This window comes from Deltaproteobacteria bacterium (assembly GCA_011773515.1).
Lineage (GTDB): Bacteria > Desulfobacterota > Deferrimicrobia > J040 > J040 > WVXK01.
In genome coordinates this window covers 109,033-153,806 of record WVXK01000023.1, presented here as the reverse complement: position 1 = coordinate 153,806, position 44,774 = coordinate 109,033, and the positions used below count along the sequence as shown (strand labels likewise).

Here is a 44,774-nt window from a genome sequence, read left to right as displayed (position 1 = left end):
GAAAAGGAGGCGGCAAACGAGGTCTCCATAGAGATGGCCCTGGTTGAAGTTGCATCGGGGGCCACCCTGTGGACGGGTAACGTCACCTCTTCGGGGAGCCTGACTGTTGGCAAGATTTTTGGCGTGACACCGGGAGAGAGCGATATCGTCGTTGCTCGCAAAGCGGTAACAAGCCTGGTAGAAGAGATGGCAGACAGCATAGAGGATGCCCGTGAGAGAGAGCAGGAAGGGATCGTTGAAGAATTGAGGGAAAAGGAGTTGGCTGAGGAGAAGAGACTCAAGGAGCTTCAGCAAAAATCAAAGGAGATCGAGGGAACACTGGAGCAGGCAGACGCGGAAGCACAAAAGATCAAACAGGACGCGATGACCGAAGCCGATAGCATCAAGGCGAACGCAGAGATGGAAAAGGCAGCTATCGATGCTGAAAAATCTCAGCTCGAGAGCGAAAAAGAGGTGCTAGAAGAGCAGAAACTCAAGCTCGAGAGCGAACGTGCGAAACTGGATGAGGAGCAGGCAAAACTCGAGGAATTGAGGAAAGAGAGAGGTGAGCTCGAGGAGCAGATACAGAAATTGCAGCAGGAGATAAAGGAGGAAACGGTCGGTGATGCGGAAAAGAAAGTCGAGGAGATAGAAAAGCTCGAAAAAGATCAGGAAAGTTTGCAGGGAGAGATCGAGGATAAGCAGGAGGAGTTGCAAAGCCTGGAAGAGCAGCTTGACCAGGTGGAGAAGAAAGCGGAGTAGGATACAGGAAAGACCGTATAATGTTTTCAGCGGAAGGAAAGAACAATACGCCCTTGCCCAGAAGATAGAAAATAGATGCAATGAGCGAGAAGCCTTCCCCCCATCGGTTGAAGGCTTAAAATTTATCTTTGAGGAGATCGAGATGGGTTTGCACACTACGAGGAAAGTTCTGATTTTTCGCACATCGATTCTGTTACTTCTTTTTCTTTCGGCCTGCAGTGCCGGAGAGAGGGATGTGCGGGGGAAAACCGTTGCCTCCGTGGGAGGAGAAAAAATTACGGTGCGTGATGTGAGGGAACTGTTCGGGGTGAGGTCGGCTGCACACAGGGTTTTCGGTGTCAAAAGGGAGAAGAAAAGGGAGGCAGTGGAAAGGCTGATTGCCGGCAAACTCCTTGCCGCCGAGAGCAGAAATCGCGGATACGACGAGAGTGGGGATTTTCAAAAGCTCTACGATGAGGGAGAAAAGGATATCTACATCGCGGCGCTTTTCAAAGAAAAGGTGGACAAGGCCGTTATGGTCAAGGATGGGCAGATACAGGCCGAAGCGCAAAAAATAATGAAGGAAAATGAAAAGTTGAGCCAGCAGCAGGCTGTTGAGAAGGCAACCGAGAAGCTTTACAACGACACCTTCAGGGAGGGGGACAACGGCCTCGTTCAGAGCGTGAAGGGATCGATAAAAACGGAGCTCCACAGTGATGAGATAGACAGGATCGTCGGGGGAGTTGACGTTGGCGATGACAGGGTTGTTGCAGAGGTTGAGGGCATCCCGGTGAGCTACGGAGATATTAAAAAAGAGCTCTCCACCCTTCCCCGTCACGGGGGGGAGAATCTTGAGAGAGACCCGAGAGCGATCAGCGCCATTGTCGAGAGGATTTCGGTCCGGATTGGGCTCTATGACTTTGCCAAGAAAGAAGAGGTGGACAAGGGAGATACTTTTAACAAAGTCAAGGGTAACTTCGAGTCCTCGATACTCATCGACCTTATGATTGACAATGAGATCAGGAAAAAAATAAATGTCGGCGATGAGGAAGTAAAAAAGACCTATGACGAGCACCCGGAAATGTTCGAGCAAAATCCCAAGATCAGGGCACGGCATATCCTCGTGGACGATGAAAAAACGGCAGGCGAGGTGTACGAGAAAATTCAAAAAGGGGCAGATTTTGAGGATCTGGCAAAACAGTTCTCCAAGGACCCTTCCGCTGCAAAAGGAGGAGACCTCGGGATCTTTGGCAGAGGTGTCATGGTAAAACCCTTCGAGGAAAAGGCATTTTCATTGAAGATAGGTGAGACCTCAAAGCCGGTAAAGACGCAATTCGGCTACCATATCATCCAGGTTACGGAAAAACAAAAAGGGAACATGATGCCCTTTGCCCAGGTGAAAGAGAACCTGAAAAGGTATCTGCTCGATATGAAAATGAATGCTGAAATTGAGTCACTGATAGGCGAATTGAAGGAAAAAGCCGACATATCCATCAATGAATCAAATCTTGACCTCGTATGACCGTGAAGATTTTCTCCCCCGGCTCCGTCTATCGTGGTAGTTGAGAAATGTATTGTGTATCAGTATCAATTCTGGTCAAATGAGAGTTGAAATGAATAGACCTTTTTTGAAACTATCCACACTTTTTGTTTCATTGGTGCTATTTTTCCTAGGAATTTCAGAATCTTACTCGCTGGAATTCGATCACGTCCTATCCTTTGGAAAGTTCGGCATAGGGAGGGAGCAGTACGATACACCCGTTGACATTGTGGAGGACAGCGATGAAAACCTCTATATTCTGGACAAGAAAAATTACCGGGTTCAGAAGGTAAATTTCAGGGGAGAATTCATAACGCAATGGGGCAGGAGGGGATTCCGGGATGGGGAGTTCAAAGATCCCCGGTCCATTGCCATAGACAGGAGTGGAGATATTTACGTTGTTGATACGGGAAACAATCGCATACAGAAATTTTCCCCTGATGGTGATTTCATCCTTTCGTTTGGAAAGGTGGGCAGTGCGACGGGCAACCTGAGGTATCCTACAGACATGACTTTCGATAAAGCTGAAAACATCTATATCGCCGATTCCGGTAACCACAGGATTCAAAAATTCGACAAAAGCTTTCAATTCATCCAGGAATGGGGGAGATTCGAGCGAACAGGGAAAGAATTGAAACAGCCCTATTCCGTTGCCTACTCCGATGACGGTTTTGGGCATGTGTATGTGGCTGATAGCAGCGACTGCAGGATTCAAAAGTTTGACACCAGGGGAAACCTCAAAAAGGAATGGGACCTTCACCTGCCGGGGAAAGGATTCCTCTGCGGTGGCGTGAAAATAAAGGTGGAGCCCAGGAGCTACGATCTCTATGTGGCGGACGTGGAAAATGACGTTGTACTTGTATTCGATAAAGAAGGTGAGCCCGTCGGGGAACTTGGCGAGGCAAGGAAGAGATTCAGCAAACCGGCAGGCCTTTTCGTGAACGACTCCGTTGAGCTCTATGTGGTAGATTCGGGGAACAACGAAATCCACAAGTTCAGGAGGTAATCGAGGTGATAGGGCGCAGGTGGATTGGTGTTTTTCTCACGGCAGTATTGCTGTTTTTCAGCTTCTCGGGTGTCTTGCGTGCCCAGGATAAAACGATGACCCCCCTATCGGGTAAGGAAATACCCATGATAGAGGGGATACAGATGCTCGAAGTCGGATCCAGCGCACCCCCATTTGCGCTGAAAGACCTGAAGGGTGAATCCTTCGACTTATCAAGGCACCTGGGGCAGAAACAGTTTCTTCTCGTTTTCTGGTCGATATTCTGTGAACCGTGCAGGTACGAGATGCCCCTTATCCAGAACATTCACAAAAAGTATGAGGATAAGGGCCTGGAAGTTCTGGCTGTCGCCATTGATGGTGACCCCCTGAAAAATGCTATTGCCGGCTTCGTGAAACAGGAAGGTTATTCTTTCCGGGTATTGATAGATGAGCTCGACGAGGAAGAGTTCTTCAAAGTTGCCGACCCGTATGGGGTTGCAGGCACACCGACCATTTACATAGTCGACCGATCGGGAAAGATCGCCTTTTCGAGGGTTGGAAGCATAACCGAGAAAGAGCTCGAAAAAGAGATCACGGCTGTTTTGAAAAGCGGTCCGTGAAAGTGATGGAAAAACTAGACCTATGAGCAGATTCATCTCTTTCATCTGGGGACTCGTTGTTGTCCTGGCAATAATGGTTTCATCCGATTCTCCGTCCTTCGCCATTATAGAGGCGGGAAGCAAATACATCCCCTTTGAAGGGGTCGACCTGAAGGGTGAGACGGTAAATATAGATGATTATATAGGGAAAAAGATAATTCTTTTGAAGTTCGGCTCGATTTATTGTTCGACCTGTGTTACCTCACTGAGAGATGTCGCGCATATTTTAAAGAAGATCGGCCCGGAAAACCTCCAGGTAATAGGTGTCAACCTGGATATTTACGGCATATCCAGGGTAAAACGGTTCTATAAGGGGTATCAGCGCTTCCTGAGTTACCCCATGCTGATAGATAAAAAACTAAAGATATCTACTCCGTACAGAGTCCAGAGCCTTCCCGCGCATGCACTCATTGATAAGGATGGAACAGTCCGGTACGTATCCACGGGCGCCACGGAAAAAGACTTCGGTGACCTGGAAGAGGTCATCACGAAGCTCATAACTGGAGAGAGGGCAATAGAGACAGTCGTCGAGGAGAGACCTTTGGAGTTGTACCTCCCCCAGAACTTTTCCAAGACTCTGCAGGACTCCGTATATATCGTGGGGAGGGTGCCTAATAAGGGTGCCCAGGTTTCCTTGATGCTCAACGGGGGGGCAAAACAGGTTGTCAGGAGCATGAGGAATCTGTTTTACATCCGCACCCCCCTTTCCCTGGGGAGCAACTACATCGAAGTCCAGGTAATGGGGGAAGAGGGGAAAAAAGCCCATAAGGGCATAGTCCTGTTCAGAGAGCCGAAAATCGGCCTGGGGATAGAATCTCCCTTTCCCGAATATCATTTCCACACCGAATCGAATGAAAAGCCCTGCGCGGAGTGCCACGATCTGAATCCTCCGGCGAATGCACAGGGCGGGTTTGCCATGGCTACCAAGTTTTGCCTGGGCTGTCACAAAGAGCTCGAAGGGAAAAAATATGTTCACGGGCCGATAACAGTCGGTGGATGTTCGCCCTGCCACGATTTCAACAGCGAACCGAACAAGTATGCGGTCATCGCTTTCGGGCAGGACCTCTGCTTCAACTGCCACGAGGATAAGAGGCAGGAACTGGTAAAAGATTTTCTGCACGGCCCCATGTCCGCGGGAATTTGTGCCATCTGTCATAATCCCCACGGTTCGAACGAAAAGTTCCAGCTGCGAAAATACGTGGGTGACCTGTGCGTAATGTGTCACGCCGACTTCAAAGCGGAAATGTTCAGGCCTGCTGTGCACAAACCGTTTCAGGATGGCCTCTGCACGAACTGCCACTTTCCTCACTCATCTGACCAACAGAACTTTTTCGTAAAATTGCCGGGGAACGATCTGTGCCTCGACTGCCACAGGGGGGAATTCGGAAATCATACCCATCCATACGACAGGCCACCGAAAAGGGAACTCGATGTCAAGCTTGACAAGGATGGGAACCTCATGTGCCTCTCCTGCCACAATCCCCATGCTAGCGATGTAGGGAAGCTCCTGCCGAAAGGCGGGTGTGACTTCTGCCACGGCACGGAAAGCAAAGAGGAATCTTAAATGAAAAAGAAGATGAGAAAACTGGGCTTGAGGCTCATAACTTCATCCCTTCTTGTTTCGCTCCTCACCATATTTGTAGGGGGGTACGTCGTTTTCAAAGTGACCGAGGATTCGATCAAACAGGATAATCTGTTTGCCGCTTCTCAACTCGCGGCAAAATTCAGCGCCCTGAGTGACCTGACAACTGCTATGGGCAGAGACATTGAAGGGCTCATCACGAGCGTAAAAGTGGACCGCTTCGGTTCGGCCTGGGTCATGGACGCCGATGGATTTCTCATTGCCCATATGGACCACAGATTGAGACATTTTGTGGAGGAAAAGACGTTCATGGGGGATAAGGTGGTAGGGCTCGAGAGCGTCGACATGCCTATCCACAAGCTGGGTGAAAAGAACATGGTTCACGAAGCGACGCTTCTTGACCTCATGGAAAAGCTAAACGGGGGATTTGGGACCTATAATAACCTTTTCGATGAGGAACAGATAATTGCATTCAGAGTTCTCAAGGACAAGGGCTTGCTGGTGGCTGTTGATCAACCGATCGAAAAGGCTTATTCGGAACTCAAGAGGGTTAAAAAGGTAATTTTCACCACCTCCGGTGTCGTGGGCATTCTCATTCTTGGCTTCACCTGGTTTGCGACCCAGCTCATTATCAGGCCTTTTTACGCCGAGGTGGAGGAAATGAACGAGAGACTGCTGCTGATAAACAGGGAGCTAGAGGGTGCAAAAAATAATCTTGAAAAGGAGAATGCGGGCCTTTTGAGGCTCTATGATCTATCCATTGCGATGCAGTATTCGGGTTACATCGAACCCCATCTTCCGCTGGCACTCGGCGTTGCACAGGAACGTTTTGCTCTCGACCGAATTCTTCTGTTCATGCCCGATGAGGCGGAGGAGTTCCTCCGGTGCAGGGCTACCGTGGGGAACGTCTTCGAACCGGAAGAGCAGATCATGGTTCCCATATCCGAAGGTGGAGGAGCCCTCGCAAGGGCCTACCTCGAGAAGAAGACCTTTTGCTTTTCAAGTGAAACCGGGCTTCCAGATGAGTTCAAGATCGAGAAACCTTACTCCTCTATCAGGGCACTTCGAAGCAGAGACTTTGCGGTTTTCCCGCTCGTTGCAAAGGAAAGAGTTATCGGTGTGTTCGGCATAGACAACAAACTGAGCAGGAGGGCATTGACCAGGCAGGAAATTGACCGGATCGAGAGCTTTTCCTATAAGCTCGCTGCTATGATCGACAACACACTTCACTTCCAGAATGTCGGGAGAAAAGCAGAAGCGCTGGGGAGGACAGACCGACTCACCGGGCTCTACAACCTCGAACATTTCAAAGTCATTGCCGAGGAGGAATTTCTCAGGTCAGCCAGGTCGGGCAATCCACTTGCGATGGCCCTTTTTCACATAGCAAATTTCAAAGAGTATCATGAGTCAAACGGCTACCAGAGAGGTGATTACGTCCTCAGGAAATTTGCGGAGCATCTGAAAAAGCTCGAGGAGATGAAGGTTGTCGCAGGGCGCTGTTACGGAGCAACGATGGCAGCTCTATTTAAGAGCCACGATTATGACCAGGCAAAAACCCTCGTCGATAAATTCGAGGNNTGGTAAAGACTGTCATCGAAGCCTATCCCCTCCAAGATCCGCCAGGGTTTGATGAGTTCTTCAAATCTCTGGAGGCCGACATTTTCAAGGTATGATAAGGTTAAGAGAAGTCGAGCTGGTAAAAACGATCTTTGATCCGAGAAAATTAGAAGATCCCGGCTATCCTCATTTTGCCATTGCCGGCAGATCGAATGTTGGAAAATCATCCCTTATCAACAAGGTTCTTGGCAGACAAAAGCTCGCAAAAATAAGCAAGACCCCAGGACGGACCCGGTCGATAAACTATTACCTGGTTGATAAAAAATTTATTATCGCTGACCTGCCTGGATATGGTTTTGCGAAAGTTTCCATGAGGGAAAGAAAGTCCTGGAAACACCTCGTGGAGAAGTACTTTACGTTAATAACCGACGTGCTTGCAGTGTTCCTCCTCGTCGATTCAAAGAGGGCCGTCGAGGAAGAGGAGGAAATGATCCTCAATTTTTTGAGCACCTTCGGGGCACAGGTTGTCGTTGTGTTCACGAAGGTGGACAGGTTGACACAGAAAGAGAGAGCGGGTTTGCGCAGCAGGTCTTCTGAGCATGTTGTCGACATTACGGGAAGAGAGCCGATTTTTTTCTCCGCGAGAACGGGAGAGGGAAAAGAGAAGATTGTTCGCGCAATGTCCGAATTCCTGTCAAAGGGTAGGAATTGATATTTTGGGTTGATTTTTTTCCGGTAAAGATATACTTTTTACACTCGTTTCGTCATGATTTCATTGAGAAAAGCTCAAGGAGGATTCAATTGTACCAGATAGTTGAGAAAAAGGTGATCGCAAAAGATGTCTTTCTCAATAGAATAAAGGCTCCCTACTTGGCGAGAAAGAGAAAGGCAGGGCAATTTCTCATATTGAGGATCGATGAAAATGGCGAAAGAATACCCCTAACAATAGTCGACTCGGACCCCGTCGAGGAGACCGTTACGATTATTTATCAGGTGGTTGGAAAGACGACGAGGGAGCTGTCGGCCCTCGAGGGGGGTGCTGAGCTTATAGATGTGGTGGGCCCCCTTGGAAGACCGACGCATATTGAGAAGCTCGGTACCATCGCCTGCGTCGGGGGAGGCATAGGGAATGCGCCGCTCTTGCCGATCGCAAAAGCCTTCAAAAAGGAGGGCAACAAACTGGTTACCGTGGTGGGTGCGAGGACGAAGGATCTCCTGATACTGGAGGAGGAGATGGAAGCCATCAGCGACCGGTTTGTGGTCACCACCGATGACGGAAGTTATGCGAAAAAGGGTTTTGTCACCGATGCCCTCAAAGAAGTTATCGAGGAGGGTGAAAAGATTGATCTTGCGCTCGCCATTGGGCCAATTCCCATGATGCGGGCGGTTTCTGAGCTGACAAAGCCTTACGGGATAAAAACCTATGTGAGCCTGAATCCCATTATGGTAGATGGAACGGGCATGTGTGGAGCCTGCAGGGTTACCATCGGCGGCAAGACGAGGTTTGTCTGTGTCGATGGGCCTGAATTCGATGGCCACGAGGTGGATTTTCTCGAGCTTGCCAAAAGGAACAGGGCTTTCATCGAACAGGAGAGAGTTGCCGAAGAGGCCTACATGCAGAAGGAGGCAAAGCAGGCAAAAGGAGGGAGAGGTTAGATGGAGGAGAAAAAAACGAAGAGACCCAAGCCTTTCAGCATCCCAAAACAGCCCATGCCCGAGCAACCGCCCGAGCTGCGGATAAAGAATTTCAACGAGGTTCCCTATGGCTACACTCCCGAACAGGCCATTGCCGAGGCTTCGAGGTGTATATTTTGCAAGAATCCCCAGTGTGTGAAGGGCTGTCCGGTGGGGATAAAGATACCCGACTTCATTGATCTTGTCCGCCAGGGCAAATTTGTCGAGGCGGCGAGGAAAATCAAGGAAGACAATGTCCTTCCCGCCATATGCGGGAGGGTTTGTCCACAGGAAGAGCAGTGCGAGATGCCCTGCGTTATTGGAAAGAGGGATGAGCCCGTCGCTATCGGGAGGCTGGAGAGGTTTGTCGCTGATTTTGAGCGGGTCACGGGCCAAATAGCGATCCCTGAAGTTGAGCCTCCAACGGGAAAGAGAATAGCTGTCGTAGGGTCGGGTCCGGCTGGCCTGACCGTTGCGGGAGATCTTGCGCAGCTCGGTCATGAAGTGGTGATTTTCGAAGCACTGCACAAACCGGGAGGGGTCCTCGTATATGGCATCCCGGAGTTCAGACTTCCCAAGGCCATCGTTGCTGCGGAGGTCGATTACATAAGGGCCCTCGGCGTCAGAGTCGAGTGCAATGTTGTCATCGGGAAGACGATTACAGTCGACGAGCTCCTTACCGAAGAAAAGTTTGATGCCGTTTTTATCGGAAGCGGCGCGGGCCTGCCCTACTTCATGAACATTCCGGGGGAAAACCTCATCGGCGTGTACAGCGCCAACGAATACCTCACACGGGCTAACCTCATGAAGGCTTACGAGTTTCCGAGAGCGGACACACCGATAGCGAAGAGCAAAAATGTTGCGGTATTCGGTGGGGGCAACGTCGCCATGGATGCGGCGAGGAACGCCTTGAGGATCGGTGCTGAGAATGTTTACGTCATCTATCGCCGTTCGAAAAAGGAGATGCCTGCGCGGATCGAGGAGATCCATCACGCAGAGGATGAGGGGATCCAGTTCATGCTCCTTACCAACCCGACGAAATTCATCGGGGATGACGAGGGGATGATAAAACAGATCGAATGCTTGAAAATGGAGCTCGGCGAGCCGGACGAATCGGGGAGGAGGCGCCCGGTGCCCATCAAGGGCTCAGAATTTCTGCTTGATGTCGACACGGCAATAGTTTCCATCGGAAATGGCGCAAACCCTCTCATACCCGCCACGACTCCCGGCCTCGAAACGAACAAGTGGGGCAATATCATCGCCGACGATGAGACGGGAAAGACCAGCAAAAAGGGGGTGTACGCCGGGGGGGATATCGTCATCGGCGCCGCAACGGTCATCCTTGCCATGGGTGCAGGAAGGGTAGCGTCGAAGGCCATGCACGAGTACGTCATGACCGGCGCCTGGTAGGGTTAAGCGCTTCCGGGTTCAAGATATCATCACCTTTACAAAAAAAGCTATTCGGGGGGAGCGGTTCTCGGTAAGTGAAGGGCTCCTTCAAAAGGTCTTTTCTGTCAATCGCTTCGTATAAAAACCAGGTAGATTATCGCCACGGTTATCACTACGAAACCCACCACAAAGCTAACCAGAGTGGGGTCGACGCTGCCGTCGACGGGCTTGAAGTTCGTATAGCGAATTATCGCAAGCGAACCGCCGCAGAAAAGAAGGGTGACGAGAACCCACTTCCACCTGAAAATGACGGCGAGAACGAAAAGAATTATGATCCCGATGATAACCAACGGGTCGGAGGCAAATTGAAAGAAGGTCTCGCTTGAAAGGTACGCGTTGAGTATTTCGAGCTTGTCAATCATCGACACCCCCTGTTAATTAAAATCTACAGGTATGATAATATAATGATCAATTTTATGGAAAAACAATTTTTTGCCTGTCTTTGAGGGGGAGATGGAACGGCCGGTCGGCATATTCGACTCTGGAATCGGGGGACTCACCGTGCTCAGGGAGTTGAGGGATTCGATATCGGGAGAACAGTACCTCTACTTCGGAGATACGGGAAGAGTCCCGTACGGTAACAAGGGGAAACTCACGGTCACCCGGTATTCCGTGGAAATTGCAAACTATTTGCTGATGAACCACGATATCAAGGCGCTCGTCGTTGCCTGCAACACTGCTTCTTCCCTTGCGGTGGAGGGCCTTCAAAAATTATATCGGATCCCGGTTTTTGAGGTTGTCTCTCCTGCAGTTGCCAAGGCAGTGGCTGAAACGAAAAACGGCAGGATAGGGGTTATCGGGACGTCGAGCACCATAAGGAGCAATACCTACAAGAGGATGATAAGATCACAAAACAAGCACATCAAGGTTTTTCAAAAAGCATGCCCCCTTTTTGTCCCGCTCGTTGAGGAGGGCTGGGTGGATCATCCGGTAACGGAGATGGTTGTTCTCGAGTATCTATCTTTCCTGAAGAAAAACAGGGTCGATACGTTGATTCTTGGATGTACTCATTATCCTTTCATCAGGAGCAGGGTTGAGGCCTACCTGGGAGAGGGCGTGACGATTATCGATTCGGCCATGAATGTTGTCATTGAAGTTGAGAAATACCTTCGCTCTCATGATCTGGTTCGTATCGGAAAAAAGAAGGATATCCGTTACCTGGTGACAGATGACCCTGATAAGTTCAGGGAGCACGGCGAGAGACTTCTTGGAGAAAGACCGATTGACGTTGTGCAGGTTACCTTATGAATGGTAAGAGAGAGCCCGAATGAATCTCACGAACCTCATCAAGTCCGGAGTTGTTATCTGGGACGGGGCTATGGGAACTTTGCTGCAGGAGCGGGGCCTTTTGAAAGGAAGGCCGCCGGAAGAGCTCAATTTGAAAAATCCCGGGTTGGTCCTGCAAATACACACGGATTATCTCGAAGCGGGTGCGGTTGGCGTAACGACCAATACCTTCGGGGCCAACAGGGTAAAGCTTGGTGAGTACGGCCTTGAAAGTAGGGCGAGTGAGCTGAACAGGCGGGGAGCAGAGATAGCTCGGAGTGCCTGCAAGGGAATGGCGCTGGTATCCGGATCGGTCGGTCCGACGGGAAAGTTTTTGAGACCGCTCGGTGAACTCGAGTTCAAATCGGCGGTGGATATATTCAGTGAGCAAATAGGCGGCCTGATCGAGGGCGGTGCCGATGTGATAAAGATCGAGACAATGATGGATATCAGAGAGCTCAAAGCCGCCATTTATGCCGCCAGGTCTTTGTCGGAAATCCCCGTCATAGCCATGATGACCTTCCAGGATAATTTCAGGACCCTTCTTGGGACCACGCCCGAGTCTTTCGGGGTCGTGGCAGATGGAATGGGAGCCGACGTCATAGGGATCAACTGCTCCGTCGGTCCGGGAAAAATGATGGATATGCTCCAGATGATAGCTTCCGTCACTCACAAACCCCTCATAGGGCAGCCAAATGCCGGGATCCCCAAACTTGTCGATGGGAAAACTCTATTCCCCATGGGCCCGGATGATTTTTCAAAAGCCGTGGAGGAGTTTCTTCCTCTCGGCGTCCGGATCATCGCCGGTTGTTGCGGGACCACCCCTGATCACATGAGCAATGTGCGGGCACGGCTCAATTTCAAAACAGAGAGAGGTTTCGAGACGCTCCCTGCTCCGGAAAGAGCCATCGAGGTGCTACCGGGGCAGAAAGTTGCCTCGAGGACAAGGGTGGTGGCAATAGATATCGAAGGGCCGTTGATGATCATCGGGGAGAGGATCAATCCGACGGGGAAGCGAAAGCTTGCTGAGGAACTGCGGAAAGGAGTCATGGAAGGGGTAATAAGGGAGGCCAGGGAACAGGAGGCGAATGGGGCTCATATTCTCGATGTCAATGTGGGAGTTCCAGGAGTCGAGGAAGATCTGTTGATGGAAGAGGCGGTGTATGCGGTGAACTTGAACTCCTCATTGCCGGTGATGGTTGACTCCGCGAATGCGGCCGTTATAGAAAAAGGACTCATGGCGGCAGATGGAATACCCGTGATCAACTCCGTTTCAGGGGAGATGAATAAGCTCGAAGATCTTCTCCCTCTCGCAAAGAGGTTTGGCGCATCCCTCGTTTGCCTGCTCCTTGATGAGTCGGGAATTCCGGAAAGCCCCCGGGCCAGATTGGCGGTTGCGATGAAAATACTGAAGGAGGCGGAGAGAGCGGGAATTTCGCGGGACAAGCTGATCATCGATTGCCTGACGACTGCAATCAGCGCCTCCCACCTTGCTGCCGTCGAAACTCTCGAAACGGTGAAGCTTGTCAGGCGGGAACTCAACCTTCCCGTGATCCTCGGGGTGAGCAATGTTTCTTTCGGATTGCCGGGAAGGCAGATGATAAACCGGGCTTTTCTGTCAATGGCGGTCACGAAGGGGCTCAACCTGGCGATAATGAACCCTCACGACAGGGATGCCGTCGATACGGTTTCATCCTGCAACCTTCTCTCGGGAAAAGACAAGGATGGGTATGAGTACATCAGGCGCGTGACGGCAGAAACTGAAGGTGAAGGTGGGAAAGAGTTTTCCGGGGGTGATTTCCCGGAGATCCGTGAGGCGGTTCGGAGCGGCAGGAAAGGGGAGATTGTCGAGATCATAGAGATGACGCTCAAGCAGGGTGCGATGCCCCTGTCGATAAATAATGATGGTATAGTCAGGGGGTTGGAGGAAGTAGGAAAGCTCTTCAACGCAAACAGGATATTTCTCCCCCAGGTCATTGCTGCTGCGGAGACTGCCAAGATAGGATTTGAGAGAATAAAGTCTGAGATGGGGGGGGAACACCAAGAGGTAATCGGAAGAGTGCTGCTTGCCACCGTGGAGGGCGACATTCATGATATCGGGAAAAACATCGTGGCCGCGCTGCTTGCAAATCATGGCTTTGAAGTGATCGACCTAGGAAAAAACGTCCCCGCTGAAAAAATCCTGGAGGAAGCAATAAGAAACAGGGTGGATGTGGTTGGACTGTCGGCTTTGATGACAACGACCATGATCGAGATGAAAAAAGTCATAGCGCTCCTCAAGTCCAGGGGGGTTGAGTCCGTTTCCATTATCGGGGGCGCCGTGGTTACGGAAGACTTTGCAAAGGAGATAGGTGCCGAGTTTTATGCCGAGGATGCAATGGACGCGGTTACGAAACTGAGGAAGGCTGTTTTGGACAGGAGGAGATAACGGGGTTGCTAAAGGATTTTTCCATTTCAGCGATGAGATAGAGTGGGAATTCTTGTAAGAAGTGCGTGAGGGTTGCAATGTCCAAGGAAGAGGAGAAGATTCTCTCAGGTTTCAACCACAACTTGCATTACAAGGGGAAGACGTATCACATACAGACGGAAGATTGCGGGTTTTCAAACCCCTTCATTCTGAGTCACATATTTCTCGACGGCATGGTAATTGATACGGTGAGAGAATCATATTCAGATATTCTTTCCGAAGGCGAAGAGGTCCATAAAAAGGTTGAGGAAATGATGAAGAAGCAACACCTTATCGTGATAAGACGTCTTTTTTCCGGTTTTTACGATAGTGCTGAGGCAAACGGCAAGGAAAATGAGGATTGAGCTCGTAAACGCTGGTTTTTATCATAACGAGAAAGAAGTTTTCAGCAATCTCAATCTCTCCTTCAAAGGTGGTGACCTTGCTGTCATTACCGGGGATGAGTCCTCTGGAAAAAGTGCGCTTTTCGATCTTTTGCGCCTGAAGAAGAGACCCTTTTTCGGAAATGTTTTGATAGATGGCAAAGACCCTTTCGAGAATAATAAGATCCGCAAGATGTACAGGTCCTACCTCGGGATAGTTCCCGAACCAGGTACGTATTCCCTTGATATACCCTTGAAAAAGCTCATAAAAGCGAATAGAGAGGTGTCCCTGAGACTGAAAAGGGGTGAGTATTTGACGAGGATGGAGGAGGGGAGGAAATTTTTCCGCCTCTCCTTCGACGATGACGGGGTGCTGGGCCAGCTCTCCAGGTCGGAGAGGATACGCTTCCTGCTTTTGCTCGAAATGATAAGAGACCCGGCGGTTTTGCTTTTCGATTCGGTCTTATCCGAGGCCGGTGATACCTGGGGCGAAAAGATTTTCCTCTTTTCAAGGAAAATATGCGAAGATGGGAGGATAATCGTGATGTTGGAGAGGAAGTTGCCGCTCTACCTTGAAAAGAGGGCCACCAAGCTTATCGAAGAGTCGGGACAATTCAAGCTGCACACGTTTTACAGAAAAGAAGAGGTGACCATCTGAAATGGGAGGTTATCTTTTAGAGTGGCGGGTGCTGGGTGCTGCGAAGGCAAAAAATTTTTTCATCAAGCTCTTTATCACAACCTTTCTCGTTTTTTCCTTTCTCCTGCTCTATTTTCCCCGAGGCATCAATGGTTATCTTGCTCAAAACTGGAGGGTAACCCTTTTTTTGAATAATGGCGTGGAGGCCGAAAAGGGGAAGATGTTAGCGGAAAGACTGGGCCGACTGGAATTTATCAGTTCGGCCGATTATTTCTCCGAGGAGGAAGTGTGGAGTGAATTTTTATCAACCGTGGCAAATCCCGAAAACCTGAAAAAAGTTATCGGAAGCCCTATCCCTGGATATATCGAGGTAAAGTTCAAGATTGGAAACCTTGACGAGAAGAGCCTGAAGAGGCTCATCGTTATCGCAGAGGAAGAGAATCTGGTGAAAGATATCCTTTACGGGGGATCCAGCTTTTACAGGATGATGAGGATTAAAAGATACCTGAACGGGTCTCTATTTAGCGCCTTTTTCATTTTTCTCTCGATTATGGGCGTGTTTCTCTATTACCTCGATGCAGACCTTCGCCTTGTTGCGGCAAATGAGCTTGCTTTTGTGAAGGACCACGGGAAGGGAGCGGGGTACAGCGAGGCGGGAAAACTTGCGGGGAGTGCATGGGAGGGGCTCGTCACAGGATGCCTTTCCTTCGGTATCTGCGTCGCTGCTTTGAGTTTATTTTTCCTGAAGTTCCCCTCTATGCAGGCCTATCTTTCCTTTCCTTCTCCATCTGATTATCCTTCGTTCATAATTCCATTTTCAATCGTTGTGCTGATGACGCCTGCCCTCTATCTCCTGGTCTCCTATTTTTCACAGAGAAAAGTCATGAATATCGTTGCGGGAGAGCGGTAATTATATTCCAAAGGAAACATCTACGACGCGGGCCTTTCATTTTTATGCTCCTATTCTGCCTTTTCGTCGTTTTCCTCTGTCCTGGCGATTATGCCCATGGAAAATCAGAGAAAAAGAAACTCCAAAGAGAGAGATCCCGGCTTATTGAGCTCAAGAAAAAGTCAGAAAAGGCGAAAAAGGAGCTGGAAAGAGCAATCCGCAAGCAGAAGAGATTGAAAAAGAACGTGGGGAAGCTCGAAAAAGAGCTGAACGCAAAATTGAAGTTTCTGAAAAGGGTAGACAGGGAGTTGAAATATGTTGAAACCCTGTTGAACAGATACGATAAAAGAATATCCGAACTCAAAGGCAGGAGGGAAAATCTCATCGAAGCCGCAGTAAGCGCGACGGAGATCAGTTTCTATAAAGAGGCCGATTTTTCTCCCGGTTTGCTGTCATTCGTCCACAGGGAGAGGGACTGGTATGTGACGCGCCTACTCATTGAAGAACTCGACAGGGAGATGGAGGGTGTTTTCACACAGGAGGAGAAGTTTGAAACGAAAGTGGACAGTCTGGAGGACACCAGAAAGTACTGGGAAAAAAAGCATAAGGCGACGGAAAAAAAGAAGAAAAATATAGAGACCCAGCGAAAGAAGAAAAAGAGTCAGCTCGCAAAAGCTGAACGGGAAAAAGCGCGGATTGAGAAAAGATACCGGAAACTCAAGCGGGATATCGGTAGACTGCAGAAGACGGTATCATCGATTGAAAAAAGAGTCAGGAAAAAAAGGGAAAAGACGAAGTTTGCCAGGACTGTTCCCTCGGGGTACACTTTCCCTGCCCGGGGGACTGTAGTGACAAAATTTGGCAGGGTGAGAGATAAAGATTTCAACATATATATCGATAACAAGGGAATCGAGATCAAAGGAAAGCCAGGCGGGGGCGTCCGCGCCGTGCACGACGGCGTTGTTGTTTATCAGGGAGATCTCAGCGGTTTTGGCATTGTCACGGTAATAGAGCACAGGGGCGATATTTTTACGGTCTATGGAAAGGCCGCGTTGTATAATGTAAAGGTTGGTGATAAGGTTAAAAAAGGGCAGAAAATAGGAAGATTTAACAAAGGGAGCTCACCGGTTGTCTACTTTGAGTTGAGAATCGGGGGTAAGCCAGTTAACCCTCTAAAATATATAAAGATTCCCCGGGCCTGAAAGGAGAAACATATGAAGAAGAAGATGATCGTGCCACTCCTGATAATGCTGTTTTTATCAGGAATTCTCGTGGGAAAGTATGCGATCGGAGACCCTACGAAGGAAAACAGTTCGATATATGAAAAACTGAAGATCTTTTCCGATGCGATTGCCATCGTTCAGAACAACTACGTGGAAAGTGTCGACGCGCAGGAAGTCATATACGGCGCAATCAAGGGCATGCTTCAAACGCTCGATCCCCACAGCTCTTTCATGACCCCCGATATGTTCAAGGAAATGGAGGTAGAGACAAAAGGAACCTTTGGCGGTCTCGGGATCGAGATAGGAGTGAGAGATACGATGTTGACCATCATTTCCCCGATCGAAGACACGCCGGCTTTTCGTGCCGGTCTAGAGGCCGGTGACGTCATTGTAAAGATCGAGGATGAGTCAACAAAGGATATGACCATAATGGACGCAGTCAAGAGGCTACGCGGTGAGCCGGGCACAGACGTTACGATATGGGTTGCAAGGGAAGGGTGGACGGAGCCGAAGAGTTTCACCATTACCCGGGACATAATAAAAATCAAGAGCGTCAGGTGGAAGGTGCTCGAAAAGGGCTATGTATATATCAAGGTAAATCAATTCCAGGCGAGAACCAATTCCGATCTCGAAAAAGCGATAAAAGCCATATTGAAGGAGGAGAGCGAGATCAGGGGGCTGATTCTCGACCTGAGAAACAACCCCGGCGGTTTGCTCGATCAGGCGGTGAAGGTGGCTGATATGTTCCTCGAATCCGGGTTGATCGTATATACGGATGGAAGACGGGAGGACCAAAAGTTCAGATACACAGCCACCGACGTCGGAACGTACAAGGGTTTTCCCATGATTGTGCTGGTCAATGCCGGATCGGCAAGCGCATCAGAGATCGTCGCGGGAGCGCTTCAGGATCACGAGAGGGCTGTTATTCTCGGAAACCAGACATTCGGGAAGGGGTCAGTTCAGACCATAATTCCGCTGGAAGACGGATCTGCCGTTCGCATTACCACTGCCAGATATTTCACTCCCGGTGGAAGGTCGATACAGGCGAAGGGCATAACTCCGGATATCGTCGTCCAGGTTGGAAGCGCAGAACCCGACAAGCATCCGACGCCCTTTCGGGAAAAGGATCTCAAAAAGCACCTGGAAACTCCTGATGCGGAAAAAAAGGGTGACGAGCCGGTTGACGAGCCGGTTGATGAAAAACCCATTATAGAGGAAAAAATTGATAAAAGCTCTGTCAAGGATGGGGATGATGTTCAGCTGAACAGGGCACTTGAGCTTCTGAAGGGATGGGAGATATTTAAGGAAAAGTATCTGGAAAAAGCAGGCTAAATTAACCGTGGATATCTGTTTTACCCGATGAGCAGCAGAAAAAAAAGGAGCAAAAAGGGTCTTTTTCAGGAATGGAAAAAGGCCCTTGTTTTTATCGTTCTGCCATTTTGCCTTGGAATTGCAGGGGCTATTATCTATCTCTATCCGGGAGAATCTGCACGGGTAAAATCCCTTGAAAGGATACGGGTGCCAACGGAAGAAGAGGAGCGGGAACGGTTAGAGGGGCTCTTGGAGGAGGAGCTGGCGGAAAAGTTTTATGACCAGGATTTTTCCAGGGGGAAAATTTCCCTCGTACTGGATGATGTTGGCTATGAGAAAGAGAGGGCGATGAAGTTTATCAGCATGGGAGTTCCGGTTACCGTCGCTGTGTTGCCGGGGGGGCAGTTCTCACGTGAAATCGCCATACTCTCTGCACGGAAAGGGAACTCGGTCTTGCTTCACATGCCCATGCAGTCTGAGCAGAACCTGATTGATAAAACGGGCGATTTTCTCCTCCATGTCGACATGGGGGAGAAGGAGATTATCCAGAGACTCGATAGAGCGCTGACCTGGGTTCCAGGGGCCTCCGGTGTATCAAACCATATGGGCTCGCAGTTTACAAAGAATTCCGAGGGAATGCGATACGTTGCGGGTTATCTCCGCCGAAAAAAGCTGTTTTTTCTCGATAGCAAGACAACGACCCAGTCGGTTGCCCCATTCGTGTTCCGCGTAACGGGTGTCAAAGCTCTCAGGCGAGATATCTTCCTCGATAACGATGGTGATCCAAACAGGATAACGGAGCGATTCGAGGAGCTAAAGTCAGTTGCTTCAAAGAGCGGGATCGGCATCGGTATTATCCATCCCGGTCCCGCTGTGATCGATCTCATAGAGAACCTGGTGAAGGAAGCTCTTTTTGAAGGGTACAAGTTTGTAACCCTGTCGGATGTCGCTTCCGGGAGTTGAAATCAGTGGAACCTGGGACGAGAGAGTATCTCACCGTTTCCGAACTTACAGAGCAGATCAAAAGAGCCCTCGAGAGCGGGTTTCCCTCTGTCAGGGTCGGGGGGGAGATATCGAACTATTACCTTTCCCCGGCAGGACACAGTTACTTTACCCTGAAAGATGACGGTGCACAGATAAGGATCGTCCTGTTCAGGGGAAAGGAGAGAAGCGTTTCCGGAAAGGTCGAGGACGGAAAATTTGCCGTCGTCTCCGGCCAACTTGCCGTTTATGAAAAACGGGGTGAATATCAGATCGTTGCCACTGCAGTAGATGTTTCAGGGATCGGCGAGCTTCTCATCATGTTTCAAAAACTCAAGGAACGTCTCCAGAGAGAGGGTCTGTTCGACGAGGAGAGAAAGAAGAAACCACCCGTTTTCCCATCACGGGTGGGTATCGTGACATCGCTCCGGGGTGCAGCGGTTCGGGACATGGTGAGGATCATCCGCAACAGATTTGCCAATACGGAAATTGTTATTTCCCCTGCCATGGTTCAGGGTGACGGTGCTGCCCGGGAGATTTCAGAGGCGCTGCAGACAATTGACCGGGAAGGCAAAGTGGACGTGATAATTGTGGGCAGGGGAGGAGGCTCGATCGAGGACCTCTGGGCTTTCAACGAAGAACTCGTGGTGAGAACCATCGCCTCCCTTGATACCCCCGTGATCTCTGCAGTTGGCCACGAAACGGATTTTACCCTGACGGATTTCGTTGCCGATGTGCGCGCATCAACGCCCTCCAACGCTGCGGAAATTGCTGTCCCGGTAAGATTTGAGCAGCAGGAAAGGATCCACCACCTCATGGCCAGGATCCAGAGAAAAGTATCGGAAGAAATTTCGATCCTTCGTTCAAAACTTAACTACCTGAGAGGTGAAATCCGTGATCCAAGGATAACCCTGAGATCAAAGAGACTTCACCTGGCTGACCTTGAAGAGAAGCTTTCCGCTAAATCGCCCGGAAGATACCTGGACTCCCTGAGAATCAAAACGGGCGGATGCTTCATCGATATGGAAAGAAAAGTAAAGGAGAAAATAACGGGCATGAGGGCAAGACTCGAGAACATCAAGGGTAAAATCGTAACATTGGATCCGCGGGGGATTCTTGAAAGGGGATATTCGATTACCTTCGATTCCAACACGGGAAGCATAATCGCTGATTCCCGGGAAGTTGAAAAGGGCACAAGGATCGAGACACTCCTTTTCAGGGGCAGGATATTTTCACGGGTCGAAGGAAAGGAATGAAGAAAATAATCCCGATACTTCTCTCATCCCTGGGGTTTTTCGCAACGTTCACCCTCTGCTGTGCCGTTGGCGCTTACTGTGCTGATGTCGTTCTCCCGTTTAATCCGGAGCCGAAGCAGGGTGAGATTTTCCCGGTAACCGTGCTTGGCGACGAAGATCTCCTGGAAGCCCGGATTCAATACGGGAGACAGGAAATCTACCTTCAGTGCGACGGGAAAAGGGCCTCCGGCTGGTTCGGATTCGATCTTTCCACCCCGCCGGGGCAAAAAGACCTGACCTTCATACTGGTTAAAAAAAACGGTGCACGGAAGATAACCAGGAGCCTGAAGGTTGTATCCGGATCTTTCCCCACGCAAAATATCAGTGGAGTCCAGGACTCCTATGTTAACCCTGGGAAAAGGGAACTCGATAGGATAAAATCAGAAGCGGAAGCCCTGAAGGATATATGGCAGAGCTCTGCCCCGGATGTCTTTTGGGATGGCAACTTTGTTCTTCCCTTTGATGGATTCAGCGGAAGCGGGTTCGGAAGGAGAAGGATCATCAACGGGGAACCACGGAATCCTCACACGGGAGTCGATGCCGTCGCTTTGCCCGGCACTCCGGTTAAAACGATCAACAACGGTATTGTAAGGCTGACGAGAGACCTTTTTTTCTCCGGGATGTCGGTGATAATCGATCACGGGGGTGGAGTTTTTTCCATGTATTTTCACCTTCAGGACATAATTGTTGAAACAGGAAATTATGTGAGAAAGGGTCAGATCATCGGGCATGTGGGTGATACAGGAAGGGCAACGGGTCCGCACCTTCATCTGGGCGTGAGAATTGTAGACCAGAGGGTCAATCCCATGGATCTTTTTCGCTGACNNCAAGGAGGAAAGCTTTTATGGGTGCCGACAAAAAGAGCACTCTTTCATTTGAGGATGCGATGAAAAAGCTGGAGGGAATCGTAAGGAAACTCGAAGAAGGCAATGATTCCCTTGAAAAATCTCTTGATCTCTTCGAAGAGGGAGTCAAGCTTACCAGATACTGCAATGAAAAACTCGATGAAGCCGAGAAAAAACTGGAGGTGCTGATGAAAAGGGGCGAGAAGGTGGTCCGGGAAGATATTGATGAGGAGGAATTTTTCGAATCCGGAAGGGGTGAAGAGACTGAATGATAGCCGATAAGTTCGAGATCACGCAGTACATGAAGTCGATGAAGAGCGCCGTCGATTTTGCCCTCGTCGACATGATTCAGCCCATCAGGGAGCACGTTCCGAAAAGCCTCTACGAGGCGATGGTCTACTCCCTGAGCGCCGGCGGCAAGAGGCTCAGGCCGATACTTCTCATTTCCTCGTTCTCGATTGTTGATGAAGCGTGGAAGAAAGCCCTGCCGTATGCCGTTGCCGTCGAATATATACACACCTACTCTCTTATCCACGATGACCTCCCGGCAATGGACGATGACGATTTCAGAAGGGGTATGCCCACCAGTCACAAGGTTTTTGGCGAGGCCATGGCGATCCTTGTTGGTGACGCCCTCTTGACGGAAGCGTTCAGAGTATTCCTCGAAAGAAGAGATGACGGCATATCGAGTGACAAAAAAATCCAGGCATGCCACGAACTGGCAAAGGCGGCGGGGGCGTCGGGAATGGTCGGTGGGCAGGTTCTGGACATCGAGTTTACCGCAAAAGATGCCGATGAAGAAGACGTGAAAGAGATTCACCGGAAAAAGACGGCGGCGCTTATCAGGGCATCAATCCTTTGCGGCGGCATACTCTCGGGGGCGGATGAAATCCAGCTTGCTGCCTTCTCGACCTTTGGCTCCAAACTTGGATTAGCATTTCAAATAGTTGATGATATACTTGATGTCGAGTCGAGTTTTTCCGAGATGGGCAAGAAAACGGGAAAGGATGCAGCCGTAGGCAAGGCAACCTATCCCTCCGTGGCGGGGTTTGAGAAAGCCGAAGCCGTGGCGAAGAGGCTTGTCCGTGAGGCAAAAGATTCGGTGATGGTGCTGGGGCAAAAGTCAACATTCCTTGGTGAGATAGCCGAACTCTGCCTGAGCAGGAGAAATTGAAATCCCAATGGGTTTGCTGGAACACATAAACACCCCCGAAGATCTGAAGCAGATTCCCAGGGAAAGGCTTACCGAAGTTGCTCAGGAGATTCGGGACCTCATAATCAAAACGGTTTCGGAAACGGGCGGTCATCTCGCTTCCAGCCTCGGTGTCGTAGAACTGACCCTTGCGCTCCACTATGTTCTCGATTCTCCTGGGGACAAGATAATATGGGACGTCGGCCACCAGGCATACGCCCACAAGCTGTTGACGGGGAGGAGAGACGTTTTCGGAACTCTTCGCAAGTTCGGGGGTATTTCCGGATTTCCCAGGATATCGGAGAGCGAGCACGATGCCTTCGGAACCGGCCACAGCTCCACGTCAATTTCCTCGGCACTCGGAATGGCTGCTGCAAGAGATCTAAACGGAGAAAATTACCGGGTTGTTGCCGTCATCGGGGATGGATCCGTCTCTTCCGGGTTGGCTCTGGAGGGTCTGAACCAGGCGGGGCATATTAAAAAAGATTTCATTGTTATCTTGAACGACAACGAATGGTCGATATCCCAGAACGTGGGTGCTCTATCCTCATATCTGAACCGTATCATGACGGGGAGGCTCTATACGGGTTTCAGAAAAAGGCTGGAACGCTTTCTGAAATCCATACCCTTTACGGGTGATATGCTCGCCAAAGCGGGGCGAAGAATCGAGGAGTTGGCAAAAGGGCTCATTGTTCCGGGTATACTCTTTGAGGAACTCGGCTTCACGTATATCGGGCCGTTACCGGGACACAGCATAGATGACCTGATCGTTACCCTTCAAAACGCAAAGAACTTCAACGGTCCCGTTCTCATTCATGTGATCACGAAAAAAGGGATGGGATACAACTTTGCCGAGCAAAACCCGGAGAGATTTCACGGCGTGAGCCCCTTCGTTATCGAAAGCGGGGAGACACGCAAAAGGCAGAGGAGAAGGTCCTATACGTCAGTATTTGCCGAAGAGATTGTTAAACTCGGTGAGACGAACCGGGATATTGTGGCGATTACCGCCGCGATGCCCGGCGGGACCGGTCTGGAAAAATTCGGAGAACGTTTCCCCGATCGGTTTTTCGACGTTGGTATTTCCGAATCCCACGGAATTACATTTGCCGCTGGGCTCTCCACGAGGGGAAAAATTCCCGTCGCGGCGATTTACTCGACATTCCTGCAAAGGGCTTATGACCAGATCGTACACGATGTGTGCCTCCAGAATCTCCACGTGGTTTTCATCCTGGACCGCGGGGGAATCGTCGGGGATGATGGCGCCACCCATCAGGGAATTTTTGACCTCTCCTATCTCAGGCACATACCGAATATGACCGTTATGGCCCCCTCGGATGAGGTTGAGCTCCGCGGGATGCTTCGTTTTGCCCTTGAGTTAGGCTCCCCGGTGGCAATCAGATACCCGAGGGGAGAGATTTTGAGAGTCCCTGATTCGGTGAGAATCCCTGAAATAGCGCACGGCAAGAGCAGGACTCTGGCCGGGGGAAAGGATCTGACGATCGTCGCAATCGGCTCGTCGGTCTACCCGGCTCTGGATGCGGCATCGATGTTGGAAAGGCATGGTATCCGCGCCGATGTGATCGACGCGCGGTTTGCAAAACCCATCGATGTTGAAGGTATTGAGTCATCCGTGAGAAAAACGGGGAAAGTGGTGACGGTGGAGGAAAATGTTCTGGCAGGAGGATTTGGCAGCGGGGTGATAGAGCTCCTTGCAGACAGGGGTCATACGGGCCTGAAATTTGTTCGCATCGGGATAGACGACAGGTTCGTGGAACACGGGAGCCAGGAGCAACTTCGGGCGATGCTCGGGATAGACTCCACGGGGATATACGAAAAAAGCATGGCCCTTTTCAAGGACCAGGAGGCGGTCCGCAGCTCCACCACTCATTCAATCAAGGCAGAAATTGGAAAAATTCTCTGAGGGGAAAAACCCGAAATCGAGGCTTGACGCGGAGCTGGTAAGGAGGGGACATACATCGTCCCGCTCTCTTGCCCGGAGCCTGATCATGGCGGGGCGGGTTTTCATTGATGGTCGCCTGGTCGACAAAGCCGGATTTATGGTTCGCCCGGAAAATGTGATTGAAATTGTAGGCCCGTCAAACCCTTACGTTTCCCGGGGTGGTTTGAAACTGGAAGGGGCCATTTTAGACCTTGGGATCGATGTAAAAGATCTTTTCTGCATCGATGTGGGAGCATCGACGGGAGGGTTTACCGATTGCCTTTTGCAGCATGGAGCCGCGAAGGTCTACGCGGTCGATGTGGGCAAGCGCCTGCTGGATAACTCATTGCGAAAAGACCCACGCGTGGTGGTTATTGAGGGCTGTAACGTCAGGCATGTCCGTCCTGGATTCATCCCTGAGAAGGTAGACCTGATCACTATTGACGTGTCATTTATCTCTCTGTGCCTCGTAATTCCGCCGGTTATACCATCTTTGAAAAGGGATGGTCGTCTTCTCGTTCTCGTAAAACCCCAGTTTGAACTGTCCCGGCATGAAGTCGGTAAAAAGGGAGTCGTCCGAGATGAGGCAAAGAGGTTGAGAGCCCTGGATAAAATTAAAAGCTTCGTATCGGGATCCGGTTTCGTCGTTGACGGGTGGGTCGAGAGCAGGGTAAAGGGGCCCAAGGGGAATCAGGAGTACTTCTTGCTGGCATCCTTGTCCGGGCCCTGAATGCAATCCGCTATCGATTCATAGCCATCGGGCCGCTCGATCAGTTCCAAAAAAACAGATTCTTTCAGGGCTCTTATGATCGCGTGGAAATCTTCATCGAAATCCCGCGAGATTACAAACTCTATGTAACCGCGAACAGAGTCGAGGGTCCTCACGTTTCCGATGTTGTCGTAGCCCTCGAAAATAAAACGGATGTAGGCGATGTCCTTTTTTTTAACTTTTGCGTAATAGACGTGGTCGTTCATACCATTTACACACCCCCCTTAATTTTTTTCTCTTACCTGACGATAGTATAATTGAGTCATCCCGGTGAAACAGGTTGACTTTTCGTAACTTTAATCGTAGTTTTTTTATAATATAGGTTAATTGAAGCATAATTAATATAAATTTTAGGCAGGGAAACTTAAAAAGAGAGAGGAAAGTGATGAGAAAAATCGTCGTTCTTTCTATTATTATCATTGCCGTCTTTGCAATCCCGTGGTCGGTCAAATCTCAAAATATCTCTTCTCCGGAGCAAGGCACGATCCATAACGTGACGACGGGGGATACGCTGTGGGACTTGTCGGCCACATATTACGGCGAACCCTGGAGATGGCCGGAGATTTGGGAACTGAACCGGTATCTCACCAACCCGAACTACATCTATCCGGGCCTGGAGATCGTGATTGCGCCCCCACCGCCATTGAGGGAGGATTTCGAGTATGTCCTGGAAGAAGAGGCTCTCTCCGAGGGCGAAATGGCTTCACGCGAACCTGGTGCAAAAGAGCCGAGCGTGGAAGAGATCATGAAAAAGTTGAAGCTGAGCAAGAAAGAAGTTCTCGCCAGCGGGGAACTGGTCAGGGGCAAGCCGCCAAAGATCGGGCATATCGCTGAAACGACCGATCAAAAATTGATATTTGCACCCGGTGAGCGACTGTATCTCGATCTGGAGAAGGATCTTCCCGTCGGGACGGAACTCGGCATTTTCAGAGTTGAAGGGCCGGTGAAGGTCAGGGGTGTCAGGGGAAAATCATACAAGAAAAAATATATCGGCACGGTGAGGATCGAGGAGAAGTCCGGTGCCAGGATTATCGGTTCGATTACCGAACTGATTGAAGAAGCGTTCCGCATCGATTACCTTTCCGAGGATATCCCCAAAATTCCCGAATTGGTCGTGCGATACCTGGACGATAAACTCGAAGGTGGCGTGGTAGTCGGGTCCGGAGATAACTATGAGTTTGCTGAAGGAGATACGATCTATATAAAAGGAGGGGAAGACAAGGGTTTTGCGATAGGGGACGTGGTGAGCATTTACGTTCCATTATCAGTCCTGCAGGAGTTGACCGCCACTCCGGTTCGCGCAGAATTGACCGATGAGGGGAATCTGGTCAAAGTTGGAAAGGCAGTCGTTATCAGAACCAACAAGGATTTTTCGACGATCTTCATCTTGGATTCTCGCATCTCCTTCAACGCCTCTGCTCTCGTGGTGAGGGGAAGCCTATAGCGTATCGGAAAAATGAGCCCTTCCATTCATTTCGGTACGGATATTGAACGTGGTGAGGGAAGGGGTGTAACATGGAGAACGAAAGACTCCTTTTCATATATTTATCGTCGCATGTCCATATATCGTCAGAAGATGCTCTCGCGTTCATAAAGGGCGATTCTTCATCCGGCAAATCTCGTCTGGGCGCCCGGCGGGTCTGTGAGGTTCTCAGCAGGGGCACGTTCCCGGGGGAAGCCGGCAAGATCGTTGAATATTGTGACGGGAATGATATCTCCATAATCGCGTACCCGGATACCTCCTACCCCGATAAATTGAAACATACAGGATATGCCCCGCCCGCGTTGTATGTAAGGGGAGATAGTTCGATTGTTGAAAGATTCGCGGGAGCAGTCGTGGGCTCGAGGAAGCCAACCCAGGCGGGCCTCAGGTTCTGCAGGAAGCTGGCCGAAGAGATGGCATTGAATGACATTCCCGTCATAAGCGGATTTGCAAGAGGAATCGATACCTGTGCTCACCGGTGGGCCCTTGAGGGAAACGGGAAAACGGTAGCCGTTTTCGGCTCCGGGGTGGACGTTATTTACCCGGGGGAAAATGAAGAGCTCTACCACGAGGTTATCGAATCGGGCTGCGTGCTCTCCCGGTTCCCTCCGGGCACGCAACCGTTTGGTTGGAATTTTCCCATCCGGAACAGCATCATTGCTGCACTATCTGATTTTGTGTGCGTCGTAGAGGCGGCGCAAAAGAGTGGTTCCCTCATCACAGCCAGGTATGGCGCTGAATACGGAAAAGAGGTTTTTTCGGTTCCGGGAAATCCCCTTTTTCCCCAATCTGAGGGGGCCAACCGGCTGATAAAAAACGGTGCCCATCCATTGACAGGCATTGCAGACATTCTGGAAGCCTTTGGCCTTTCAGCGACAAAGCCGAAAAAAAAACGGAAAAGAAGAAACGATCCCGACATGACGGAAATCGAAACGAGGGTGCTGGAGATACTGACAGACGGAATGTCTCTTGATGATGTTGCCTCTGTAATGACCGAAGGCATTAAGGATGTTTCTGCAGCACTGGTCATGCTGGAGGTGAAAAAACTTGTTGAAAGGGGTCCGGACGGCTATTACTTTAGGCTTGCCTGATACATTTCCGATCGGTCAGGAGATAAGAACTTTGCCGGGCAGCGGGCTATAATAGAGACCCGGGCATGTGCTCCATCAGTTGCCATTGTAAAGGGTTTGGTTATAATAAGTGGGATTTCGCCGGATCAAAATGAGGAGAAAGAGAGAATGGGCAAGTCGCTGATTATTGTCGAGTCCCCCGCGAAGGCGAGGACTATCAAAAAGTATGTCGGGAAGGATTTCGACGTTATTGCCTCGATGGGCCATATCATGGATCTGCCAAAAAGCAGGCTCGGTGTTGATGTTGAACAGGGCTTCGAACCCAAATACACGGTGATCAAGGAAAAAAAGAGGTTCATAGACGAGATAAAGAAGAAAGCGAAGGCCGCAGAAGGCATTTACCTTGCCTCGGACCCTGACCGGGAGGGCGAGGCGATAGCATGGCATATCAAACTTATTCTTGATGAGCAAAATGACCGGGTCAAGCGGGTTCTCTTCAATGAGATCACGAAAAAGGGAATCGAATCCGGCATGAAGAACCCGCGCAGCCTCGAGAGGCATTTGTACGAGGCCCAGATTGCCAGAAGGGTACTGGACAGACTCGTGGGCTACAAGCTGAGTCCGCTTCTCTGGTCAAAAGTGCAGAAGAGGCTCTCAGCCGGGAGGGTTCAGTCGGTTGCCCTGAAGCTGATTTGTGAAAGGGAAAAGGAAGTCGTTGCCTTTGTACCGGAAGAGTACTGGTCGATTTCGGGTTTTTTCGAGGGGAAAAAGCCGCCCGAGTTCGAGGCAAAGCTGGTGCAAAAGGACAGGAAAAAGATTCACATCCGGACAAAGGAGGAAGCCGAGGAGCTGCTGGTGGAGTTGTCGGCAGGAGAATTTCTCGTAAAAAAATTAACCAGGAAGACGAGGAAGAAACACCCGCAACCCCCTTTCAACACCTCCAAGATGCAGCAGGATGCCTGGAGAAAACTCGGGTTTTCCGCTGACAGGACGATGCGTGTCGCACAGAGCCTGTATGAGGGTGTTGAGCTTGGAGATGGAGAAGTTTCAGGTCTCATTACCTACATGAGAACGGATTCCGTCAGGGTGTCGGCTGATGCCCTCGATGGGGTCAGAAAGCTCATCAAAAGTGATTACGGGGATGAGTTTCTGCCTGAAAAACCGAACCGGTTCAAGAACAGAAAGGGTGTCCAGGACGCCCACGAGGCGATCAGGCCGGCCGATTCCGAGAAGCGCCCGAAGGAGCTCCAGAGATACCTAACGCGTGATCAACACAGGCTCTACAAGCTCATCTGGGAGCGCTTCGTGGCGTCACAGATGTCGCCGGCAAGATTCGAGCAGGTTGTCCTGGATATCTCATCCGGCAGATATCTTCTTCGGGCTACGGGGCAAACGCCCATTTTCAGCGGGTTCCTTGAGGTTTATGCCGAGTCGGTCGATAACAGTAAGGATGGAGAGGCACAGGCGAAAATACCGGAATTGGAGGAGGGTGAGGATGTGAAACTTGTCAAGCTTGAGCCGAAGCAGCATTTTACTCAGCCCCCTCCAAGGTTCACGGAGAGCTCATTGATCAAGGTCCTGGAAGAGAGAGGAATAGGCAGGCCATCGACCTACGCAACGATAATCAGGACGATAAAAAATCGAAGTTACGTGAAGGCCGATCAGGGGAAATTTCTTCCCACAGAACTCGGCATGATCGTGTCTGACCTTTTGTCCGAGAGCTTTCCTCAGATTATGGACATCGAGTTTACCGCGAGAATGGAGGAGGATCTTGACAGAATAGAGTTGGGGGAACTCGAGTGGCGCCATGCCGTGGGAAGTTTTTACGGACCATTTTCGGGAGACGTGGAAAAGGCGAGGGTCCAGATGGAGAAGGTCAAGGATAAACTGATAGCGACAGGTATAAGGTGCGATAAGTGTGAGGGTGAGCTGGTGATCAGGGTGGGAAGGAACGGAAAGTTTCTCGCCTGCAACAATTACCCCGAATGTAAGAACACGAAAAACTTTTTCCAGGATGAGAAGGGGAATATAAGAGTAGTGGAAGATGAGCTGGCGGGCGTAACCTGTGCAGACTGTGGGAGAGAAATGCTGGTCAAGAGGTGGAGAGGAGGGAGATACCTGGCCTGTTCAGGCGCCCCCGCTTGCAGCAGGAGATCAGCCTACGCTATCGGTACAGGATGTCCGGCCTGTGAAAAGGGGGAAATTGTCGAGAAGGTTTCCCGGAAGGGAAGACTCTTTTATGCCTGTTCTGAGTATCCCGGATGTACCTATGCATCTTGGCGGGAGCCGGTGGAAAGGGAATGCCCGGTTTGCGGCAATGATATCATGCTCAAAAAAATTACCCGGGGAAAAGGAGTAATTCTCGAGTGTTCGATGAAAGGGTGCAGGGGGAAGACAGAGGAAGATGAAGGGTAAAGACGGCCAGAGATATATATTGATCATGGATGACGAGGAGAGCATCCGAACCGTTCTTGAAATCTTCTTCAAGAAAAACGGATACCTTGTGGATACGGGGGGAACAGTTGAGGATGCCTACCGGCTCTTGTCTCTCCACGTGTACGATGTGGTGATAACGGATATGAAAATGGCTGCCAGAGATGACGGCCTTCGTGTTTTAACAAGAGTGAAAGAATCCCACCCCGAGACAGAGGTTATCATTATGACTGCTCATGGCTCCATTGAAAACGCCGTGTTAGCCATGAGGCAGGGCGCGTTCAATTACGTGACGAAGCCCTTCGACAATCAGGAGTTGAGCATCCTCGTCGAGCGGGCTCTGGAAAAGAAGGACATTACCCTGCACAACATAGCGTTGCGGGAGGAGGTCAAGAAAAAGCTGTCATATGAGTTTATCATCGGGGCTTCGGAAACTATGACGAAAACATTCGAACTCATAGATAGAATCGCTCCCACGAATGCAAACGTTCTGATACTCGGGGAATCGGGAACGGGGAAAGAGCTTATATCAAGGGCTATCCACAACAAGAGTGAAAGATTTGAAAATGTTTTTGTCGAGATAAACTGTGCTGCCATACCCGAATCTCTTCTCGAATCAGAGCTCTTCGGTCACGTGAAAGGTGCGTTTACCGGTGCCATAAACAATAAGCAGGGCCTCTTTGAACTCGCAAGCGGTGGAACCCTGTTTCTCGATGAGATCGGTGAGATGCCGAACCCGTTGCAGGGAAAACTTCTGCGGGCAATTCAGGAAAAGGCTTTTCGGCGGGTTGGCGGCAATGACCTCATCAGGGTAGATGCGAGGATAGTTTCCGCTTCGAAAAAAAACCTCCTCGATGCAGTGGAAAATGGAAGCTTTAGAGATGACCTCTTTTACCGTCTGAACGTTGTTTCCATTCATGTTCCTCCCCTGCGGGACAGGAAGGAGGATATACCCCTTTTGGCCCATCATTTCCTCAGCAGGTACGCGATCGAAATTGGTAAGGAGATAAAAAAGATTTCACCCGACGCGATGAGGATGCTCATGAGATACGATTTTCCGGGCAACGTAAGGGAGCTGGAGAATATTATCGAGAGGGCGGTAATCCTCGAACTGAAAGATCAGGTGACCCCGGAGAGTCTTCCGGAAAACCTCATCGAGACAGGCGACGAGCAGTATGAACTTCCAGAATATTATGAAAGCCTCTCCCTGGAGGGGACGTCTCTTGACGGGATTGTCGGCAATATAGAAAGAAACTTCCTCCTCAAGGCGCTCGAACGTGCGGGGGGAAACAAAACGGAGGCGGCGAAACTGTTGAGGATATCCTTCAGGTCCCTGCGGTATCGCCTGGAGAAATATGGTATCGAGTAATAAGCGGTAATCGGTCGGGCTTTCCTGTAGAGGATTAGCTGGGCATGTTTTATGCACGCAATTCAAACCTAAGACGAATCTAGGAAAAGATAATGATTCAAATTGAGAAAGATGAGAATGGCTTTACCCTCATCGAACTGATGATCGTCGTTGCCATCATCGGTATTCTTGCGGCGATTGCAATTCCCAACTTCAACAACTTCGTGGCGAAAACGAAGAAATCAGAAGCAAAGTCGAACCTCGGTGCCATATATAATTGCGAGCTCTCATATTATGCCGAATTCGACATGTATTCTGCTAGTTTTTCAACGATACGGTGGGTTCCCGTGGGTACCCTCAAATACTACACATATTCCGTCGGAAGTGAACTGTACGGCATCGGCGACCCCGTTCCGGCAGGCATCACACCCGGGGCGGATAACATATCGTTCAGCGCATACTCTTGGGGAAACCTGGATCAGGATGTAACGTACGATATCTGGCAGATTGACCAGATAAAGAACCTTGTAAATCTAATCGATGACATTTAAAATTTACGGACGCAAAATGTCACATAGGTTCCATTTTCCTGACAAATTTTGTCACAATTTGCCAATCCCAGACCTTCGAACGTCGCGGTCTTTTTTTTTAAATCCGACAAACATTTGAAAAAAAAAGATAATTTGTTTTAACCTCTTTCGGATAGATTTTGGCACGATTGTTGAAAATTGATTGGGTAAATATTTCGTTAAGGAGGAAAAAAAAATTGAACGGATCTGATCAGACTTATACAATACCCAACAAGGAGGAAAAAATGATTAAAAGAGTGAGAAGCAGAAAAGGTTTTACCCTCATCGAGCTGATGATCGTTGTGGCGATTATCGGTATTCTCGCGGCGATAGCGATCCCCAACTTTCTTAAGTTCCAGGCAAAGTCGAAGCAGTCCGAGGCGAAGACGAACCTGAAGGCGGTATACACCGCTGAGACATCTTACTTTGGGGAGTACAGCACCTACAATACGTTCGACGCGGTCAACTGGGAACCCGTGGGGACGAGTCAGCGCTACGACTATGCTCTCGGCGGGGATCAGGGAATCGCGACCCCTCCGGGGCCAGGCTCTGATTTTTCTATCATATCTACAGATACTATCGATGACACGGCTGGTCTCGCTAATATCGACGTGGGCCAAAACCAGTTCACCGCTGGGGCGATCGGGAACATAGACAACGATGCCGACCTAGATTCATGGACCATCAACGACTTGAACTCTCTGGTAAACGTTGCAAACGACGTGTAGGGTTTGATGAATTCTATTGTTTGTGAGAACCAAGTGGCAGAGGGGAATGTATTTTCCTCTCTGCCACTTTTTTTATTGCTGGGACTTTCCCTCGTGAACGGTGGCACCACCCCGTTGCCCACTTTTCTCATAAGGGTGGGTACAATTCTCGTCCTGGCGTTATGTTTCATAAGAGGTGGGTTTGGAATCCCCCGTAATTTCACCCTCCCGCTTTTTTTTTCACCTCCTATACTCTCATATCCTTCGTAAACGGAGCGATCGCTTCAGCCCCTTGGCCCTCGCTTCAGTGGGCCATAAATATCATGGTGTGCCTATCCTTTTTCGCTCTGATCACCGATGCCGCAAGACGGCGTACGGTTAGAATTCACCATCTTGCTCTTTTCCTCTCCCTGTCAGTGATCGTGGGGATGGGATTACAACTCTATCAGAGGTTCGTCCTTCACGACCCGAGGCCGGCGGGGTCGTTCTTCAACCCGAATTTCATGGGTGAGCTGATGAGCATCTCTTCCATCGTGTTCATCGCACTGGCCCTGTTTGGAAAAGATCGGGTGAGGGACAAAGGTATCTACATATTTTTCTTCCTCCTGTCTCTTGCAGCTCTTATCCTCACAAAGTCGAGAGGTGCAGCCATATCGTGCCTTACCGGCATCTCGCTGGTTCTGTTTTTCCGTCTGAGATGGAAGGCGCTTGCCATCATCCTCTCATTTTTCGTCCTTTTCGCTGTCCTTCCCAATCCCCTGCGGGAAAGAGTAGTATCGCGGGCAGACGCTTACCGGTATTCTCGTTTGAGCATCTACGATGCGGGCCTGCGTGTAGTGTCGGACCATCCCCTCGGGGTCGGTCTCGGCAACTTCAAATATTACTACGATCAATATGAATCTCCCGTTGCCGGAGCCGTGTCGCTGTATGGAAAAAAGGCTCGGACCCTGCACAACGAGCACCTCCAGGTTCTCGTTGAACAGGGGGTGATCGGATTGATCCTCTACCTTGGATTTGTGATCTCGCTGCTCCTGAAGATCATCTTTCCGCCGAGAAGCGTCCCTCACCCGTTGCGAGCGATCACGTTCGGTGCGGGGGCATCATTTTTGGTGCATGCCTCAGTCGATTCGCTCTATCACACCTTCGCTTTGCCTCTCGTCATGCTTGCCATTGTGGGGCTCTATATCGGTGAAGCCGAAATCGAATGGGAGGAGGCAGTTCTCCGGAAGGGGATGAAGGTACCCCTCGCCCTGTTTACCGTCGCCTCGGTGACCTACTGTACGGCTACGGTCAGCTCTTTCTATCTTTCCTCTCTGGGGGAGCGGCAGGCGCGCATGGGCAGCTTCGATTCTGCAATCACGTTGTTGCGCGTGGCAACTGCTGCTGACTTTCTGGACGGGAGAAAGCATGAGACGAAAGGGGCGATTCATTACCGAACGTTTCTGAAAAAAGGGGATATATTTCACTTTAAGATGGCGATTTACGAGGTGGAAAATGCATTACGAAGACAGAAGAGGTCCGCTTCGCTCCGCGGAAGGAAGGCTTTTCTCTTGCAGCAGGGAATACATAGAGGGCTCTATACAAATGATGAAGTGGGGAACCTTGATGAGGAGTCCATCCGCCTCTATTCCGCACAACTCGTCATCGAACCCCACAATGTTTTTGCGATGAAAAATCTAGCGACTCTCTTTTCGAAGTCAGGCAGAAACGGTGAAGCAGAGCGGATATTGGTGAAAGCCGTATCAACGGAGCCGAATTTTGCCATTGGATATTACCTTCTTGGTAAAATGAGAGAAATACGAGGAGAAAAGGAAGAGGCGAGCTTTCTTTACAAGAGGGCCCTCTCTGTATATAAAAAATACGCAGGGCTTAAAGGACTCGACACGTATGCCGAAAAACTGATTATGCTTGATGATCAGACGTTGAATGACTTACGGGTAAAAATCGATGAACGAGAATAAAGAGCTCGATATGAAGATACGTTCTCTCCCGGTTCTGTTCATAGCCCTTGTTCTCGTTATATCCTCGGCAACAACGCAGATGGTTATCGACAACCGAACAAAAATCTCGCAGGCAAAATACATCTTTCTTCCCGATGTGGATGCTGTTAAAAGATTTTCACTGGGTTTCGATGCGTTCGTCAGTGATGTCACCTGGCTCAGGTGCGTTCAATATGCCGGGGAAAAGCAATATACCGTAAACGGCCTCGACTGGTTGTACCGCTCTTTGGACCTCGTCACTACTCTCGATAGGAAGTTCGAGACGGCCTATCTTTTTGGAGGGATCATCCTCGCTTCCCATCGTGACTTTGTCGATGAAAGCATCCTCGTCCTAAAAAAGGGGATGCGAAATCTCCCCGATAGGTGGAGGTTTCCTTTCTATATCGGCTTTAATTACTTTTTTTATCTCCAGCAATTCGACCTGGCGTCGGAGTACATCATTATGGCGAGCAAGTTACCCGGTTCCCCTGCCTATCTCCCTTTTCTGGCCTCGCGGCTGCTTTCTGAGGCGAATAAACCCGATACGGCGCTTGCTTTTCTGGAGAAGATGTATAATCAGACTGAAGATCCCGTACTGAGGGAAAAAATCGAGGGCAGGATGAAGCGGGTCGTCGTTGAAAGAGATTTGAACCTTCTCCAGATCGCCGCAAATGAGTACAGCAATATCAAGGGAAAGAGCCCGGAAACCTTGGGTGATCTGGTGAGACTGGGCTTGCTCGGGGAGATACCGAAGGAGCCATTTGGGGGGTATTACTATATAGAGAGAGATACGGGGAACGTGAAGAGTTCGATTGTAAAAGAGAGATTACGGCTTTACAAGAAAAGGTAAGCGTTGCGGGGAATATTGAGATGGAAGAGGCTATCAAGATTACGGGACTGAAAAAAATTTACCGAATGGGATTTTTTCTCAAGCCCTTTGTGGCCCTCGATGGGATATCTCTATCCGTGCATACAAACGAACTATACGGGTTCCTGGGTCCGAACGGGGCTGGTAAAACCACGACGATTAAGATTCTCAACTCCATCATATATCCTACAGAAGGAGAGGTGAGGATATTCGATGAGCCACTCGGTAACGTGCAGCAGAAAAAGAGAATAGGGTTTCTGCCGGAGCACCCATATTTTTACGAATACCTCACCGCCTGGGAGATCCTCATGTTCTGCGGGAACCTCTTCGGTTTGAAAAAAGGGGAACGGGAGAGAAGAGCAGAAGAGTTACTGGAGATCGTGGGGTTGAAAGATGCGATTCACCTGCAGCTCCGGAAGTTTTCGAAGGGTATGCTTCAGAGAATAGGGATGGCTCAGGCTCTGATAAACGACCCGGAACTGGTGATTCTCGACGAACCCATGTCCGGTCTCGATCCTATCGGAAGGCTGGAGATCAGGGAGCTGATCCGGGATTTGAAAAATAGAGGGAAAACGGTTTTTTTCAGCTCCCACATAATTTCCGATGTTGAACTCCTTGCCGACAGAGTGTGCATTCTTCACAGAGGGAGAAAGGTTGCAGAGGGCAGGATCGGTGATCTCTTGGGACGAGAGGCCATTAAATACTATGAGATCTGCGTTGAGGGGATCGAGAGAACCGATGAGCTCATCGCTGCATTGAACGCCTCGTTCGTATCACATTTTTTACGGGGGAACGTCCTCGTATTTCACGTTCCCTCTGAAGTGTCGGCAAACAGGGTGATCGACGCGGCACGAGACGCAAGGGGTAACATAACGGCCATCATTCCGGTAAGGGTAAATCTCGAAGAACTCTTCATAGAAAAGGTTGGAGGGTAGTTGCATGAGCGTCGGGACGATCGCTGTCAATACGTTCAGGGAGACTATCCGGGATCGTATACTTTACAGCCTCCTCATGTTCGCTATCCTTTTGATCGGCCTGTCCTACTTCATCGCCGAGTTGTCCCTGGGAGATTTCGAGCGAGTAGTCATAAATGTGGGCCTTGCATGCGTGCACATTTTTGGGGCGATTATCGCGATCTTCGTCGGTATTACCCTTGTCAGCAAAGAGGTGGATAAAAAAACCATTTACGCTATCGTCTCAAAGCCGGTGTCCCGGTTCGCATTCTTGATCGGTAAGTTCTCGGGGCTTTCCGTCACGATTTTTCTCACGAACCTTGCAATGACCTCTGGCCTCATTTTGACCACATTCGTGCAGAGCGGGCACATCCGTATGGAGATTCTTTTCGTCGCTCTTATGATCTACCTCGAGCTGCTGATCCTAACGGCCGTTGCCATGCTGTTTTCTTCCTTCACAACGACTACTTTGAGTGCCATCTTCACCCTTTCGATATTTTTTATCGGGCACCTGAGCCCTGACCTGAAATATTTTGGCGAGAGGGCGGAGACGCTCCTTGGTAAGTATTTGCCCCTCGCCGTGTATTACATACTTCCGAATCTTGAGAACTTCAACTTCAAGAACGTGGCAGTTTACGGGGTACACCTCGATGCAGGAAAGATAGGCTACGTATTCCTTTACTTCTTCTTTTATCTCGTGCTACTCATTTTCATTTCGAACTTCATTTTTTCGAAAAGGGACTTCAAATAAGACCATCGTGATACTATGGGACGAGAAAAGGTGAAAATGTTCACGTATGAGCCAGACAACTCTCTGAAAAAGGGCTACCTGTCCGTTTTTTCAGAGATCGTCGAGGATATTTCGGCCAACAGGTGGCTCACCTACCAACTCTTCAAGAGAGATTTCATATCGCTCTACAAGCAGTCTTTCATCGGCGTCTTCTGGAGCTTTATCATCCCACTGGTCAGCGTCGGGACCTTCGTTCTGCTCAACCGTTCAGGGGTTTTCGCCATCGGTCCCATTGATGCTCCCTATGCGATCTACGGCCTCCTCGGCGTTGCCCTGTGGCAGCTTTTTTCGGCGGGCCTCGTTTCGGGGGGTGATGCCCTCGTTAAGGCCGGATCGATGATCGTCATGATAAACTTCTCCAAGAAGTCTCTCGTTCTGGCATCACAGGGACGGTCTATCGTCGCATTTATCATACAGTTTTCCCTCGTTCTCGCTCTCTGCGTTTACTATCGATTTGCTCCCAGCTTGAACGTGGTCTTTCTCCCTCTCCTCCTGCTCCCTCTGATAGTCCTCTCCGTGGGACTCGGCTTCATTTTTTCACTGCTGAACGCGGTTGTCCGGGATGTGGGAAATGCACTATCCATCGTTATGACCTTTCTCATGTTCATAACGCCCGTTCTTTACCCGAAGCCTGCGTCTGGCCTGCTCGCGTTGATCTCAACATATAATCCCCTCTATTACCTGGTGTCAGTTCCCCGGGATTTGATGCTCTCGGGTACTGTTCGGGAAAAGAGCGGTTATATCCTCGCTGTTTTCCTGTCTCTTGCCGTTTCCTGTTTCTGCATCATCGTTTTTCACCTGACGGAAACGAGGGTTACGGAAAGAGTATAAAATGAAAGATGGTTTCGCACTAAAAGTAGAGAATGTTTCGAAGAAATATTGCAAATCCATAAAGAGGTCTATGCTCTACGGGATATGGGATATCGCAAGAAACACGGTCGGCCTCTCTTCCCACTCGGCGCGCCTGCGAAAAGGAGAGTTCTGGGCTGTCGACGATGTTTCTTTTGAGATGCGAAGGGGAGAGACTCTGGGAATCATCGGCCCGAACGGTTCCGGCAAGACGACTCTTTTGAAAATGCTCAATGGAATTTTCTGGCCCGACAGGGGGAAAATATCTGTCAGAGGCAAGATGGGAGCGCTTATCGCTGTCGGTGCTGGATTTCACCCTCTCCTTTCAGGAAGAGAGAACGTCTACGTCAACGCAGCCATTCTTGGGATGGCGAAGAGGGAAGTGGATGAAAAGCTCGACGCCATAGTCGACTTTGCCGGTATTCACGATTTCATCGATGTTCCGGTCAAACACTATTCCAGCGGGATGTTTGTTCGTCTGGGATTCGCTGTTGCAGCTTACTGCGAGCCGGACATACTCCTCATCGATGAAGTACTGGCTGTGGGGGATGAGGGCTTCCAGAAAAAATGTTTCGACAAGATCGGAGAAATGAAAAAGAACGGAATGACGACCCTCATTGTTTCCCACAATATGCACGTTATCTCCACGTTCGCCGAGCGACTCATTCTCTTAAACGGTGGAAAGGTGAAGCTTTTTGACAACGTACCTGATGGAATAAGGGAATACAAGCGCCTGTTTTCTGATGACGGAGAAACCGGCATCGAGGCTATCTGCACGGGGAATGAGAACATAGCTTTTACCGATATTGAATTCAATAGCGATGTTCTGTTTCCTGGAGAGTCCTTTTCCCTTTCTATGAGATACGATTCCGGAGTAGATTATCCTGACGTGGATATAGATACGGCTATATTTAGCGACGACGAGAAGGGACTTTACTTCCAGGCCACGAATAGGGCCTACGATAAACTCATCGATCTTAAAAAAGGAAACCACCGGTTAGAGATTGTCATAAGAGATATTCGCATAAACGATACAAACGGGAATGTCAGTGTTGCACTCTGGTCCAAAGGTCGTGGCGAACTTCTCTTCTGGTGGAGAATCCCCGTAGAATTCAAGGGTGTTGATTACGCGACAGGAAGAAACTTTCTTGCCGTGACCTATGACATAACTGAGATTGATTAACGGAGTGGAGTTCTCATTGTTCAAATATTTAAAAGATTTCTCCCGGGCATGCACGAAGAAGTTCTCAGCAGCTCACAAAAATGATTACACTGCGACGAATGAGGAGATTTTTCTCCGCAGGATCTACAGGAAATACATTCGGCACAACAGCAGGGTTACCGAGATTCTCGAGCTAAAGACAAGCGATGTCGATATGGAACTGGTGGGCGAGAGGGATATTCCCTCCAACGAGAAATTTCAGTCCAGTGGATGGTACAAGCAAATGTTATTGCGGTATGGGCTCGCTATGTATTTTGGAAAAGGAAAAAACATTCTCGAGACCTGCAGCGGGCTTGGATGGGGTGGATATCTGCTCGACGGTATCGCCAATTGCGTGACGTGTGTTGACATAGACGGTACTTCGGTCGCATTTTCGAGAAGGTTATGGAATACCGGTAAAACTTTCTACGTTCGAGCCTCGGTTTTAAACATGCCTTTCAAGGATGGTAGCTTCGATGTCGTAACAGCAATGGAGAGCATTGAGCATTTTTCCCGGGAGGAAATACCGTTATATATTTACGAGACTTATCGTCTGTTAAAAGCGGGGGGGATATTGGTTGGTAGTTCCTTCTTCCCGGAAACGAGAGATGAAGCCGACACCCTCTGTGCAGGGAATGAGTTCCATCGTCACATCTGCACAAAAGGGGAGTTACATGATTTTCTGGATAATGTGGGATTTGAGAAGATCCGGATCTTCAAAAACAGGCTGTTTTTTTCCGCCTGCAAGCCTGGATCGAATTAACGGCCAAATGATATGAATATACTCTTTACAACATCAGCCGCGCCCCGGGTAAGCCCATTTTTTACGGATGAAAAAAGACCTCCGCTGGGAGTCGGATTCCTCATGTCAATCGTCAGGAATGCGGGGCATAAGGTATTTTTCATAGATAACTATCTTCGGCCGACGGATTTTATCGAATCAGGGTTCATGAAACAGAAAGATATTGATATCGTGGCGATACACGCAAACACAATTTGTTTCCGTGACACGCTCAGAATGGCTCATTCGCTCGAGAAACTACGGGAAAGGGGCGAGTGGAGAGGGAAAATCATTGTGGGGGGACCCCATGCGAGTGTCGCCCCGGAAACGATACCGGAATTTGTGGATCACGTGGTTCAAGGGGAAGGAGAAAAGGTAATTCTGGATGTTATCACGGGGGAAGAGAGGGAGAGGGTTGTTAGAAAAGAGTCGCTGAAAGAATTGGATCACCTCCCATTTCAGCCGTGGGACATATTCAATGGACTTCCCTATGATTACACATGCCCGTGGATGGATGTGCAACCGGTGTTCACCATGAACACGAGCAGAGGTTGTCCTTTCGACTGCAACTTCTGCTCTGTGTGCTCGATCTGGGGGCGACGTTATACCTCCTTTAGCGCCTTGAGAATTGTTGAAGAAATCGAATACTTGGTAAGGGAATACGGAGCGAGAGGTATCTATTTCAGAGAAGATAACTTTACGTTAGACGGGAAGAGAGTCTCAGATTTCTGCAGCAAATTAAGGAAGAAGAACATCGATATTTCCTGGGCCTGCGAAACACGAGTAGACACTCTCACGGATGAGGGCTTGGTTGAGGAGATGAGCCGTTCGGGATGCGGAGCCGTATATCTCGGGGTTGAAAGCGGAAGCCAGAGGATTCTTGATATGTTGAACAAAAAGATAACGATCGAGCAGATTGAGAAAGCGGTATGCCTTGCAACTAAATACAATATCCGGGCTTATTGCAGCCTCATCACGGGAGTCCCGGGAGAGACATATGAAGATTTCCTCCTAACGAAGAAGCTGATTGACGATTTGAAGCCCTACTCGTACAGTTTCGGTGTTTTTGTCGGGATTCCAAACAGCCCCCTGTATAGGCATATCCTGGAAAATAACCTTTACGAGCACAAAGATGATATAGGGCTCCTCTATCTTCCCGGTTACGATGTGAGAGCGGAATATTTTTATGGCAGAGACAGTAAGAATTTTGTGGATTACGATTTCAAGGAAAGGACGGATTTTGACAAAAAACTTTTGATTGAGTTGCAAAAGAAAAAAATGATGCAAAAAATCGATGACATGGCCGCTTCCAGATTATTGTCTCTTTTTGCGAGAGGGATAAAGAAAATAGCGAGGTTGGCGTTCTGAAATTTTCAGGAATAACTCGGTGCAACAATCATGGAGAACACAAAAGTTACCTTACTCATGTCCGTCTACAACGGGGAACGGTATTTGCGGGAGGCCGTTGAGAGCATCCTGAATCAGACCTTTGAGGACTTTTTGTTCTTCATCGTCAACGATGGCTCAACGGACGGCACGGGAAGTATCCTGCAGGGTTACCGTGACAGAAGAATCAGGGTCGTGGAGAATGAGATGAATCTCGGGCTCACCCGGTCACTGAACAGGGGGATCGAGATGATCCGGAGCGAGTATGTAGCGCGGATGGATGCCGATGACATTGCTCTTCCCGAGAGGTTGGAAAAGGAGGTGGATTTTCTGGATCGCCACAGGAATATTGGCCTTGTCGGTACCTATTATTTGAGAATTGATGAAAAAGGCAATGTCGTCGATGAGGAGAGGCCGATATCGGATACAGTCGAGTTAAGAGAGAAGCTGCTGGAAGGAAACAGGTTTGCCCATGGTTCGGTCATGTTCCGCAAAGAGTGTGTCGAAAAGGTCGGTTATTACAGAGAGGCATTTCAAGCATCTCAGGATTATGATCTATGGCTTCGTATTGCAGAATATTACGACATGGCAAACATACCCGAGTTTCTCTATAAATGGAGACTCAACGTAGAGTCGATTTCTGTATCTGGAAAAGCAATACAAGATGAGTATGCCTCTATGGCTGTTGAACTGGCAAGGGAAAGAAGAAAGTTTGGTAGGGACCGGCTCCAGATCATGGATGAGTGTGGAGATGGCGTTTCACTGGTTGATGTCTTAAAAAATATTCATTGTAAAGATAGAAAGAATTCCATCCGAGGGTATAGTTACTGGGGGGATATAATGCTTGAAAAAGAAAACTACAATATCGCTTTGAACCTTTTTTGGCGAGCCTTTATCAGAGATCCTTTCGATAGGAATGCAAGACAAGGCATCTGGAAAGTCTCAAGGCTTTCATTGATAAATGTAATAGTCACACATTTTCCTGAACCAATTGTAAATATGTTGAAAATGGTGAAGAGGGCTATATTTTCAAAAGGGAAAGGACGATCGAAATAGTAAATATAATCTATCGAATAAGATACCCATCTGTAAATCGTCCAAGTGTCGGTTATGGTCGGATTAGACTTTTTCATTGAAAGTGAAGGCATTAAGAGGTCTGGCATGGTGAGGCCAGGAGAATATCTGTTTGTCGGTATGCTCGATGAAAGCATTATAAGAGAACTCCTTCTTTCATCTGAGAATTTCATGGAGAACGTATTTCTCATCGAATCCAGGGAGGTTGGCAACGATATAAAGGAGAGGTTAAGAGCTAAGGGAGTAAAAATTTGCAGGAAAAATCCCCTACGGTACCTATCGAGGGAGTTGCTGGCAAACCGAAAGGAAGAGGTTGTCGTCATCCAATCGTACAGCAAGCTTTTGCTCTATATCGCCATGCATCCGTTTCGCGGGAAGTATTATCTTTGCAAAGGCGAGTTAGAGCCGTTAGATGGACTGAAGATTGCCAAGAACAGCGCCGTAAATATATACGAAAAGGTAAGAAGGTATGTTTCTCTGAAGGCAAAAAGGAAAAATTTAAAAAAAGTCAGAGTTTTTCCCTATGAAATAGGCTTTCCTAATGACTATTCCCTTATCGAATCTGCTCTACGGGAAAGAACATTTACGCCGAAAATAGCTGTTTCGATAGTAATCCCCGTGTATAACAGGCCAGTTGAACTCGATAGGAGTCTTCGAGGACTTACGTATCAGGACTATCCCCGTGATCTCATGGAAATAATCGTTGCCGATGATGGAAGCAGTGAAGGTTATGAAAATATTATCTCTCAGTACGAAAATGTTTTGAATGTGCGTCATGTCAAACAGGATGATGAGGGTTACCGCCTCGCAGCTGTAAGGAATCTGGGCATCAGTGAGTCGACGAACGAAGTGGTTATCCTCCTCGATTGCGACATGATACCGGTTCCCGAGTTTGTAAGCTCGCACGCACAGTGGTTTCATGTATGCAACAATAACATTGTCGTGGTAGGAGACAGAGGATTTATCGATCCTGCCGGATTGGAGCCCTCTGAAATCGAGAAGGAAGTAAGGAGTCAATTTGCCAGGAGACGGGCCATGGCGCCCGAAAGTATCAGAGACGAAGACGAGCCGTATCTGGATTGGCGAGATAGAATTTATAAAAAGACAGATTTTTTGAGAAAGTCCCTGGAGCCCTATCGCTATGCCTCTGGAGGGAATGTATCTTTCCGTAAAGCATATGCGGTGAAAGCGGGGCTTTTCGATGAGGAGTTCACATTCTGGGGCGGAGAAGATATCGAGTTTTTTTACAGGATGTATCTGAAAGGTGCCTACATCATTCCCGAAAATTCTGCTCGGGCATTTCATCAAAATCACCCCGATGTGGCGAAGAGAGAAGAGGGAAGGGAAAAAACGCAAAATCTCCTTGAGAGAAAGATTCCCGTCATGAGGAGAGAAAGAAGGAAGAACGGATTTGTTCCGAGAGTTTCAATTTATATGCCCTCGTACAATTCAAAAAAATTTATCAGCGAGGCAATAGAGAGCGTTATCTTACAAACGTATGATGATTGGGAATTGTGTATTTGCGATGATGGGTCGACAGATGGGACATACGAGTTCTTGCATAAAGAGTACAGCAAGCATGAGAAGATAAGAATAGAGCGGATTCCCCATGCGGGAATAGGTGGTGCTTCAAATCGTGCGGTGAGAATGTGCCGGGGAGAGTTTGTAGGCCAGCTCGATAGTGACGATGTGCTTAAACCGGAAGCTGTCGAGATTACCGTTGGTTTTCTCGAAAAACATCCTGAGTTCGGCCTTGTTTATTCCAATTATGAAATCATTAATGAAAAGGGAGAATTTGTCTGCGCCGGGTTTTCATGGCCCGATTATGACCCGATTATCCTTCTCGAGTCTATGATTGTTCATCATTTCAGAATGTTCAGGAGCCTTTACTGGCATAGAACGCCAGGATTTCACAGGGAGATTAAAAACGCTGTTGATTAT

General features: G+C 49.3%; 40 protein-coding genes and 1 pseudogene (1 of these 41 running past the window's edge). 39 read left to right on the top strand and 2 right to left on the bottom strand.

Annotated features, from left to right (window positions below; all coding sequences use genetic code 11):
• From GTN70_03355 to gltA, 9 genes are all read left to right on the top strand, one after another.
• A partial coding sequence (locus GTN70_03355) for a hypothetical protein (protein ID NIO16029.1) occupies positions 1-741 on the top strand: 741 nt, incomplete at its 5' end.
• A 142-nt stretch (positions 742-883) separates the two neighbouring features.
• Positions 884-2,242 carry a hypothetical protein gene (locus tag GTN70_03350; protein ID NIO16028.1) on the top strand — a complete coding sequence of 453 codons (1,359 nt, stop codon included), beginning with the start codon at positions 884-886 and terminating at the stop codon, positions 2,240-2,242.
• 91 nt (positions 2,243-2,333) lie between these two features.
• Complete coding sequence (locus GTN70_03345; GenBank protein ID NIO16027.1) at positions 2,334-3,266, top strand: hypothetical protein; 933 nt, start codon at positions 2,334-2,336, stop codon at positions 3,264-3,266.
• 5 nt (positions 3,267-3,271) lie between these two features.
• Positions 3,272-3,865 carry a redoxin domain-containing protein gene (locus GTN70_03340; GenBank protein NIO16026.1) on the top strand — a complete coding sequence of 198 codons (594 nt, stop codon included), beginning with the start codon at positions 3,272-3,274 and terminating at the stop codon, positions 3,863-3,865.
• A 22-nt stretch (positions 3,866-3,887) separates the two neighbouring features.
• Positions 3,888-5,468 carry a redoxin domain-containing protein gene (locus GTN70_03335; protein NIO16025.1) on the top strand — a complete coding sequence of 527 codons (1,581 nt, stop codon included), beginning with the start codon at positions 3,888-3,890 and terminating at the stop codon, positions 5,466-5,468.
• Positions 5,469-7,070 carry a diguanylate cyclase gene (locus GTN70_03330; protein ID NIO16024.1) on the top strand — a complete coding sequence of 534 codons (1,602 nt, stop codon included), beginning with the start codon at positions 5,469-5,471 and terminating at the stop codon, positions 7,068-7,070.
• 85 nt (positions 7,071-7,155) lie between these two features.
• On the top strand, positions 7,156-7,755 hold the full coding sequence (locus GTN70_03325; protein ID NIO16023.1) for a YihA family ribosome biogenesis GTP-binding protein: 600 nt from the start codon (positions 7,156-7,158) through the stop codon (positions 7,753-7,755).
• A gap of 89 nt (positions 7,756-7,844) precedes the next feature.
• Positions 7,845-8,699: a sulfide/dihydroorotate dehydrogenase-like FAD/NAD-binding protein gene (locus GTN70_03320; protein NIO16022.1), complete on the top strand. Its 855-nt coding sequence runs from the start codon at positions 7,845-7,847 to the stop codon at positions 8,697-8,699.
• Positions 8,700-10,127 (top strand): NADPH-dependent glutamate synthase, encoded by a 1,428-nt coding sequence (gene gltA / locus GTN70_03315; GenBank protein NIO16021.1) that lies wholly within the window; start codon positions 8,700-8,702, stop codon positions 10,125-10,127.
• A gap of 104 nt (positions 10,128-10,231) precedes the next feature.
• On the opposite strand, the gene GTN70_03310 is transcribed toward gltA, so the two are convergent.
• A complete protein-coding gene (locus GTN70_03310) occupies positions 10,232-10,528 on the bottom strand; it encodes a hypothetical protein (protein ID NIO16020.1) in 297 nt (98 codons plus the stop codon).
• Between the two features lie 91 nt (positions 10,529-10,619).
• Between GTN70_03310 and GTN70_03305 the strand changes: the two genes are divergently transcribed.
• The 14 genes from GTN70_03305 to GTN70_03240 all read left to right on the top strand — a co-directional run bounded on the left by GTN70_03305 (position 10,620) and on the right by GTN70_03240 (position 25,303).
• Positions 10,620-11,414, top strand: coding sequence for a glutamate racemase (locus tag GTN70_03305; protein ID NIO16019.1), 795 nt, complete (start codon positions 10,620-10,622; stop codon positions 11,412-11,414).
• Between the two features lie 19 nt (positions 11,415-11,433).
• On the top strand, positions 11,434-13,860 hold the full coding sequence (locus GTN70_03300) for a dihydropteroate synthase (GenBank protein ID NIO16018.1): 2,427 nt from the start codon (positions 11,434-11,436) through the stop codon (positions 13,858-13,860).
• A gap of 77 nt (positions 13,861-13,937) precedes the next feature.
• Complete coding sequence (locus tag GTN70_03295) at positions 13,938-14,243, top strand: hypothetical protein (protein NIO16017.1); 306 nt, start codon at positions 13,938-13,940, stop codon at positions 14,241-14,243.
• Positions 14,233-14,919 carry an ATP-binding cassette domain-containing protein gene (locus GTN70_03290; GenBank protein NIO16016.1) on the top strand — a complete coding sequence of 229 codons (687 nt, stop codon included), beginning with the start codon at positions 14,233-14,235 and terminating at the stop codon, positions 14,917-14,919. Before GTN70_03295 ends, GTN70_03290 begins: the two co-directional genes overlap by 11 nt.
• 1 nt (position 14,920) lies before the next feature.
• Positions 14,921-15,808: a hypothetical protein gene (locus GTN70_03285; GenBank protein ID NIO16015.1), complete on the top strand. Its 888-nt coding sequence runs from the start codon at positions 14,921-14,923 to the stop codon at positions 15,806-15,808.
• A gap of 44 nt (positions 15,809-15,852) precedes the next feature.
• Positions 15,853-16,989, top strand: a complete 1,137-nt coding sequence (locus GTN70_03280) for a peptidoglycan DD-metalloendopeptidase family protein (GenBank protein ID NIO16014.1) — start codon at positions 15,853-15,855, stop codon at positions 16,987-16,989.
• A 12-nt stretch (positions 16,990-17,001) separates the two neighbouring features.
• Complete coding sequence (locus tag GTN70_03275; GenBank protein NIO16013.1) at positions 17,002-18,342, top strand: PDZ domain-containing protein; 1,341 nt, start codon at positions 17,002-17,004, stop codon at positions 18,340-18,342.
• Between the two features lie 27 nt (positions 18,343-18,369).
• On the top strand, positions 18,370-19,284 hold the full coding sequence (locus tag GTN70_03270) for a hypothetical protein (GenBank protein ID NIO16012.1): 915 nt from the start codon (positions 18,370-18,372) through the stop codon (positions 19,282-19,284).
• A gap of 5 nt (positions 19,285-19,289) precedes the next feature.
• On the top strand, positions 19,290-20,558 hold the full coding sequence (xseA, locus tag GTN70_03265; GenBank protein ID NIO16011.1) for an exodeoxyribonuclease VII large subunit: 1,269 nt from the start codon (positions 19,290-19,292) through the stop codon (positions 20,556-20,558).
• Complete coding sequence (locus GTN70_03260; protein ID NIO16010.1) at positions 20,555-21,421, top strand: peptidoglycan DD-metalloendopeptidase family protein; 867 nt, start codon at positions 20,555-20,557, stop codon at positions 21,419-21,421. The genes xseA and GTN70_03260 overlap by 4 nt, the downstream gene beginning before the upstream one ends.
• 20 nt (positions 21,422-21,441) lie before the next feature.
• On the top strand, positions 21,442-21,714 hold the full coding sequence (xseB, locus tag GTN70_03255) for an exodeoxyribonuclease VII small subunit (protein ID NIO16009.1): 273 nt from the start codon (positions 21,442-21,444) through the stop codon (positions 21,712-21,714).
• Positions 21,715-21,743: 29 nt separating this feature from the next.
• Positions 21,744-22,616 (top strand): hypothetical protein, encoded by an 873-nt coding sequence (locus GTN70_03250; protein ID NIO16008.1) that lies wholly within the window; start codon positions 21,744-21,746, stop codon positions 22,614-22,616.
• Positions 22,617-22,623: 7 nt separating this feature from the next.
• Positions 22,624-24,555, top strand: a complete 1,932-nt coding sequence (gene dxs, locus GTN70_03245; protein NIO16007.1) for a 1-deoxy-D-xylulose-5-phosphate synthase — start codon at positions 22,624-22,626, stop codon at positions 24,553-24,555.
• Entirely contained in the window at positions 24,539-25,303 is a 765-nt protein-coding gene (locus GTN70_03240; protein NIO16006.1) for a TlyA family rRNA (cytidine-2'-O)-methyltransferase, read from the top strand. The genes dxs and GTN70_03240 overlap by 17 nt, the downstream gene beginning before the upstream one ends.
• On the opposite strand, the gene GTN70_03235 is transcribed toward GTN70_03240, so the two are convergent.
• Positions 25,264-25,548 (bottom strand): DUF4911 domain-containing protein, encoded by a 285-nt coding sequence (locus GTN70_03235; protein ID NIO16005.1) that lies wholly within the window; start codon positions 25,546-25,548, stop codon positions 25,264-25,266. The genes GTN70_03240 and GTN70_03235 overlap by 40 nt on opposite strands.
• A gap of 179 nt (positions 25,549-25,727) precedes the next feature.
• On the opposite strand from GTN70_03235, the gene GTN70_03230 reads away from it, so the two are divergent.
• The 16 genes and pseudogenes from GTN70_03230 to GTN70_03155 form a co-directional block, all read left to right on the top strand.
• Positions 25,728-26,786, top strand: a complete 1,059-nt coding sequence (locus GTN70_03230) for a LysM peptidoglycan-binding domain-containing protein (GenBank protein NIO16004.1) — start codon at positions 25,728-25,730, stop codon at positions 26,784-26,786.
• Between the two features lie 71 nt (positions 26,787-26,857).
• Entirely contained in the window at positions 26,858-27,916 is a 1,059-nt protein-coding gene (gene dprA, locus GTN70_03225; GenBank protein ID NIO16003.1) for a DNA-protecting protein DprA, read from the top strand.
• A gap of 147 nt (positions 27,917-28,063) precedes the next feature.
• Positions 28,064-30,310, top strand: a complete 2,247-nt coding sequence (topA, locus tag GTN70_03220; protein NIO16002.1) for a type I DNA topoisomerase — start codon at positions 28,064-28,066, stop codon at positions 30,308-30,310.
• A complete protein-coding gene (locus GTN70_03215) occupies positions 30,300-31,697 on the top strand; it encodes a response regulator (GenBank protein NIO16001.1) in 1,398 nt (465 codons plus the stop codon). The genes topA and GTN70_03215 overlap by 11 nt, the downstream gene beginning before the upstream one ends.
• Positions 31,698-31,789: 92 nt before the next feature.
• Positions 31,790-32,227, top strand: coding sequence for a prepilin-type N-terminal cleavage/methylation domain-containing protein (locus tag GTN70_03210; protein ID NIO16000.1), 438 nt, complete (start codon positions 31,790-31,792; stop codon positions 32,225-32,227).
• A gap of 263 nt (positions 32,228-32,490) precedes the next feature.
• Positions 32,491-32,673, top strand: a pseudogene (locus tag GTN70_03205) (prepilin-type N-terminal cleavage/methylation domain-containing protein).
• Positions 32,674-33,380: 707 nt separating this feature from the next.
• Complete coding sequence (locus GTN70_03200) at positions 33,381-34,913, top strand: hypothetical protein (GenBank protein NIO15999.1); 1,533 nt, start codon at positions 33,381-33,383, stop codon at positions 34,911-34,913.
• Positions 34,900-35,781 (top strand): hypothetical protein, encoded by an 882-nt coding sequence (locus GTN70_03195; protein ID NIO15998.1) that lies wholly within the window; start codon positions 34,900-34,902, stop codon positions 35,779-35,781. Before GTN70_03200 ends, GTN70_03195 begins: the two co-directional genes overlap by 14 nt.
• Before the next feature lie 20 nt (positions 35,782-35,801).
• Positions 35,802-36,734, top strand: coding sequence for an ATP-binding cassette domain-containing protein (locus GTN70_03190; protein ID NIO15997.1), 933 nt, complete (start codon positions 35,802-35,804; stop codon positions 36,732-36,734).
• Between the two features lie 4 nt (positions 36,735-36,738).
• On the top strand, positions 36,739-37,503 hold the full coding sequence (locus tag GTN70_03185; GenBank protein ID NIO15996.1) for an ABC transporter permease subunit: 765 nt from the start codon (positions 36,739-36,741) through the stop codon (positions 37,501-37,503).
• 30 nt (positions 37,504-37,533) lie between these two features.
• Positions 37,534-38,373 carry an ABC transporter permease gene (locus GTN70_03180; GenBank protein ID NIO15995.1) on the top strand — a complete coding sequence of 280 codons (840 nt, stop codon included), beginning with the start codon at positions 37,534-37,536 and terminating at the stop codon, positions 38,371-38,373.
• A 1-nt stretch (position 38,374) separates the two neighbouring features.
• Positions 38,375-39,574, top strand: coding sequence for an ATP-binding cassette domain-containing protein (locus GTN70_03175; protein NIO15994.1), 1,200 nt, complete (start codon positions 38,375-38,377; stop codon positions 39,572-39,574).
• A gap of 16 nt (positions 39,575-39,590) precedes the next feature.
• Positions 39,591-40,355 (top strand): methyltransferase domain-containing protein, encoded by a 765-nt coding sequence (locus GTN70_03170; protein ID NIO15993.1) that lies wholly within the window; start codon positions 39,591-39,593, stop codon positions 40,353-40,355.
• A 102-nt stretch (positions 40,356-40,457) separates the two neighbouring features.
• Positions 40,458-41,741 (top strand): radical SAM protein, encoded by a 1,284-nt coding sequence (locus tag GTN70_03165; protein ID NIO15992.1) that lies wholly within the window; start codon positions 40,458-40,460, stop codon positions 41,739-41,741.
• Between the two features lie 30 nt (positions 41,742-41,771).
• On the top strand, positions 41,772-42,815 hold the full coding sequence (locus GTN70_03160; protein ID NIO15991.1) for a glycosyltransferase: 1,044 nt from the start codon (positions 41,772-41,774) through the stop codon (positions 42,813-42,815).
• 105 nt (positions 42,816-42,920) lie between these two features.
• Positions 42,921-44,774: the 5' portion of a glycosyltransferase gene (locus GTN70_03155; GenBank protein NIO15990.1), read on the top strand. It continues 216 nt past the right edge of the window; the window shows 1,854 of its 2,070 coding nt (coding positions 1-1,854); it begins with the start codon at positions 42,921-42,923; its stop codon lies off the right edge, out of view.

What these genes read in the sequence shown, in the direction of transcription:
- GTN70_03350 (NIO16028.1), top strand. Translation starts at nt 884, where the DNA reads ATGGGTTTGCACACTACGAGGAAAGTTCTGATTTTTCGCACATCGATT.
- GTN70_03345 (NIO16027.1), top strand. Translation starts at nt 2,334, where the DNA reads ATGAATAGACCTTTTTTGAAACTATCCACACTTTTTGTTTCATTGGTG.
- GTN70_03335 (NIO16025.1), top strand. Translation starts at nt 3,888, where the DNA reads ATGAGCAGATTCATCTCTTTCATCTGGGGACTCGTTGTTGTCCTGGCA.
- GTN70_03325 (NIO16023.1), top strand. Translation starts at nt 7,156, where the DNA reads ATGATAAGGTTAAGAGAAGTCGAGCTGGTAAAAACGATCTTTGATCCG.
- gltA (NIO16021.1), top strand. Translation starts at nt 8,700, where the DNA reads ATGGAGGAGAAAAAAACGAAGAGACCCAAGCCTTTCAGCATCCCAAAA.
- GTN70_03310 (NIO16020.1), bottom strand. Translation starts at nt 10,528, where the DNA reads ATGATTGACAAGCTCGAAATACTCAACGCGTACCTTTCAAGCGAGACC.
- GTN70_03305 (NIO16019.1), top strand. Translation starts at nt 10,620, where the DNA reads ATGGAACGGCCGGTCGGCATATTCGACTCTGGAATCGGGGGACTCACC.
- GTN70_03300 (NIO16018.1), top strand. Translation starts at nt 11,434, where the DNA reads ATGAATCTCACGAACCTCATCAAGTCCGGAGTTGTTATCTGGGACGGG.
- GTN70_03295 (NIO16017.1), top strand. Translation starts at nt 13,938, where the DNA reads ATGTCCAAGGAAGAGGAGAAGATTCTCTCAGGTTTCAACCACAACTTG.
- GTN70_03290 (NIO16016.1), top strand. Translation starts at nt 14,233, where the DNA reads ATGAGGATTGAGCTCGTAAACGCTGGTTTTTATCATAACGAGAAAGAA.
- GTN70_03285 (NIO16015.1), top strand. Translation starts at nt 14,921, where the DNA reads ATGGGAGGTTATCTTTTAGAGTGGCGGGTGCTGGGTGCTGCGAAGGCA.
- GTN70_03280 (NIO16014.1), top strand. Translation starts at nt 15,853, where the DNA reads ATGCTCCTATTCTGCCTTTTCGTCGTTTTCCTCTGTCCTGGCGATTAT.
- GTN70_03275 (NIO16013.1), top strand. Translation starts at nt 17,002, where the DNA reads ATGAAGAAGAAGATGATCGTGCCACTCCTGATAATGCTGTTTTTATCA.
- GTN70_03270 (NIO16012.1), top strand. Translation starts at nt 18,370, where the DNA reads ATGAGCAGCAGAAAAAAAAGGAGCAAAAAGGGTCTTTTTCAGGAATGG.
- GTN70_03260 (NIO16010.1), top strand. Translation starts at nt 20,555, where the DNA reads ATGAAGAAAATAATCCCGATACTTCTCTCATCCCTGGGGTTTTTCGCA.
- xseB (NIO16009.1), top strand. Translation starts at nt 21,442, where the DNA reads ATGGGTGCCGACAAAAAGAGCACTCTTTCATTTGAGGATGCGATGAAA.
- GTN70_03250 (NIO16008.1), top strand. Translation starts at nt 21,744, where the DNA reads ATGAAGTCGATGAAGAGCGCCGTCGATTTTGCCCTCGTCGACATGATT.
- dxs (NIO16007.1), top strand. Translation starts at nt 22,624, where the DNA reads ATGGGTTTGCTGGAACACATAAACACCCCCGAAGATCTGAAGCAGATT.
- GTN70_03235 (NIO16005.1), bottom strand. Translation starts at nt 25,548, where the DNA reads ATGAACGACCACGTCTATTACGCAAAAGTTAAAAAAAAGGACATCGCC.
- GTN70_03230 (NIO16004.1), top strand. Translation starts at nt 25,728, where the DNA reads ATGAGAAAAATCGTCGTTCTTTCTATTATTATCATTGCCGTCTTTGCA.
- dprA (NIO16003.1), top strand. Translation starts at nt 26,858, where the DNA reads ATGGAGAACGAAAGACTCCTTTTCATATATTTATCGTCGCATGTCCAT.
- topA (NIO16002.1), top strand. Translation starts at nt 28,064, where the DNA reads ATGGGCAAGTCGCTGATTATTGTCGAGTCCCCCGCGAAGGCGAGGACT.
- GTN70_03215 (NIO16001.1), top strand. Translation starts at nt 30,300, where the DNA reads ATGAAGGGTAAAGACGGCCAGAGATATATATTGATCATGGATGACGAG.
- GTN70_03210 (NIO16000.1), top strand. Translation starts at nt 31,790, where the DNA reads ATGATTCAAATTGAGAAAGATGAGAATGGCTTTACCCTCATCGAACTG.
- GTN70_03200 (NIO15999.1), top strand. Translation starts at nt 33,381, where the DNA reads ATGGGATTACAACTCTATCAGAGGTTCGTCCTTCACGACCCGAGGCCG.
- GTN70_03195 (NIO15998.1), top strand. Translation starts at nt 34,900, where the DNA reads ATGAACGAGAATAAAGAGCTCGATATGAAGATACGTTCTCTCCCGGTT.
- GTN70_03190 (NIO15997.1), top strand. Translation starts at nt 35,802, where the DNA reads ATGGAAGAGGCTATCAAGATTACGGGACTGAAAAAAATTTACCGAATG.
- GTN70_03185 (NIO15996.1), top strand. Translation starts at nt 36,739, where the DNA reads ATGAGCGTCGGGACGATCGCTGTCAATACGTTCAGGGAGACTATCCGG.
- GTN70_03175 (NIO15994.1), top strand. Translation starts at nt 38,375, where the DNA reads ATGAAAGATGGTTTCGCACTAAAAGTAGAGAATGTTTCGAAGAAATAT.
- GTN70_03165 (NIO15992.1), top strand. Translation starts at nt 40,458, where the DNA reads ATGTCAATCGTCAGGAATGCGGGGCATAAGGTATTTTTCATAGATAAC.
- GTN70_03160 (NIO15991.1), top strand. Translation starts at nt 41,772, where the DNA reads ATGGAGAACACAAAAGTTACCTTACTCATGTCCGTCTACAACGGGGAA.